Annotated in this window: 51 protein-coding genes (1 of these 51 cut by a window edge); 27 read left to right on the top strand and 24 right to left on the bottom strand. The window is 64.0% G+C overall.

Going from position 1 to position 56,818, the window contains the following annotated elements; genetic code table 11:
- Window positions 1-818, bottom strand: the 5' portion of a protein-coding gene (locus LC343_RS20765; protein WP_223479098.1) for an SIS domain-containing protein. 2,566 nt of this gene lie to the left of the window's left edge; 818 of the gene's 3,384 nt are visible here — the first part of the coding sequence; the start codon lies at window positions 816-818; its stop codon lies off the left edge, out of view.
- 509 nt (window positions 819-1,327) lie between these two features.
- On the opposite strand from LC343_RS20765, the gene LC343_RS20760 reads away from it, so the two are divergent.
- The gene (locus LC343_RS20760) at window positions 1,328-2,737 is read left to right on the top strand and encodes a M20/M25/M40 family metallo-hydrolase (RefSeq protein ID WP_223479097.1); all 1,410 of its coding nucleotides are present in this window, start codon (window positions 1,328-1,330) and stop codon (window positions 2,735-2,737) included.
- A 4-nt stretch (window positions 2,738-2,741) separates the two neighbouring features.
- Here the strand turns inward: LC343_RS20760 and LC343_RS20755 are convergent, their stop codons facing one another.
- Window positions 2,742-3,692 (bottom strand): LysR substrate-binding domain-containing protein, encoded by a 951-nt coding sequence (locus tag LC343_RS20755; protein WP_223479096.1) that lies wholly within the window; start codon window positions 3,690-3,692, stop codon window positions 2,742-2,744.
- Between the two features lie 156 nt (window positions 3,693-3,848).
- Between LC343_RS20755 and LC343_RS20750 the strand changes: the two genes are divergently transcribed.
- The 3 genes from LC343_RS20750 (at window position 3,849) to LC343_RS20740 (ending at window position 7,034) form a co-directional block, all read left to right on the top strand.
- Window positions 3,849-4,118 carry a DUF4242 domain-containing protein gene (locus LC343_RS20750; RefSeq protein WP_223479095.1) on the top strand — a complete coding sequence of 90 codons (270 nt, stop codon included), beginning with the start codon at window positions 3,849-3,851 and terminating at the stop codon, window positions 4,116-4,118.
- 11 nt (window positions 4,119-4,129) lie between these two features.
- Window positions 4,130-4,750, top strand: coding sequence for a glutathione S-transferase family protein (locus LC343_RS20745; RefSeq protein ID WP_223479094.1), 621 nt, complete (start codon window positions 4,130-4,132; stop codon window positions 4,748-4,750).
- 106 nt (window positions 4,751-4,856) lie between these two features.
- Window positions 4,857-7,034, top strand: coding sequence for a transglycosylase domain-containing protein (locus LC343_RS20740; protein ID WP_223479093.1), 2,178 nt, complete (start codon window positions 4,857-4,859; stop codon window positions 7,032-7,034).
- 142 nt (window positions 7,035-7,176) lie between these two features.
- On the opposite strand, the gene LC343_RS20735 is transcribed toward LC343_RS20740, so the two are convergent.
- The gene (locus LC343_RS20735; protein WP_223479092.1) at window positions 7,177-8,715 is read right to left on the bottom strand and encodes a tetratricopeptide repeat-containing sulfotransferase family protein; all 1,539 of its coding nucleotides are present in this window, start codon (window positions 8,713-8,715) and stop codon (window positions 7,177-7,179) included.
- A gap of 12 nt (window positions 8,716-8,727) precedes the next feature.
- Window positions 8,728-10,683, bottom strand: coding sequence for a tetratricopeptide repeat-containing sulfotransferase family protein (locus LC343_RS20730; protein ID WP_223479091.1), 1,956 nt, complete (start codon window positions 10,681-10,683; stop codon window positions 8,728-8,730).
- A 296-nt stretch (window positions 10,684-10,979) separates the two neighbouring features.
- Here LC343_RS20730 and dnaK point away from each other — a divergent pair, with 296 nt between their 5' ends.
- Window positions 10,980-12,911: a molecular chaperone DnaK gene (gene dnaK, locus LC343_RS20725; RefSeq protein WP_223479090.1), complete on the top strand. Its 1,932-nt coding sequence runs from the start codon at window positions 10,980-10,982 to the stop codon at window positions 12,909-12,911.
- Window positions 12,912-12,957: 46 nt separating this feature from the next.
- Here the strand turns inward: dnaK and LC343_RS20720 are convergent, their stop codons facing one another.
- Window positions 12,958-14,622 carry a hypothetical protein gene (locus LC343_RS20720; RefSeq protein WP_223479089.1) on the bottom strand — a complete coding sequence of 555 codons (1,665 nt, stop codon included), beginning with the start codon at window positions 14,620-14,622 and terminating at the stop codon, window positions 12,958-12,960.
- 143 nt (window positions 14,623-14,765) lie between these two features.
- Between LC343_RS20720 and dnaJ the strand changes: the two genes are divergently transcribed.
- The 8 genes from dnaJ (at window position 14,766) to LC343_RS20680 (ending at window position 20,894) form a co-directional block, all read left to right on the top strand.
- On the top strand, window positions 14,766-15,893 hold the full coding sequence (dnaJ, locus tag LC343_RS20715) for a molecular chaperone DnaJ (protein ID WP_223479088.1): 1,128 nt from the start codon (window positions 14,766-14,768) through the stop codon (window positions 15,891-15,893).
- Between the two features lie 31 nt (window positions 15,894-15,924).
- Complete coding sequence (locus LC343_RS20710; protein ID WP_338018601.1) at window positions 15,925-16,533, top strand: class I SAM-dependent methyltransferase; 609 nt, start codon at window positions 15,925-15,927, stop codon at window positions 16,531-16,533.
- Window positions 16,530-17,114 carry an NADPH-dependent FMN reductase gene (locus tag LC343_RS20705; protein ID WP_223479086.1) on the top strand — a complete coding sequence of 195 codons (585 nt, stop codon included), beginning with the start codon at window positions 16,530-16,532 and terminating at the stop codon, window positions 17,112-17,114. Before LC343_RS20710 ends, LC343_RS20705 begins: the two co-directional genes overlap by 4 nt.
- Window positions 17,115-17,181: 67 nt before the next feature.
- Window positions 17,182-17,883 (top strand): orotidine-5'-phosphate decarboxylase, encoded by a 702-nt coding sequence (gene pyrF / locus LC343_RS20700; RefSeq protein WP_223479085.1) that lies wholly within the window; start codon window positions 17,182-17,184, stop codon window positions 17,881-17,883.
- 20 nt (window positions 17,884-17,903) lie between these two features.
- Window positions 17,904-18,197, top strand: coding sequence for a DUF1330 domain-containing protein (locus LC343_RS20695; RefSeq protein WP_223479084.1), 294 nt, complete (start codon window positions 17,904-17,906; stop codon window positions 18,195-18,197).
- On the top strand, window positions 18,104-18,724 hold the full coding sequence (locus LC343_RS20690) for a GNAT family N-acetyltransferase (protein ID WP_223479162.1): 621 nt from the start codon (window positions 18,104-18,106) through the stop codon (window positions 18,722-18,724). The genes LC343_RS20695 and LC343_RS20690 overlap by 94 nt, the downstream gene beginning before the upstream one ends.
- 145 nt (window positions 18,725-18,869) lie before the next feature.
- The gene (locus LC343_RS20685; RefSeq protein ID WP_223479161.1) at window positions 18,870-20,135 is read left to right on the top strand and encodes a polyhydroxyalkanoate depolymerase; all 1,266 of its coding nucleotides are present in this window, start codon (window positions 18,870-18,872) and stop codon (window positions 20,133-20,135) included.
- A 189-nt stretch (window positions 20,136-20,324) separates the two neighbouring features.
- Complete coding sequence (locus LC343_RS20680) at window positions 20,325-20,894, top strand: transglutaminase-like cysteine peptidase (protein ID WP_223479083.1); 570 nt, start codon at window positions 20,325-20,327, stop codon at window positions 20,892-20,894.
- Between the two features lie 447 nt (window positions 20,895-21,341).
- Here LC343_RS20680 and mbfA read toward each other — a convergent pair whose 3' ends face one another.
- Window positions 21,342-22,325 carry an iron exporter MbfA gene (gene mbfA / locus LC343_RS20670; RefSeq protein ID WP_223479082.1) on the bottom strand — a complete coding sequence of 328 codons (984 nt, stop codon included), beginning with the start codon at window positions 22,323-22,325 and terminating at the stop codon, window positions 21,342-21,344.
- Between the two features lie 119 nt (window positions 22,326-22,444).
- On the opposite strand from mbfA, the gene LC343_RS20665 reads away from it, so the two are divergent.
- The 3 genes from LC343_RS20665 to LC343_RS20655 all read left to right on the top strand — a co-directional run bounded on the left by LC343_RS20665 (window position 22,445) and on the right by LC343_RS20655 (window position 24,166).
- Complete coding sequence (locus LC343_RS20665; protein WP_223479081.1) at window positions 22,445-22,921, top strand: CYTH domain-containing protein; 477 nt, start codon at window positions 22,445-22,447, stop codon at window positions 22,919-22,921.
- Between the two features lie 10 nt (window positions 22,922-22,931).
- Complete coding sequence (locus LC343_RS20660; RefSeq protein WP_223479080.1) at window positions 22,932-23,840, top strand: CHAD domain-containing protein; 909 nt, start codon at window positions 22,932-22,934, stop codon at window positions 23,838-23,840.
- Between the two features lie 161 nt (window positions 23,841-24,001).
- Window positions 24,002-24,166, top strand: a complete 165-nt coding sequence (locus LC343_RS20655; RefSeq protein ID WP_223479079.1) for a Flp family type IVb pilin — start codon at window positions 24,002-24,004, stop codon at window positions 24,164-24,166.
- An 87-nt stretch (window positions 24,167-24,253) separates the two neighbouring features.
- On the opposite strand, the gene LC343_RS20650 is transcribed toward LC343_RS20655, so the two are convergent.
- Window positions 24,254-27,280: an alpha-mannosidase gene (locus LC343_RS20650; protein ID WP_223479078.1), complete on the bottom strand. Its 3,027-nt coding sequence runs from the start codon at window positions 27,278-27,280 to the stop codon at window positions 24,254-24,256.
- A gap of 198 nt (window positions 27,281-27,478) precedes the next feature.
- On the opposite strand from LC343_RS20650, the gene LC343_RS20645 reads away from it, so the two are divergent.
- The 4 genes from LC343_RS20645 (at window position 27,479) to LC343_RS20630 (ending at window position 29,894) form a co-directional block, all read left to right on the top strand.
- Window positions 27,479-28,789, top strand: a complete 1,311-nt coding sequence (locus LC343_RS20645; protein ID WP_223479077.1) for a SulP family inorganic anion transporter — start codon at window positions 27,479-27,481, stop codon at window positions 28,787-28,789.
- A gap of 260 nt (window positions 28,790-29,049) precedes the next feature.
- A complete protein-coding gene (locus tag LC343_RS20640; protein ID WP_223479076.1) occupies window positions 29,050-29,256 on the top strand; it encodes a cold-shock protein in 207 nt (68 codons plus the stop codon).
- Between the two features lie 99 nt (window positions 29,257-29,355).
- Window positions 29,356-29,610, top strand: coding sequence for a hypothetical protein (locus LC343_RS20635; RefSeq protein WP_223479075.1), 255 nt, complete (start codon window positions 29,356-29,358; stop codon window positions 29,608-29,610).
- Between the two features lie 98 nt (window positions 29,611-29,708).
- On the top strand, window positions 29,709-29,894 hold the full coding sequence (locus tag LC343_RS20630; protein WP_223479074.1) for a hypothetical protein: 186 nt from the start codon (window positions 29,709-29,711) through the stop codon (window positions 29,892-29,894).
- Between the two features lie 115 nt (window positions 29,895-30,009).
- Here LC343_RS20630 and LC343_RS20625 read toward each other — a convergent pair whose 3' ends face one another.
- From LC343_RS20625 to LC343_RS20585, 9 genes are all read right to left on the bottom strand, one after another.
- A complete protein-coding gene (locus LC343_RS20625) occupies window positions 30,010-31,236 on the bottom strand; it encodes a HupE/UreJ family protein (RefSeq protein WP_223479073.1) in 1,227 nt (408 codons plus the stop codon).
- 72 nt (window positions 31,237-31,308) lie between these two features.
- Window positions 31,309-31,473: an entericidin domain-containing protein gene (locus LC343_RS20620; RefSeq protein ID WP_223479072.1), complete on the bottom strand. Its 165-nt coding sequence runs from the start codon at window positions 31,471-31,473 to the stop codon at window positions 31,309-31,311.
- Window positions 31,474-31,556: 83 nt separating this feature from the next.
- Window positions 31,557-32,765, bottom strand: coding sequence for an ABC transporter permease (locus tag LC343_RS20615; protein ID WP_223479071.1), 1,209 nt, complete (start codon window positions 32,763-32,765; stop codon window positions 31,557-31,559).
- Window positions 32,755-33,498 (bottom strand): ABC transporter ATP-binding protein, encoded by a 744-nt coding sequence (locus LC343_RS20610; protein ID WP_223479070.1) that lies wholly within the window; start codon window positions 33,496-33,498, stop codon window positions 32,755-32,757. Before LC343_RS20610 ends, LC343_RS20615 begins: the two co-directional genes overlap by 11 nt.
- Window positions 33,495-34,757: an efflux RND transporter periplasmic adaptor subunit gene (locus LC343_RS20605; protein WP_223479069.1), complete on the bottom strand. Its 1,263-nt coding sequence runs from the start codon at window positions 34,755-34,757 to the stop codon at window positions 33,495-33,497. Before LC343_RS20605 ends, LC343_RS20610 begins: the two co-directional genes overlap by 4 nt.
- Before the next feature lie 114 nt (window positions 34,758-34,871).
- The gene (locus tag LC343_RS20600; RefSeq protein ID WP_223479068.1) at window positions 34,872-35,474 is read right to left on the bottom strand and encodes a chloramphenicol phosphotransferase CPT family protein; all 603 of its coding nucleotides are present in this window, start codon (window positions 35,472-35,474) and stop codon (window positions 34,872-34,874) included.
- 82 nt (window positions 35,475-35,556) lie between these two features.
- A complete protein-coding gene (locus tag LC343_RS20595; RefSeq protein WP_223479067.1) occupies window positions 35,557-37,098 on the bottom strand; it encodes a DHA2 family efflux MFS transporter permease subunit in 1,542 nt (513 codons plus the stop codon).
- Window positions 37,099-37,210: 112 nt separating this feature from the next.
- Window positions 37,211-38,341 (bottom strand): HlyD family secretion protein, encoded by a 1,131-nt coding sequence (locus LC343_RS20590; protein ID WP_223479066.1) that lies wholly within the window; start codon window positions 38,339-38,341, stop codon window positions 37,211-37,213.
- A complete protein-coding gene (locus LC343_RS20585; protein ID WP_223479065.1) occupies window positions 38,338-38,814 on the bottom strand; it encodes a MarR family winged helix-turn-helix transcriptional regulator in 477 nt (158 codons plus the stop codon). Before LC343_RS20585 ends, LC343_RS20590 begins: the two co-directional genes overlap by 4 nt.
- A 171-nt stretch (window positions 38,815-38,985) precedes the next feature.
- Here LC343_RS20585 and LC343_RS20580 point away from each other — a divergent pair, with 171 nt between their 5' ends.
- The gene (locus LC343_RS20580) at window positions 38,986-39,165 is read left to right on the top strand and encodes a hypothetical protein (protein WP_223479064.1); all 180 of its coding nucleotides are present in this window, start codon (window positions 38,986-38,988) and stop codon (window positions 39,163-39,165) included.
- 8 nt (window positions 39,166-39,173) lie between these two features.
- Here the strand turns inward: LC343_RS20580 and LC343_RS20575 are convergent, their stop codons facing one another.
- The gene (locus LC343_RS20575) at window positions 39,174-40,043 is read right to left on the bottom strand and encodes a metal-dependent phosphohydrolase (protein WP_223479063.1); all 870 of its coding nucleotides are present in this window, start codon (window positions 40,041-40,043) and stop codon (window positions 39,174-39,176) included.
- Between the two features lie 276 nt (window positions 40,044-40,319).
- On the opposite strand from LC343_RS20575, the gene LC343_RS20570 reads away from it, so the two are divergent.
- Window positions 40,320-41,417 carry a cache domain-containing protein gene (locus LC343_RS20570; RefSeq protein ID WP_223479062.1) on the top strand — a complete coding sequence of 366 codons (1,098 nt, stop codon included), beginning with the start codon at window positions 40,320-40,322 and terminating at the stop codon, window positions 41,415-41,417.
- A gap of 15 nt (window positions 41,418-41,432) precedes the next feature.
- On the opposite strand, the gene LC343_RS20565 is transcribed toward LC343_RS20570, so the two are convergent.
- Both LC343_RS20565 and LC343_RS20560 read right to left on the bottom strand, forming a co-directional pair.
- Complete coding sequence (locus LC343_RS20565; RefSeq protein WP_223479061.1) at window positions 41,433-43,397, bottom strand: glycosyltransferase; 1,965 nt, start codon at window positions 43,395-43,397, stop codon at window positions 41,433-41,435.
- Window positions 43,398-43,400: 3 nt separating this feature from the next.
- Window positions 43,401-44,573: an HlyD family secretion protein gene (locus LC343_RS20560; protein WP_223479060.1), complete on the bottom strand. Its 1,173-nt coding sequence runs from the start codon at window positions 44,571-44,573 to the stop codon at window positions 43,401-43,403.
- Window positions 44,574-44,958: 385 nt separating this feature from the next.
- Here LC343_RS20560 and LC343_RS20555 point away from each other — a divergent pair, with 385 nt between their 5' ends.
- The 3 genes from LC343_RS20555 to LC343_RS20545 all read left to right on the top strand — a co-directional run bounded on the left by LC343_RS20555 (window position 44,959) and on the right by LC343_RS20545 (window position 48,979).
- A complete protein-coding gene (locus LC343_RS20555) occupies window positions 44,959-45,957 on the top strand; it encodes a TAXI family TRAP transporter solute-binding subunit (protein ID WP_223479059.1) in 999 nt (332 codons plus the stop codon).
- A gap of 68 nt (window positions 45,958-46,025) precedes the next feature.
- A complete protein-coding gene (locus LC343_RS20550) occupies window positions 46,026-47,909 on the top strand; it encodes a TRAP transporter permease (protein WP_223479058.1) in 1,884 nt (627 codons plus the stop codon).
- Window positions 47,906-48,979, top strand: a complete 1,074-nt coding sequence (locus LC343_RS20545) for an amidohydrolase family protein (protein WP_223479057.1) — start codon at window positions 47,906-47,908, stop codon at window positions 48,977-48,979. Before LC343_RS20550 ends, LC343_RS20545 begins: the two co-directional genes overlap by 4 nt.
- A 27-nt stretch (window positions 48,980-49,006) precedes the next feature.
- Here the strand turns inward: LC343_RS20545 and LC343_RS20540 are convergent, their stop codons facing one another.
- Together LC343_RS20540 and LC343_RS20535 are read right to left on the bottom strand one after the other, a co-directional pair.
- Window positions 49,007-49,762, bottom strand: coding sequence for a sulfotransferase-like domain-containing protein (locus tag LC343_RS20540; protein WP_223479056.1), 756 nt, complete (start codon window positions 49,760-49,762; stop codon window positions 49,007-49,009).
- 28 nt (window positions 49,763-49,790) lie between these two features.
- Window positions 49,791-50,120: a YnfA family protein gene (locus tag LC343_RS20535; protein WP_223479055.1), complete on the bottom strand. Its 330-nt coding sequence runs from the start codon at window positions 50,118-50,120 to the stop codon at window positions 49,791-49,793.
- An 88-nt stretch (window positions 50,121-50,208) separates the two neighbouring features.
- Here LC343_RS20535 and LC343_RS20530 point away from each other — a divergent pair, with 88 nt between their 5' ends.
- Window positions 50,209-51,117, top strand: a complete 909-nt coding sequence (locus LC343_RS20530) for an aminotransferase class IV (RefSeq protein ID WP_223479054.1) — start codon at window positions 50,209-50,211, stop codon at window positions 51,115-51,117.
- Window positions 51,118-51,134: 17 nt separating this feature from the next.
- On the opposite strand, the gene LC343_RS20525 is transcribed toward LC343_RS20530, so the two are convergent.
- Window positions 51,135-53,255, bottom strand: coding sequence for a tetratricopeptide repeat protein (locus tag LC343_RS20525; RefSeq protein WP_223479053.1), 2,121 nt, complete (start codon window positions 53,253-53,255; stop codon window positions 51,135-51,137).
- Between the two features lie 286 nt (window positions 53,256-53,541).
- Between LC343_RS20525 and lepA the strand changes: the two genes are divergently transcribed.
- Window positions 53,542-55,350 (top strand): translation elongation factor 4, encoded by a 1,809-nt coding sequence (gene lepA, locus LC343_RS20520; RefSeq protein WP_223479052.1) that lies wholly within the window; start codon window positions 53,542-53,544, stop codon window positions 55,348-55,350.
- A 319-nt stretch (window positions 55,351-55,669) separates the two neighbouring features.
- On the opposite strand, the gene LC343_RS20515 is transcribed toward lepA, so the two are convergent.
- Both LC343_RS20515 and LC343_RS20510 read right to left on the bottom strand, forming a co-directional pair.
- Entirely contained in the window at window positions 55,670-56,377 is a 708-nt protein-coding gene (locus LC343_RS20515) for a class I SAM-dependent methyltransferase (protein WP_223479051.1), read from the bottom strand.
- 79 nt (window positions 56,378-56,456) lie between these two features.
- The gene (locus LC343_RS20510) at window positions 56,457-56,705 is read right to left on the bottom strand and encodes a hypothetical protein (protein WP_223479050.1); all 249 of its coding nucleotides are present in this window, start codon (window positions 56,703-56,705) and stop codon (window positions 56,457-56,459) included.
- Window positions 56,706-56,818 lie beyond the last annotated feature (113 nt).

Raw genomic sequence — 56,818 nt, 5'->3', positions numbered from 1 at the left:
TTGGCGACAGAGATCACGCCATGCGACGCCCAGCGTGTATGCGAGAGAACGCCCGCCCGTGTCGCGTCCGCGGCAAGCGCCCACAAAAGCCGGTCGGCGCGGATCGCCGCGCGCAGCGCCGCGCCGTTGTCGCCCAGTCGGCCGACGAGGTTGGCGGTCTTGTAGACGAAGGTCAGCGACCGCGTGCCGCCGCCATTTTCATGCACATAGACCGCGAGATGATCCGCATGCAGCGCCGAACACCGTTTGGCGAATTCTTCCGTCAGGTCGCCCGGCAGCGCGTCGACGCAATTCTCGGGAAGCTGGATCTGGATGGCGATGCCGGCCGAATCGCGGCCGCGAACCTCCAGCCGGTCGATCGCCCGCAGAACATGCTCGGCGGCAAGCGCCACTTTCGCGGCGTTGCCGCGCGCCGCGTCGATGCCCTCGGCGACGAGTGCGATTGCTTCGCCCGTCTGGGCGACGAGTTCCTCGCGCAACTGCCATTCATAGTCGCGCAGGCTCTCGATCAGCGGGTCGAGATCCGTGCGTCCTTTCTTGGACAGGTCGGTCAGGGCGCCCGCCTGTTTGCCCAGCGTGTCGGCAAGGGACGCGACGCCGGCCTTGAAATCCGCATCGAAGGCGATCCGTTCCGCCATCCGGAATGACATCAGCTCCGCGAACCGGTCCTGCAACGCGGTGACCGCGCCGTGCAGCGTCTCCACGGCGGCGAGGCCGGCGGGTGCCGCTGCTACATCGGCGGCGACCGTATCGAGCCAGCCGGTGTCTGCTTCATCTGCGCCGAAACGGCCGGTTACGAATCCTGCGATGCCACACATGTCATATTCCCGAAATATCCCGGCCGAAGAGAATCCCTTTGACGGAGCGAATCCTCTTCGATCTTGAAACGTCGCCCTTCGAAATTTCTCAAGCAAAATCCGGACCCGGCCGCACTCACTTGTTCTTGCATGATGTAACCTGCGAAATTGCGGCAGGCTCCATTTTTTCGTTTCGCGCCGGAGAAATCCGCTGGAAATCCAATGATAACCGGCGTTTTTCGAGAATCGACACTGCCGTTTTTGTGCCACACTCATATGTGAGATTTGGTTAATCGGCATATTGAGCCGATGTCCGGCTAAGGCCCGTCCCCCGCCGATCCGGACAGGTGGCAGCCTAATCCCCCTCTCCAGGCTGCCACTTTTAGAACCTTTTCGCTTAGCCGCCGTGCACGACCTCCGCACGGCGGCTTCATTTTTTCCGGCCCCCGGTTTCCCGCCACTTTACATTGCGCCGCGACGCGCGCAGGAATCGCCGCGATTCCAGCCCCAGACGTCCAGCGGAGATTGCCATGACCAGCGCGCATGCGGCCCACCCCCTCGATCCCGTCCTCAAGCGCATCGACGAAAACCTCGCCGACAGCCTTATGCGGGTGTTCGAACTGGTCCGCATCCCGTCCATCTCCACCGATCCGGCCTATGCCGCCTCCTGCCGCGAGGCCGGCGAATGGCTGGTCGCCGAGTTGACGGAGCTGGGCTTCGACGCCTCGCTGCGCGACACGCCCGGCCATCCGATGGTCGTGGCGCATCACGACGGCCGCAAGCCGGACGCGCCGCACGTGCTCTTCTACGGCCATTACGATGTCCAGCCGGTCGACCCGCTCGACCTGTGGGACAACGACCCCTTCCAGCCCGCGGTGCGCGACGGCGCCGACGGCGCCAAGATCATCACCGGACGCGGCATCGCCGACGACAAGGGCCAGCTGATGACCTTCGTCGAAGCCTGCCGCGCCTACAAGGAGGTTCATGGCGAGCTTCCCTGCAAGGTCACCATCCTGTTCGAAGGCGAGGAGGAGTCCGGCTCGGGCTCGCTGAAACCCTTCCTCGACGCCAATGCCGAGGAATTGAAGGCCGATTACGCGCTGGTCTGCGATACCTCGATGTGGGACGCGCGTACCCCCGCCATCTCGACCGGCCTGCGCGGTCTCGTCGGCGAGGAGATCACCGTCCAGGCCGCCGACCGCGACCTCCACTCGGGTTATTTCGGCGGCGCGGCGGCCAACCCGATCCATATCCTGTCGAAGATCCTTGCCGACATGCACGACGCCGACGGCAAGGTGACGATCCCGAATTTCTACGACGGCGTCGAACAGACGCCGAAGGAAATCCTCGACCAGTGGGAAAGCCTCGGCCAGACGGCGGAAACCTTCCTCGGCGAGGTCGGCCTGGCGATCCCCTCCGGCGAAAAGGGCCGCTCCGTGCTCGAACTCACCTGGGCGCGCCCGACCGCCGAGGTCAACGGCATCACGGGCGGCTACACCGGCGAGGGCTTCAAGACGGTCATCCCGGCCAAGGCGTCGGCCAAGGTCTCCTTTCGCCTGGTCGGCAAGCAGGACCCGGACGCCATCCGCGAGAATTTCCGCGAATTCGTGCGCAGTCGCATTCCCGCCGACTGCACGGTGTCGTTCCGCGAGCATGGCGGCTCGCCCGGCATCCAGCTCGCCTATGATTCCCCGGTCCTGCAAAAGGCGAAGGAAGCGCTGTCCGACGAGTGGCCCAACCCGGCCGTGATGATCGGCATGGGCGGCTCCATCCCCGTGGTCGGCGATTTCCAGACCATGCTCGGCATGGAATCCGTGCTTGTCGGCTTCGGCCTCGCCGACGACCGCATCCATTCCCCCAATGAGAAATACGCCCTCAAGAGCTTCCACAAGGGCCAGCGCTCATGGGCCCGCATCCTCGACGCGCTCGCCGAAGGGTGACGCGCTAACGGGCTGCGTCCGGCAACTGCAACATGCGGGCGACCGTCTGCTCGAATGAGCGGGACTGTTCGATCACCCAGTCGCGAAACCGCGATTTAAGCGGGCTCAGCCGTCGTCCGCTGACCGACAGCAGGCGGTAGCGATAGCCGGTCTCCATGTGGTTCGCGACGCCGAACGGCGTGACCAGCAGCCCGCTCTCGATGGCGTCATGGGCCTCGGTGATACCGCACAGCACCAGCCCGTGGCCGGCGATTGCGGCCTGCAGCCCCGAGCTGATCTTCGAATACCGCACCCCGCCGCCATCGTCTCCGTCGGCGATGTCGAACGCCCGGCACCAGTCGCGCCAGCCGGCCCATTTCGGATCGGGCGTCCTGTTGTCCAGATGTACGCGCGGTATTGCCGTCAGCGATGTCGTCTCCTCGGACAATCCATATTGCTCGCGAAACTCTGGCGTGCAGACCGGAAGCACGTAATCCCCGAAGAGATCGACCGCATCCAGGCCGTCTTCAGGCGGCGGGCTGTAGCGGATGGCGAAATCGAACCCGTCTGCGGCAAGGTCGATGCGCCTGTTGGCGGCGTTGAGGCGAAGATCGACGGCGGAATTGCGGCTGTAGAAATCCGAGATCCGCTTCGTGAACCAGTTCTCCGCGAAGGATTCGGGAAGCGTGATCGCGACGCGGTTGGACGCGCCGTCGTCTCTCAGTTCCGAAAGAACGCCGTCGATGATCGAGAAACCGGATGTCAGCCGCGCCTTGAGCCGGGCCGCATCGTCTGTGGGATGCGCGCCGGCCGATGTCCTCGAAAACAGGCTGCGCCCGATGAATGCCTCCAGCCCCCTGATCTGCTGTCCGACCGCGGCCGTGGTGACGCCGAGTTCGTCCGCCGCCGCGCGGAAGGAGCCGGTGCGCAGAACGGCCTCGAAGGCCCTGAGCGCGTTCAGATGAGAGAGTTTCATAGCTTCACGATAAAGATTTTCTTTCGTCGAGGCGAGATAAAATGACCTGAAATCCGGATCTCATGCTGCAATCATGGCGTTGTTGAAGGTTGCACCCATGCATGACGATAGAAATTGTTTTGGAAGGCGCAGCCGGGATCGAAGGAGAAGGCCGCCATGAAGAAATATGTGATCGAGCGTGAAATTCCCGGGGTCGGCGCCATGAGCGCGCAGGACCTTGCGGCTGCATCGGCGAAATCGAACGAGGCGCTGGCGCGGTTGGGCCCGACGATCCAGTGGCAGCATTCCTATGTCGCCGGCGACAGGACATTCTGCGTCTATCTCGCCGATAGCGAGGACGATATCCGCAGGCATGCCGAGGAAAGCGGGTTTCCCGCCAACCGGATCATCGAAGTGTCGACCATGATCGACCCGACCACCGCGTGAGGATGGAAGCGATGTATACGCTTTTTTGGGAACGCCTGTCCGGCGCGATCGCGCCGCAGGCGATGCTGGAAGAAATCGGCGCGGACTACCGGAAGGTTTATGTCGACATGGCCGCCGGCGAGCATCGGGGCAGCGCCTTTCGCGAGATCAATCCGGCCATGCGGGTGCCAGCCCTGCGAATGCCCGATGGCGTGGTCATCGGCGAGACGGCGGCCATTGCGCTCGTTCTGGGGGAACGGCACCCCGAGGCGGGGCTTGTTCCCGCTGTCGGAGACGCGGACCGGGCGATCTTCCTGTTCTGGCTGATGGCGATGGCGACCGGCGGCTACCCCGTTTTCTCGAGGGCATGGCATCCCGAACAGTTCACATTCGACGATGCGGCCAACGAGACCGTCAGCCTTGTCGCGCTGAAGCAACTGGACGAGTTCTTCGCCATCATCGACGGCGCCATTGCCGGGAAACCGTATTTCCTTGCGCGTGGATTTACCGCGCTGGACATATACCTGACGATGCTCACCGAGTGGATGTCGGACAAACCGGCCCTGTTCGCGGCCAATTCGAAAGTTGCCCGCTTGTGCAGCGCGGTGGCTGAACGGCCTGCCTATCGGGCGGTGATGGAGCAACACGCCTGAGCGCAATTCGAACCATTCCCTTCATCGTCCCTTAACTCTGCCTTAAATCGCCGCATTTAGGGTTCAGGCGCCGTATCTGTTTTGCGTAACGGACCTGATTTCGCCCATGGCCAGCCGAAAGAAACCGAAAAGCCGCGTCGAACCGCGTTTCGACGATGCGCCGAAGCGCAAGCGTTCGGCCGGTCTGACGGCGACTGAAGATGATCGCGCCGCGCCGCCGCGCCGCAAGAAGCCGGCCGTCAAGCGCAAGGCGTCCGGCGCGCGCAAACCGAAGAAGAAGACCGCCCGTTCGCGCCGCGCGCGGCTGGGTCTCACCGGCCTGATCGGCGGTCTCGTCTACTGGTCCTTCATCATGGCCATCTGGGGCGGCGTCGCTGTTGCCGGGGTCGTCGCCTGGTATGGCGCGCAGATGCCCTCCGCGACCACCTGGGAAATCCCGGACCGGCCGCCCAACGTCAAGATCGTCGCCGTCAATGGCTCTCTGGTCGCCAATCGCGGCGCCACCGGCGGCGAGGCGCTCGGCATCCACCAGATGTCGCCCTATATCCCGCAGGCGGTCGTCGCCATCGAGGACCGGCGCTTCTATTCGCATTTCGGCGTCGATCCGATCGGTCTCGCCCGCGCCATGGTCGCCAACGTCATGGCGGGCCGGCTGGTGCAGGGCGGTTCCACGCTGACCCAGCAATTGGCCAAGAACATGTTCCTGTCGCCGGACCGCACGGTCGGCCGCAAGGTGCAGGAAGTGCTGCTCGCCGTCTGGCTGGAGAGCAAATACACCAAGAACCAGATCCTCGAAATGTATCTGAACCGGGTCTATTTCGGCTCCGGAGCCTATGGCGTCGAGGCGGCGTCGCGGCGCTATTTCTCCAAGTCCGCCCGCGACGTGACCCTGCCGGAAGCGGCGCTTCTCGCGGGTCTCCTGAAAGCGCCGTCGCGGCTGTCGCCCGCCCGCAATCCGCATCTGGCCGAGGAACGCGCCCAGATCGTGCTGGCCGCCATGCGCGAGCAGGGCATTGTGACCGACAGCGAAATGACGGCGGCCCTCACGCGCCCCGCCACCCGTGCCGCAGCCTACTGGACCGGCTCGGAAAACTATGTCGCCGACGCGGTGATGGAGGAACTGCCCGAACTGATCGGTGAGATCCGCCAGGACGTGATCGTCGATACCACCGTCGATCTCGTGCTGCAGAAATTCGGCGAAAACGCCATTCGCAACCTGATCGCCACGGAAGGCGAAAGCCGCAAGGTCGGTCAGGGCGCGCTCGTCTCCATCGACAACACCGGCGCGGTGCGCGCCATGGTCGGCGGTTACGATTATGCCAACTCCCAGTTCGATCGCTCCACCGAGGCGAAACGCCAGCCGGGCTCCGCCTTCAAGCCCTTCGTCTACGTCACGGCGCTGGAACAGGGCATGACACCGGATTCCGTGCGCAACGACGCGCCGGTGAAGATCGGAAAATGGTCACCGGAGAATTACGGCGGCAAGTATCTGGGGCCGGTGACGCTGGAGACGGCGCTGTCGAAATCGCTGAACTCCGTCGCGGCCCAGCTCATCATGGAGGTCGGTGCCGGCAATGTCGTCAAGACCGCCGCGCGCATGGGCATCCATTCGAAGCTGGAACCCAACGCCTCGCTGGCGCTGGGCACCTCCGAAGTCACGCTGATGGAGCTGACATCGGCCTATGTGCCCTTCGCCAATGGCGGGTACCGCGCCGATCCCTATGTTATCCGCCGTGTCACGACGCTCGACGGCAAAGTGCTTTACGAGCACACGGCCGACAACATGTCCCGCGCCATCTCTCCCGGCGTTGCCGGCATGATGAACCGCATGATGTCGAAGACGGTCACCGAGGGCACGGCCCGCGCCGCCCGTTTCGACCATCCCGCCGCCGGCAAGACCGGCACCAGCCAGAAATCGCGTGACGCATGGTTCGTCGGCTACACCGCCAATCTGACCACCGGCGTCTGGTTCGGCAATGACGACGGCTCGCCGACCAACAAGGTCACCGGCGGCTCGCTGCCGGCACAGGCGTGGAAGGCCTTCATGGTCGAGGCGCATGAGGGCGTTCCCGTGGCCCGTCTGCCGGGCTATCGCAGGAACACGGTCACCCCGGCGGCGCGTCCCGCCGCACCGCGCGAGGATGTCCCGATGTCGCAAAACGTCTTCCCGCCGAAGCCCGACCGCACCCCGACCGCATCGACCGGCGCGCCGCGCCCCAAGGTCGGTGTCGGCCAGAACGACGGCGGCGGGCGCACGGTGCTGGATATCCTGCTCGGCCGCTGACGCGCTAACCCAGCGCCTTGACCAGCGGCTTGAGGTGCTTTTCGTATTTGCGCCACGCAGCCGAACTGCCCGAATACATTCTGCGGCGGACTTGCGCCGCGCTGGCCGTCGAGACGGTGCGCCGTGTCTCGTGGAAGGCGAGTCAGCGCGGGTCCCAGTCGAGGCCGCACAAGTCGAGGAGCCGGCGCGTTTCCGCTTCCTGGTTTTCGGTCAGCGCCTCGTAGTCGATATGGTGGATCCGGTCGCCGAAGCGGTCTCGCCAGAAGGCCATCAGGTCGCGGTAAAGCCCGTAATATTCCGCGATGGCGTCCAGATCGAAGCTGAATTGCAGCCCGCGCGACGGGAAGAAGGTGCGGTAGATCGACCATGCCGTGGCCACCGGGTCGCGTGCGACATGGATGATCGTCGCCTCGGGAAGCGCTGTCGCGATGAAGCCGATCCAGCGGAAATTGAGCGGCATCTTGTCCGTGATGACGGGTTCTGCGACGCCGAGACCGTCAAGCGCGCCGAGATAGCGCTCCCTGATCTCCGCCGGCTCCGCCGTGTCGAGACGCATGCCGGAGAGCGTCGGCCGGACGGCCTGCCGGAGGAATTGCAGTTCTCCGCCGCCGTGCACCTGCGGATGGCTTGCCAGCACCTGCTCTGTGAGCGAGGTCCCCGAACGCGGCATGCCGAGAATGAAGACCGGCCGCTTGCCCGTCGTCTCCGCCGGCAGGACCGGGTGGTCCTTGTCGAAATGCCCCTTGATCGCGGCAAAGAGTTTTTTCTGGTCCGGCATCGGGTCTGGGAAGGCGTCCCGCCGCAGCCGGTTCCCGGCGTCGAAATGCGCGAAGGCCTTGTCGGTCTCTCCGGTGTCGTCCAGCGCCTTGGCGAGCGCGAAATGGACCTGCGCCCGGTCCGTCGCGGTGTCGGATGCCAACAAGGTCTCCATCACGCCGATCTGCGGATCGTCGGGCGCGTAGGTCTTGATGATGCTCAGATTGCGGTGGGCGTCGGCCTGGCGCGGGTTGATCCTCAGCGCGGCCTCGAAATCGGCGGCGGCCGCGTCGAGACGCCCGAGATGGCTGTAGGCATTGCCGCGATTGTTCAGCGCTTCGGCGAATTCCGGTCGCGCCGCAAGCGCCCGGTCGAGATAGGCGAGCGCCTCCTCCTGCCGGTCGAGCGCGTTGAGCGCATGGGCGTAATTGTTGAGCGCGTCGGGATGGGCCGGATCGAACGTCAGCGCCTTGTCGAGATGGGCGATTGCGTCGCCGGGATGGCCGGTTGCCGTCAGCGCTGCGGCAAGATTGTTCAGGATGTCCGGCGAGTTCGGCGAGAGGTCGAGCGCCCTTCGGTAGCAGGCGATCGCCTTGTCCTGCGCGCCGAGACCCGCATGGCAGGCGCCGGCGATAGTGTGCGGGAATGCGACGCCCGGATGCAGCGCGGCGAGCGCGGTCGCTTGCGCCAGCGCCTCCTGCAAATGGCCCTTCTGGTAGAGCGCCAGCAGCGCATTTGCCGTTTCGCGGGTGAGGGCGGGGCCGCCGTGCCGCGCCTTTGGCTGCGACAGCGCCTTCAGACCGTCAAGCGCGCGCCGGTTGTTGGGGAACCGCGCCAGAACCGAGCGCAGAAGCTGTTCGGCGTCGTTCGTCGCGCCCTTGCGGGCAAGCGATTGCGCCTTGCGCAGTGTCTGGTCGACGGACATGACGCGCTCCGCTCAGCTGCCCTGGCGACGGGCCCAGGATTCCAGCAGCGGGAAAACCGGCTCGATCTGCATGCGGTAATCCTCCCAGCGGCCCACGCGGTCCGCGAAAAGGGGTTCGGGCACGGCCCGCGCCGTGCCGCCCGGGTCGACCCCGAGGAAGCGCGCCAGCGCCGCCGTCTCGTCCGTCGGATTGGCCAGCAGCTCTTCATACCGGATTTCATGGACCGCAAGCGCGAGCCTGTAGCGGTAGCATGTCCACAGCCGCATCGCCCGGTCATAGAGCGTCGCGCCCGTCTCCAGCTCGAGGAAATTCCCCATGATGTCGTCCGTGGCGGATGCCCCGGTAAAGCAGGACAGAACGCAATCGCAGGGGTGCCGCAGCGCCATGACGAAACGCGCCCGGGGGAAAACCCGCTCGATCAGGCCCGCGCTCGCCATGTTGAGCGGCAGGCTGTCGATCACCGTCCCGTACCCGGTCTCCAGGTCGAGATGCCGGTCCAGTTCCTCGAAATAGACGCCGCGCAGGAAGTCGATGTCGTCCGCGGTCAGCATCTGCAGCCGCTCGCGGTCGGGACTCTCGCCAAGCGCCTGCGCCATACGCGCGACCATCGGCTTGTTCTCCAGCAGCGCGATGTCCGGATGGCCACGCAATATCGCGCCGAGCCGGTCCGTGCCCGATTGCGGGAACCCGACAAGGAAGACCGGCGTGCGCGGATGCGCCGCCACGACGTCCTCCCAGGGTGCGCCGTCCGTTTCCGAGAAGGAGGCGGCGAGGTCTTCCAGATCGCGCATGTATCGCACCGGGTCGGCGGTGCGGGCCGCCGGTTGCGCGTTGCGGCGCCCATTGAGCGCTGCATGGTGCTTGAAGGCGGCGTCGAAGTCGCCGAGCCGCTCGCAGCTTTCCGCAAGCAGGGAAAGCCGCCCGTCGGCCATCTCCCGCGAGAGACTGTCCGGCGGCATGCGGTCCAGGCAACGCCGCGCCGTCGCGTGGTCGCCATCCAGCGCGGCCAGCCGCGCGATCCGGTAGAGGATGCGCGGATCGTCTTCGCCGCATGATTTGCGCGCCGCCGACACGGCATTCCGCAGGTCTTTGTCGAGGTCGCTGCGTTCCAGCAAGCCGCAAAAGGCGTCATGCGCATCGACGTTTCGCGGCTCGATCCTGATGACGTGTTCGAGGCAGCGTATCGCGGCCCCGGTCTCGTCCAGCTGCTCAAGCGCCGCCGACAGGGCGATAAACCCCGGCACATGGCCATTGTCGATGGCCAGCGCGCGATGACAGGCTTCCGCGCCTTCCTGCGCCCGGCCGAGCCGGATCAGGCAACGCCCGAGCTTTGCGTGGGCTTCGGCCATGTTCGGCCGCGCCTCGATGGCCGTCCGATAGGCGTCCGCCGCCTCTTCGTACTCGCCGCACTGCATCAGCGCATCGCCGAGCCTCGCATGCGCCTCGGCGAAACCCGGTCGCAATTCGCACGCGCGCCGCAAACTGCCGACCGCTTCCCGGTGGCGTCCGAGCGCTGCGAGCGCGATGCCGAGATTGTTGTGGGCTTCCGCGAAATCGGGCTTCAGCGTCACGGCCGTCGCGAGGTTGCCGATCGCCTCTTCATGGCGGCCGATCCTGTTGAGCGCATCGCCCAGATTGTTGTGGCCTTCCGGGCGATTCGGCCGAAGCGCGATCGCGCGCCTGTAGCTGCCGATTGCCTGGTGGCTTTGGCCGAGCGCGCTGTGAATGGCGCCCGCGAGATTGTGGAGGAGGGGGAGGTTGTAATGCACCGCGATCAGCTCGCGGGTCTTTTCGAGCGCCTCTTCGTAGCGGCGGTCGCGATACAGGCCGAAAACCTCGTTGGCCTGCTGCTGTGTCAGGGTAGGGCCGACCGGCGGAGCGCCCGGCATTGCGCCGGTCGTTTGCTGGCCTTGTGTCGCCTCGTCCGGTTGAACCGTCCGGCCGACGGAATGTAATTGCGCCGTCATCGTGCCGGGAGCGCCCTCCCTTGTGTGTCTGTCACATGACAATGACAGTATTTCCTTGCCCGAAACTGCCCGGCTGGCCGGGCCGCCGGCCTGTGAAGGCGTTCGACCCAGCGGGATTTTTCCGGTGAATGGTCCGAATTTCGCGCCGACAGCAGACTTGCAGGCTCAAAAACCGGTTCTTATATACGCCGCAACGCCGTCGCACCCGCTGCGGAGGCGAATTTAATCCGGTAACAGGGACCGCTTGATGGAATGCCGGAACGGGTCCGGGCGGTCTGCTTAGGAGAGGTTTTGAAATGGCTAAAGTAATCGGTATCGACCTTGGAACGACGAACTCGTGTGTCGCCGTCATGGATGGCAAGGACGCCAAGGTCATCGAGAATTCCGAGGGCGCGCGCACGACGCCGTCCATGGTTGCATTCACGGACGACGGCGAGCGTCTTGTCGGCCAGCCGGCCAAGCGCCAGGCGGTCACCAACCCCGAAAACACCCTTTTTGCGATCAAGCGTCTGATCGGCCGCCGCTATGACGATCCGGTCACGGCGAAGGACAAGAAGCTTGTTCCCTACAAGATCGTCCAGGGCGACAATGGCGACGCATGGATCGATGCTGGCGGCAAGAAACAGTCGCCCAGCCAGATCTCCGCCATGATTCTTCAGAAGATGAAGGAGACCGCCGAAGGCTATCTCGGCGAGACGGTCACGCAGGCGGTCATCACGGTTCCCGCATACTTCAACGACGCCCAGCGTCAGGCCACCAAGGACGCTGGCAAGATCGCCGGCCTTGAAGTCCTGCGCATCATCAACGAGCCGACCGCTGCCGCGCTCGCCTACGGTCTCGACAAGACCGACGGCAAGACCATCGCGGTCTACGACCTTGGCGGCGGCACCTTCGACGTTTCGGTCCTCGAGATCGGCGACGGCGTCTTCGAGGTGAAGTCCACCAACGGCGACACCTTCCTCGGTGGCGAGGATTTCGACATGCGTCTGGTCGAATATCTTGCCAATGAGTTCAAGAAGGATCAGGGCATCGATCTCAAGAACGACAAGCTCGCCCTGCAGCGCCTCAAGGAAGCTGCCGAGAAGGCAAAGATCGAGCTGTCCTCCGGTTCGCAGACCGAGATCAACCTGCCCTTCATCACGGCCGATGCGTCGGGTCCGAAGCACCTGACCATGAAGCTGACGCGCTCCAAGTTCGAGAGCCTTGTCGATGATCTCGTCAAGCGCACGATCGAGCCGATGAAGGCCGCGTTGAAGGATGCCGGCATGAAGGCGGGCGAGATCGACGAAGTCGTCCTCGTCGGCGGCATGACCCGCATGCCCAAGGTCCAGCAGACCGTGAAGGACTTCTTCGGCAAGGAACCCCACAAGGGCGTCAACCCGGATGAGGTCGTCGCGCTCGGCGCCGCCATTCAGGCCGGTGTCCTGCAGGGCGATGTGAAGGACGTGCTGCTGCTCGACGTGACCCCGCTGTCGCTCGGCATCGAGACGCTCGGCGGCGTGTTCACCCGCCTGATCGACCGCAACACGACGATCCCGACCAAGAAGTCGCAGACCTTCTCCACGGCCGAGGACAACCAGAACGCCGTGACGATCCGCGTCGCACAGGGCGAGCGCGAGATGGCTGCCGACAACAAGATGCTCGGCCAGTTCGATCTCGTCGGCATCCCGCCGGCGCCGCGCGGCGTGCCGCAGATCGAGGTCACCTTCGACATCGACGCCAACGGCATCGTCAACGTCTCGGCCAAGGACAAGGGCACCGGCAAGGAGCACCAGATCCGCATCCAGGCTTCCGGCGGTCTCTCCGACGAGGAAGTCGAGAAGATGGTCAAGGACGCCGAGTCCCATGCCGAGGAAGACAAGAAGCGCCGCGAGGCCGTCGAGGCGAGGAACCACGCCGAGAGCCTGATCGATTCCACGGAGAAGTCGCTGAAGGAATATGGCGACAAGGTTTCCGCGGAAGACAAGCAGGCCATCGAGGACGCGCTTTCCGACCTCAAGGAAGCTGTCGGCGCCGAAACGCCGGATGGCGAGGCCATCGCCGCCAAGACCCAGGCGCTCGCAGAGGCTTCGATGAAACTCGGTCAGGCGATGTACGAGGCCCAGCAGGCCGAGGAAACCGCTGCCGCCGAGGCTGATGCCGCTGCGGATGCCGCGGGCGACGACGATGTGGTCGATGCCGATTTCGAGGAAATCGACGACGACGACGATCAGAAGAAGTCGGCCTGATCGGGTCTGACGCAGATGTCTTGAGGGCGGCCATTGGCCGCCCTTTTCATTTGTTGGATACTGGCGGCGTCAGCCGCCTGATGGCCTGTCTGGGATAGTCGCCCGGTATTTCGTCCAGCACCATCGCTCCGTTGCTATTGATCTGGAAGATGTTGATGCCGCTGATCTCGGCGTTATCGATGTCGCCGTCGGCATGGCCGTCCAGCCCGTTGCCGGCCACGCGCGCCAGCTTGCCCTCTTCGTCGAGGCGTATCAGCATGCTCGCATAGGAAAAGAAGAGCCGCATCTCGTCATCGGCGCCGACCGGGTGGCGTATGACCACCGGCAGGTCCACGAAAGAGATGTTCTCTCCGCTCACCGGATCGAAATCCGCGACGCGCCAGCTGTTGTCCGTCTCCTCGCGGTCTTCGAACTTGTACTCCGAAAGCGCGAGCAGCAACCGCCCGTCCGGCGCCCTGAATGCCCGCGCTTTGCCGAACCGGTCGAAACCGGCGAGCAGACGATGCGTCCATCCTTGCCTGCCGCGCTCGAAGCGGAGCACAGCGCTGTGATATCCCTCCTCCTCGAAGGCGGCGAAGAACAGGTCCGGCGAGTAGACCGCGATCGAGACGAGCGTGACCGCCTCGCTTTCGCGATGCCAGTTCAGCGTCTCTGCCACGGTCTCGAATGCCCCGTCATGCGGCCCGAAAACGATCTGGAGCTGTCCTGAATCGAGGTCCGACGAGGACTCGGCCACATAAAGCGTATCGTCCGGCGCAAAGGCGGCCGCGCGTTGCGCGCGCCCTTCCAGCGTTTTTGCTCTGTTGAAGAGGTAGTCATAGACCCCCTCGTTTTCCTCCACCGTCTCCAGCATGTGCCCGGACCACTCGTCCGCGACCGGAAACGCATCCGTCTCGGCGCGGTTGCGCGCCTTCAGATGCGTCTCGAACACCGCATCCAGCGGCGGAAGATCCGCCTCCAGCAACGCCTTGTAGCGGGCGAAATAGGCCGAGGCGTAGGCCTGCATCCGGTCCGGCGTCGGCTGGTCAATGTCCATCACCTTGCAGTCCGCCTCCAGCATGGCGTAGTCGGCCTGCGTGACCTTGTATTCGTCCGGTATGGAAGCGCCCATCTCGGTGACGAGTTCGAGATATCGCGCCCGCCAGCGCGCCATGTCCGGGTCGCGCTTCGCCGCGTCCTGCAGGATCGCGGCCGTCAGCCGGTCCGCGTGATATTCCCGGCAATTGACGTGATAGTCGTATCGCTTGGTGTGGTCGTAATCGTAGCGGAAGGTGATGGCGTGTGCGCTTTCATGCGTCGCCAGCACCCACTGGTTGAAGCGTGCCATTTCCAGCGCTTCCTCGCCGGAGGAGAAGAACCCCGACGATTTCCAGTTCCCGTCCGTCAGGGCGTCCGAGAAGGCCTGCCAATAGGCGTCCGCCTGCCCGGGGCGGGGCATGTCGCCCGCAACGATCTTGGCCTCGGTGTGGTCGTAGTACCAGTAGGTCGTCGTAAAGGGTCCGATCTCCCACTCGATCCAGTCCGCCCAGGACAGGCCGTGATCGGCATAGAGTTTTTCGACTTCGGCGGTCGCCGCCTTCATGTCGCCGGACAGGATCGCGTCGCGCGGCGAGGCCGTCACCGGCGCCGCAAGGAGCATGGCGCAGGCCGCCGCGAGCGCCGTTGTGCGCAGTGCCGGACAGTATTGGCTGGAAATTTCTGTGTTCGGCATCGTATCCGGGCCTTTTCCCGGGTATTTACGGCCATTGCCTATGGCAAAGCCGCACCGTATTTCCTATGTGAACGCAACGGTATGCGCGCGTGCACATGCCGCTGGGACATTTTTGACACCATCCTACGAAAAAAGCGACGGGAATGTCGAAAGCGGATTACTACGAGACACTCGGCGTTGAGCGCGGAGCCGACGAAAAGGCGTTGAAAAGCGCCTACCGCAAGCTTGCCATGAAGTTTCATCCGGATCGCAATCCCGATGACGCCGAAGCGGAAGCGAAGTTCAAGGAAGTCAACGAGGCTTACGAGACGCTGAAGGACCCGCAGAAGCGGGCTGCCTATGACCGTTTCGGCCACGCCGCATTCGAGAATGGCGGCATGGGCGGCGGCGGAGGCTTCGGCGCGGCGGGCGGCTTCTCCGATATCTTCGAGGATATTTTCGGCGACATGATGGGCGGCGCGCGGGCGCGTCGCGGCGGCGGACGCGAACGCGGTGCCGACCTTCGCTACAACATGGAAATCACTCTCGAGGAGGCCTATGCCGGCAAGACCGCGCAGATCCGGGTTCCCTCTTCGATGACCTGCGAGGTCTGCAATGGCTCCGGCGCCAAGCCCGGCTCCGATCCGGTCACCTGCTCGACCTGCGGCGGCGCGGGCCGCGTGCGGGCCGCATCCGGTTTCTTTTCGATCGAGCGCACCTGCCCGACCTGCAACGGGCGCGGTCAGACCATCGAGGATCCCTGCACCAACTGCCACGGCCAGGGCCGGGTGACGCAGGAGCGCTCGCTGTCGGTCAACATTCCGGCCGGCATCGAGGACGGCACGCGCATCCGCCTGTCCGGCGAGGGCGAGGCGGGCTTTCGCGGTGGCCCGACGGGCGATCTCTACATTTTCATCTCCGTCAAGCCGCACGAGTTCTTCCAGCGCGATGGCGCAGATCTTTATTGCAAGGTGCCGATCTCGATGGCCAAGGCCGCCCTGGGCGGCCAGTTCGAGGTCGCCACGATGGATGGTGCCTATGCCCGGGTGAAGGTGCCGGAAGGCACCCAGTCCGGCCGCCAGTTCCGCCTCAAGGGCAAGGGCATGCCGATCCTGCGTCAGGCGCAGATGGGCGATCTCTACATCCAGATATCGGTGGAAACGCCGCAGAATCTCAACAAGCGCCAGAAGGAACTGCTGCAGGAGTTCGACGAGATTTCCGCCAAGGAAAACAACCCGCAGTCGACCGGCTTCTTCTCGCGCATGAAGGAGTTCTTCGATATTGGAGACTGAGGGCCTCTCGCACACCTCGAAAACACCTCCCGTGAAACTGTCGCGCAAGGCGGTGGTCAAGGCGCGTTTTGCCGATCAGGTCCGGTTCCTCGGTTCCGTCATCCGCGCGCCGCGCTCCGTCGGCGCAATCGCGCCCACCTCCGCCGAGACGGCGCGCATGATGGCTTCCCATATCGATCTCGCCTCCGGCCTTCCCGTGCTCGAACTTGGCCCCGGCACGGGCGCGATCACCTCGGCGATCCTCGAAACCGGCCTTTCGCCCGCCCGGCTCTTAGCTGTCGAATATTCCGCCGCCTTCTGCCGGCTTCTCAATGACAGGTTTCCCGGCGCGCAATTTCTGCAGGGCGACGCCTTCGATCTCGCCGCAACGCTCAGCGACCGTCTGGGCGATGCCGCGCCGGACCGTTTCGACTGCGTGATCTCCGGCCTGCCGCTTCTCAATTTCGAGAAGGAAAAGCGCGTTCAGTTGCTGCGCTCCGCGCTCTCCGTGCTCGAACCGGGCCGTCCCTTCGTCCAGTTCTCCTACGGCATCATCCCGCCCGTGCCCGTCACCGATCCCGACATCGCCGTCACGCGCTCGCGCTGGAACTTCCGCAATGTCCCGCCCGCGCGGGTCTGGGTCTATCGGCGCCGGTCATGACCATACCGAAGGTACTTGTTTTCGCCGGGTCCGTTCGCTCCGGCTCCTTCAATCGGCAACTCGCCGAGGCCGCCGCGAAGGTGCTGGCGCTGAAGGGCGCGGACGTGACGATGCTCTCGCTCGCCGATTATCCGATGCCGATCCTCGACCAGAACCTGGAAAAGGAAAAAGGTGCGCCTGACAATGCCATCAGGCTCGCCCGCATGTTCGCCGCCCATGACGCGGCCTTCATCGCCAGCCCCGAATACAACGCCTCGATCCCGCCGCTGCTCAAGAACACGCTCGACTGGATCAGCCGCGTCCGGCAGGTCGATGGCGAAGCCGTCAAACCCTTCGAGGGGCTGACCGTCGCCCTCGGCGCGGCCTCCAATGGCCGGCTCGGCGGCATTCGCGCGCTCTACCACCTGCGCGCGGTCATGATGGCGCTGCGCACGCAGGTCGTCAGCGAACAGTGCTCCATCCATTTCGCCGGCGAGGCCTTTGGCGAGGACGGCATGCCGGCCGACGAGACGGCCGCCGGCATTCTCGACAACACCTGCCGCTCGCTTCTCGACCATTGCACGCCCGGTCGCGGCCGCTGATCTTGGCCTGCTTGTCGCCCCGGCCCGGCTGTGCCATGTCACTGCGCGGCGCAACCGGGGGATTCGCATGACCAACCGCACCGCAAGTGACCAGCTTATCGTGGCGCTCGACGTGCCGACCGTGCTTGAGGCGGCGGGTATCGTTGAAAATCTCGGCGAGGCGGTCTCTTTCTATAAAATCGGCTACCAGCTGGCCTTTTGCGGCGGATTGCAGCTCGCCGACGAGCTGGTGCGCGCGGGAAAACGCGTCTTTCTCGACATGAAGCTTCTCGACATCGACAACACTGTCGCCAAGGGCGTCGAGGCGATCGCCCGCACCGGCGTATCGATGCTCACCATCCACGCCTATCCGAAGGCCATGCGCGCCGCCGTCGAGGCTGCGTCGGGCTCCGGCCTGTGCCTGCTCGGCGTCACCGTCCTGACCTCGATGGACGATCCCGATCTCGCGGAGGCGGGATATGGGGACGACGCGGCCACGCTGGTCCACACGCGGGCGCGGCAGGCCCGCGAAGCCGGAATGGGCGGCATCGTCTGCTCCGCCGCCGAGGCGGCCGCCGTGCGTGCGGTGGTCGGCCCGGATCTCGCGGTCGTCACGCCCGGCATTCGTCCGGCAGGCGCTGCGGCGGGAGACCAGAAGCGCATCGTCACGCCCGGTGACGCGATCACCGCCGGCGCGAGCCACCTCGTTGTCGGCCGGCCGATCGTCGCCGCGCCGGATCGGGCCGCCGCCGCACTAGCGATACTGGATGAAATGGAAGCGGCAGACTGAGCCGCCGGATAGGAGGGAATATGGCCAAGGGTTACTGGATCGGACGCGTCAACGTGCATGATCCCGAGCGTTACAAGGAATATGTCGCAGCCGCCGCCCCGGCCTACAAGGAATATGGCGCGAATTTCCTCGTGCGCGGCGGAAAATGCGAAGCCGTCGAGGGCGAGGGACGCTCCCGCAACGTGGTTGTCGAGTTCGAGAGCTACGAAAAGGCGCTCGCCTGCTACAATTCCCCCGCTTACACGGCGGCCCGCGCGATCCGAAAGGAAATCGCCGACGGCGAAATGATCATCGTCGAGGGTTTCGACGGCTGACCGGTCCGAGACAATCGCCGGGCTTCGCCGTCAGGGCGTTTCGCCCGGATGATCTGCCGGCCCTGCATGGCGTCGAAATCCGCGCCTCGACCCTGTTTGCCGATCACGGATATCCCGAGGTCGGCGCGGAACCGCCGCCGATCGACGAGTTCGGGGAATTCCTGCGCGCGAACACCGTTCATGTCGCTGTCGATGCCGGTGACGCGCCGATCGGCTATGCCGTTTCGGGCGAAGTCGACGGTATCTGGTGGCTCAAGGAGCTGGGCGTCGACCCGGCCGTCATGCGTCAGGGAGCGGGCACGGCACTTCTTAACGCGGTGTCCGGCCACGCCCGCGCCGCCGGATATGGCCGAATCGGCCTGTCGACTTTTCGCGATATCCCCTTCAATGCGCCCTTTTATGCGCGTCGCGGCTGGCGGACCGTCGATCCCGACACCGTGTCGGCGGCATTGCGCGCGCGCTTCCTGGAGGAGGTCCCGGACGGCGTTTCTCCCGGGGATCGCGTCCTCATGGTCCTGCAATTGTGAATAACCGCCGCATCTTTTCTGCGACTTACGTTGGAAGAGGGTGTGTAAGATGTTGCAACGCACTATTTACATGTTAACTTCCGCTGCGGTGGAGGCTACGTCCCGCGTCCTCGATCCGGCCGCGACGGGAAAAGGCAGGAAGACGATGTTCTACCAACTCTACGAAATGAACCACGCGCTCATGCAGCCCTGGCGGGCCGCCGTAGACGCGACGCGCCTGTTCTATCGCAATCCGCTCAATCCGATATCCATGACGAGGGCCGGCCGCACGGCCGCTGCATGGTGTGAGGTCTTCGAGCGCACGACGCGCCGTTACGGCAAGCCGTCCTTCGACCTTCCGCAGACCGATATCGACGGCAAGACTGTCGATGTCGACGAGAAGATCGTCTGGTCGAAGCCGTTCTGCAATCTGATCCATTTCCGGCGCAATCTGGCCGAGCCGCGCCCGCAGGACCCCAAGGTGCTGCTGGTCGCGCCGATGTCGGGCCATTACGCGACGCTGCTGCGCGGCACTGTCGAGCGCTTCCTGCCGGAAGCGGACGTTTACATCACCGACTGGATCGATGCGCGCTCCGTGCCGCTCTCCGACGGTCGTTTCGATCTCGACGATTACATCGACTACGTCATCGAGATGCTGCACCTGCTGGGCCCCGAGACGCATATTGTCGGCGTCTGCCAGCCCTCCGTCCCAGTCCTCGCCGCCGTCGCGCTGATGGAAGGACGCAACGATCCGAACGTGCCGCTTTCCATGACGCTGATGGGCGGCCCGATCGACACGCGCTGCAATCCCACGGCGGTCAATGATCTCGCCAGCGAGAAGGACATCGAGTGGTTCGAGCGCAACGCGGTCATGAAGGTGCCATTCCCCAATCCGGGCTTCATGCGCGATGTCTATCCGGGCTTCCTGCAGCTGACCGGCTTCATGACCATGAATCTCGACCGTCACCTGATCGCGCAGAAGGACTTCTTCATGCATCTCGTGCGCGATGACGGCGATTCGGCCGAGAAGCACCGCGACTTCTACGACGAGTATCTCGCGGTCATGGACCTGACGGCGGAATTCTATCTCGAAACGGTCGATACCGTCTTCATCAAGCACGCCCTGCCGGAAGGCACGATGACCCATCGCGGCGATCCGGTCGATCCGTCTGCCATCCGCCGCGTCGCGCTGCTGACCATCGAGGGCGAGAACGACGACATCACCGGCCGCGGCCAGACCAAGGCGGCGCATGCGCTGTGCCCGTCGATTCCCGACGCGATGAAGATGCATTACGAGCAGCCGCGTGTCGGCCATTACGGTGTCTTCAACGGGTCGCGTTTCCGCAAGGAGATCGCGCCGCGCATGCTCGACTTCATGCGCGCGCGTTCGCGCTTCGCCAGCGAGAGCGGCAAGAAAACATCCGCTGCCTGACCTGATAATACTGCGAAAACAATGATTTGAAGGGCGCCGGCGACGGCGCCCTTTGCTCTGGTAACCATGTTGTGAGCTATGCAAATCGCCCCGTTGTGAAAACCGGCATTGCTGTTTAACCTTTCGTTAACCTTGTGGGTAAGCGTTGAGGGGAGCGTCGGGGTGCTGAGATACGTCGCTGCAATTGCCATGATGGCAACCATTGGCATGGCCGCTCCGGAAAACGCGCAAGCGTCCGGATCGATGAAGACGGGCGGTCTGACCTCCCAGCCCATCGGCCATTATGATTTCTGCCGCATCTATCGCGACGAATGCGACCGCATCCAGGGCAACACGGGCCCGCTGGCCCTCGACAGCCGGACCTGGAACGCGATCCTCAACGTCAATGCCACCGTCAACATGGTGATCGAGCCGAAGAGCGATATCGACATCTACGGCAAGGAAGAGGTCTGGACCTACCCGGATCAGGCCGGCGATTGCGAGGACTACGTCCTGTTGAAGCGGCAATTGCTGATCAATGAGGGGCTGTCGCCCTCCGATCTTCTGATCACCGTCGTGCGCAAGCCGGATGGCGAAGGCCATGCCGTTCTCACCGTGCGCACCAATCGCGGCGATTTCGTTCTCGACAACCTGACCACCAAGGTCATGCTGTGGAAGGACACGCCCTACACCTATCTGAAGCGCCAGTCCGCCCGACACGCCGGCCACTGGGTGTCCATCGAGATGCCCGACCAGACGGTCGTCGGTTCGGTCAAGTAGCAGGTTTCAGGGCCGCGCAAGGTCCTCGAAACGGCGCAATCCCTCGCTTGAGAACAACAGCGCCCGGCTTCCTGCCTGGCGCCTTATCCAGCTCTTTTCGAGAAATCGGCTCAGCACCGCTGCGCCGAGGCTGCCCGCCAGATGGGGCTTGCCCCGGCCGGTCGCCGGTCAGCCTTGCAGTTGTCGCTTCGCGCAGGCCGGGCCGGGACCGCGCATGTAATGGCGCTCCGGCTGGTAGTCCGACCATATGAATTTGCGCAATGCCGACAGCCGTTTCGCGCATACCGAAATGAAAAGCATCGTCCGATCCTCAGGTCCGAGGCAAATCGCCTCCGGTCCCTCCCGGGATCACAGTAACAACGCATCTATGAATTCTGGGTGAACAATCCCGCCCGGACCGGCGTTTTTCGGCCGTTCCGGGCATTTTTTCAGTCGGCTGCGAATGCGCTACGCATTGCCGATCGCCATGCCCGCCGCGAAGACCAGCGCGCCGCCGAGAACGACCTGGAAGATCGCGCGGCTCCACGGCGTTTCCATCCAACGTTTCTGGATCCATGCGATCGCCCACAACTCGATCACGACGACGATCATCGCGATGATCGTGGCGGTCCAGAAATGCGGGATCAGGTAGGGCAGGGCGTGTCCGAGCCCGCCGACCGTCGTCATGATGCCGGTAGCGAGACCGCGCTTGAGCGGCGATCCGCGCCCGGAGATCACGCCATCGTCCGAGGCAACCTCGGTGAAGCCCATCGAAATGCCCGCGCCGACCGATGCGGCCAGGCCGACGAGAAAGGTCGTCCAGGGATCCTGCGTCGCGAAGGCCGTGGCGAAGATCGGCGCCAGCGTCGAAACCGATCCGTCCATCAGGCCGGCCAGCCCCGGCTGGACGTAAGTCAGGATGAACTGCCGCTTCTCGGACTGGTCTTCTGCCTCGCGCACGTCTTCCGGCAGATGCGTCGTTTCAAGTTGCACGGCCGTCGCCTCGTGGCCGGCTTCCGCCAGCGCCAGGTCGCCGAGCAGCTTGCGCGTGTCGGCGTCCTCGCATTGCTGTGCCGCGCGCAAATAGAAGCGATGCGCCTGCTGCTCCATCTGGGCGGCCTGCGCGCGCACGGTCTCGATGCCCAGCGGACGCACCAGCCAGTCTGGCTTGCGCTCGTAATAGCCGCGCACATGCTCACGCCGGATCAGCGGAATGCGGTCGCCGAACCGCTTCTTGTGCATGTCGATCAGCCGCGCGCGATGGGTGGTCTCTTCCTCCGCCATCGCCTCGAATATCTTGGCGGAATTCGGATACTCCTCGCGCAGCCCGTCGGCATAGGCCAGATAGATCCGCGCATCGTCCTCTTCCGAGGAAATGGCGAGCGCGAGAATCTCCTGTTCGCTCAGACTTTTGAAGTCGCGGCGGGTACCGAGGAGGAAGCGTTGCAGCATGTCGGAAAATCCAGTTTAGAATTATTCTAAATTTAGCCATTCTGTCCGCAAGGTCAAGCGTCGTGACGCCGCACCTCGAAAAAGTTGCAATGCGAAACGCTTTCGGAGAAGCTGCCCGCATGGCCCGGGAAATCGAACGCAAATTCCTCGTCGGGAGCGATGCATGGCGCTCCGATGTGGAGACGTCTCGCCATATCGTCCAGGCCTATGTCGCGCTCGATATCAACACCACGGTCCGGGTGCGGATTTCCGACGGCAGGAAGGCGCGCCTCACCGTGAAATTCGGCCTGTCGCGCATGGTGCGCGACGAGTTCGAATACGAGATACCGCTCGAAGACGCGCGCCAGATGGTTTCCGCCAATCGCGACCGCTTGGTCGAAAAGACCCGCTACCACGTCCGCCATGAGGGGTTTGTCTGGGAGGTCGACGAATATGCCGGTGCGCTGGCCGGTCTTGTCATCGCCGAGGTCGAAATGCAGTCCGAGGAGGATGCGCCCGCCTTGCCGACATGGCTCGGCCGCGAGGTGACCGGCGACGGCGCATGGTCGAATGCCCGGCTCGCGGTCAACGGCCTGCCCGTGGAGGCGCAGGTGTGAGCGACCTGGCATGAATTATCGTATTCGACCCGGCGAACCGCTGACCGATGAAGTCGTGCGCATTGCGGGGCTGCAGTATCGCAAGGCGATCGGCATCCTGCGCAGCGAGCCGGACGGGCGTCACCAGGCGATCCACGACGCGCGCAAGCGTTTCAAGCGGCTGCGCGGCCTGTTCAGGCTGATCCGCGAAGCCGCGCCGGACTTCTATGCGCGTGAGAATGCGCGGATTCGCGATACCGCCTCGACCCTGTCGGCGGTGCGCGACGCGACCTCGCTGGTCGAGGTTGTCGATCGCATGGCCGCCGACCGCGAGGCCGGCGAAGACCGGGCGGTCCTGATTTCGGTTCGCGACCGCCTTGCCGCGCGGCGCGACCGTATCGCGGCCGGCCAGTCCGATCTCGGCGACAGGATCACCGCCGCCATTCTCGCCTGCGAGCAGGGCAGCGCCGCGCTTGCCGACCTTCGCCTGCCCAAGGGCAACGACAAGGCCATCGACGTGCTGGCGGCCGGTGCCGCGAAAAACTACGGCCGCGCGGTCAAGGCGCTCGCAAGAGCGCGCGAGAGCGAGGACCCGGAGGATTGGCACGACCTGCGAAAGCGCATCAAGTATCACTGGATGCACATGCAGTTGCTGAAGCCGGCCTGGCCGGGCGTCATGGCCGCGCGCGCCGAGATCGCCGATCTGGCGGGCGATTTACTGGGCGATGATCACGACCTCTCGGTCCTCGCGGAACTGATCGCGGCCGAGCCGGGCGAGGTCGGCAGCGCCACGGAAATCGCCGTCCTGCGCGCTCACATGCACGCGCGCACGCTCAGGTTGCACAAGGAAATCCGGAAGATCCTCAAACGCTTGCTGAAGGACGACGCCAAAGTCCTGCGCAGCCGGATCGCCGCGCTCTACCGCGACGCGTCGGGCTGACTAAACGCCCCGTTCGCACAGCGTCGAATGCCGCGGCCCATTTTAACGCTTCGGCAACCGTGTTCTTTAAGCCGTATATAAGAGCTGCACCCTATGGTGGAAATGAAGGCGCCGGAAGCGCGTCTGCGGATTGCTGTGAAAACGGAACATAGGAGCGCGGCATGTTTTGGCGGTTTTTGAAGAATGAATCAGGCGCGACCGCGGTCGAATACGGCCTGATCGCGGGACTGATCTCCGTCGCGCTCGTTGCGGGTGCGACATCGGTCGGTTCGAGCCTGAACACGAAGTTCAACTCGATCGGGACGTCGGTCGGCTCCGGCCTCTGATCGTTTCCTCCCGAGCGGAAGACTTGCGAAAGCGGGTGGGCCACGGTCCACCCGCTTTCGCGTTCTCGGAGAATGGTTCCCGCGGTTTCAGCGCCGCGTCAGCCGCCAGCTTCGGATTTCGAACGGCATCAGCGCATGCGGCCGGTCGCGCGCCATGCGCTCTTCCAGCAGGTTGACGGTGCCGCTCGCCGACCATCCTTTCGGCAATTCCAGGTCGAGATCGCCCCGACGCCCGGCCGGTTCATAGAGCCGGAGGATGAGCCCGTCGCCATTCTCCGCCGGCTTGAGCGCCGACAGCGCGGCCGGAATTCCCTTCAGCGCGATCGGCGAGGCGGAATAGGGCGCAAGGCCGGTCGAAAGATTGGTAACCAGCGGCTGGTTCAGCCATTCGGCTTCCTCGCGCACACCGCCCTCATGCCAGTCTCCTTGATGCGGATAAAGCGCATAGGTGAAGCTCTGTTCGCCCTCGTCGGCCATCGGGTCGGGCCAGACCGGCCCGCGCACAAGGCTTAGGCCCAGAACATTGCCCTTGGCGCTGTGGCCGTATTTCGCGTTGTTCAGCAGCGCCACGCCGAAGCCCGGCTCCGACAGGTCGCAGAACCGGTGGCCGGGCACCTCGAATTGCGCCGCCTCCCAGCTCGTGTTCACATGCGTCGCCCGCTTGACGACGCCGAAGGCGCATTCGAAGGTCGCCTCGCGTGCCCGCGCCGCGACCGGAGTCAGCGTGCGCAGCAGCGCGCGCCGGTCGTGCCAGTCGATCCTGGTCTCGATGTCGAGGCGGTGGCTGTTCGCCTTCAGGACATAGGTCTGCGTAATCGTCGAGTTGCGCCAGGTCTTGACCACCCGGATCGCACCGCGATGCGCCGTGGCTTCCGCGATGTCGATCGAGCGGACATCGGTCAGTTCCTCGCCGCTCTTCGCATAGTCCTCGTCGATGTCCCAGGCGTCCCAGTCGCGCGGCTTGTCGGCGGGATAGATCCATAGCTGGTTGCCCCGCCCCTCCAGCGCCTCGCGGCCGGTCTTCCGGTGCACGAGGCTGGTGATCGTACCATCCGCGCCGATGACCGCCTTCAGATGCGCGTTTTCGAGCCGGTTCGCGGTCACGGTCAGGCCGCCCGCTGGTGTCGCCGCGTCGAGATCGCACACGGTCACGCCGAGCGCGGGCACGCTCTCCGCCGTCGCGATGGTTCGCCCGTCCGGCAGCGTGACGTCGAACGGGCGGGCGCTCGCCGACGGATTGGCGACGATCAGCGCGTTTTCGATCTCGCCTCTCGGCAGGCCGCGTTCGAGGGCCGACATGGCCGCGCGCTGCGCCGTGCCGGCGAGTTTCACGACGCTGCCCAGTTCCTGCTCCGCGTCGCGGGCGGTTTCGGCGATCCCCGATCCCGGCAGGATGTCGTGGAATTCGTTCTTCAGCACCAGCCGCCAGGCGAGTTCGAGATTGACCGGCTGCGGTCCGCCGAGCAGGGCGGCGAGGCCGGACAGCGTCTCCGCCGTGATCAGCGCGCGCTCGGCGTGGCGATGAAGCCGCTTCACATTGCTCTGCGTCGTCAGCGTCGCGCGATGCAGTTCGAGATAGATTTCGCCTGCCCATGCCGGGTAGCCGCTCTCCGGTTCGCCCGCCTTCGCCCGCTCGAAGAAGGATTCGACCCGGCCCCATCGGGCCTGCGGCAGCGCCGGGAAGTTCCGCAACTGCACCTCGCGCTCGACCATTTCCGGCGTCACCCCGCCGCCGCCATCGCCGTAACCGACCGCCAGCAGCGTTTCCCCGTGCGCGGTCTTGCCGCGAAAGTTCTTCCAGGTCGGCACGAAACAATCCGGCTGCACGAAGCCGTTATAGCCGGCCATCGGATTGTCGAATGTGTGCGCCAGCACCTTCGATCCGTCGATGCCCTCCCACCAGAACAGATCGTGCGGGAATGTGTTGGTCTCCGACCAGTTCACCTTGATCGTGAAGAAATGCTCGATCCCGCCGAGCCGGAGGATTTGCGGCAATGCGCCGGAGAAGCCGAAACAGTCGGGTAGCCAGCACACCTTGTGACGCACGCCGAACTGCCTCTCGAAATAGCGCTGGCCGTAGAGGATTTGCCGCGCCAGGCTCTCGCCCGTCGGCATGTTGGTGTCCGGCTCCACCCACATCCCGCCGACCGTCTCCCAGCGCCCCGCCGCGACCTGCTTCCTGATCGCCTCAAGAAGCTTCGGATCGTCCTCCTCGAGCTGGGCGTAATAGGCGGCGGTCGACTGGTTGAAGATGAAATCGGGAGACGACTCGATCAGTGACAGCACCGTGTGGAAGGTGCGCCGCGTCTTGCGCCGTGTTTCGTCCCACGGCCACAGCCAGGCGAGATCGATATGGGCGTGGCCCGTCAGCGCGATCCGCCCCTGTGGCGGGAACCGCTCCTTCAGCCGGGCGAGCGTCGATGTCAGGGCGTCATGGGCGTCGATCACGCTCGACCGCTGGTCGTCGGAAAGCCCGTCGGGATCCGGTTTCGCGTCCGGCAGCAGCCACACGCTCTGTTGCGCGGGCGAGGGCGCCACTCGCGCGATATAGTTTGCCGTGTCCGACGGCCAGTCGAGCGACCGCAGCGCTGTCTCCGCCGCGTCGAAGAGATGCGGCACCGCCTCGTGGTCGCCCAGCGCGTCGGTCGCTTCCGCGATCTGGCGCAACAGCAGGTGAAGCCGGTGAACCGGGCGGTCGATCCAGGCCACCCGCGCCGCCTCCAGCACGGGCTTGCGCACCGGTTGTCCGAAGGGCAGCCGGGCGACCGCTTCCGCCCCGATCCCGAAACGCCGGTCGCGCAGCGGGAATTCGCGATGGTAGGGATCGAGCCCGAAGGAAGCGCGCTCGCCATCGCCGTAATGCAGGGTCACCAGGCTCTCGCCGCCGAGATTGAGGATCAGCCGCGTCTCGTCCAGTGGCCAGTGCTCCGGCGCCTGCGCACGCGCCGCGAACCGCAAGATGCCGTCCGTCTTCGGCCATGTGTCGCCGATGGCAATCGCCTCGCCATCGACGCTCCATTCGCCGATCTGGATGCTCTCGCGCTCGCGCCACCACGCGAGTTCGGACAGCCTTTCCAGCAGGCGTTTGTGGCGTTGGGCGGCGGTGAGGGGCATATGTCGTGTCCGGTTGTCGTCTGCCTGCGCGAAGGATGGCGCGGCGCGGGCGCCCATGCAAAGCGCGAAACGCGCCGATGGTAAAGAGCCCGTTCGGATTTATCACGCCGTGCTTGCGTCGCCTCGTCTCATCCCGCGCCCTTGACGGCGGCCGGTGGCAGGGCGCATGAAAGGTCATCCACATTGACATAATTCGCCATGCACACCGATCCGGCAGCCAGACACACGCACGCGCCGCTTTTCCAGCCGAAGATCCTGACGACGCTCAGGGATTACGGTCGCGATGCCTTCATGTCCGATATTTTCGCGGGGCTGACGGTCGCGCTCGTCGCGCTTCCGCTGTCCATCGCCATTGCCATCGCATCCGGCGCGGAGCCGGGCGCGGGCCTCGTCACGGCTGTGGTCGCCGGCTTCCTGATCTCGGCGCTCGGCGGCAGCCGCGTGCAGATCGGCGGGCCGACCGGCGCCTTCATCGTCGTCGTCTACGACGTCATCGCCACGCATGGCTATGACGGTCTCGTCACCGCCACCTTCATGGCCGGGCTGATCCTGATCGTGTCCGGCTGGCTCAGGATCGGCAATCTTATCCGCCATGTGCCCGAACCGGTCATCAACGGTTTTACCGTCGGCATCGCGGTCATCATCGCGGCCAGCCAGCTGCGCGACGCCTTCGGCCTGAACGCGGCCAATCTGCCCGCCGAATTCGTCGCCAAGCTGGAAGGCATGTGGGCGGTGCGTGACACGTTCAGCCTGACCGCCCTGGCGGTCACGGTGGGAACCGGCATCCTGATCGTGATCCTGCGCAAGGCATGGCCGAAGCTTCCGGGCATCGTCTTCGCGGTGATTATCGCCTCGCTTGCCGTCTGGCTGCTTGGCCTTCCCGTCGAGACGATCGGTTCGCGTTACGGCGCGATCCAGTCGTCCCTGCCGATGCCGGGCCTGCCGGACCTCTCGCCCGACCGGCTGATGGAACTGCTCCCCTCGGCGGTCATCATCGCCTTCCTCGCCGGAATCGAGTCGCTGCTTTCGGCCATCGTCGCCGACCGCATGGTGGCCGGTCGCCACCGGCCCAATGCAGAAGTCGTCGCCCAGGGTATCGCCAACACCGCGTCCGCGCTTTTCGCCGGCCTGCCGGCCACCGGCGCGATCGCCCGTACCGCGACCAATGTGCGTGCCGGGGGCCGCACGCCCGTCGCCGGCATCGCGCACGCGCTGTTCATCCTCATCTTCATGCTGGTCGCCGCACCGCTCGCCAACTACCTGCCGATGCCGGCGCTCGCCGCCATCCTGCTGCTGACGGCCTGGAACATGGCCGAGGTGAAGGAACTGCGAACCCGCCTGTCGCCATCGATTCGCATCTCGGACCGGGCGCTGCTGATCCTGACCATGCTGCTCACCGTTCTGGTAGATCTCACCGTCGCGATCGGCGTCGGCGTCGCCATCGGTCTCGCGCTGCGCATCCGCCGGCGCGACATCGATCCGCCGGAATGGCACGCGCCGGACCGCTGATCCGGCCGGCCTTATTTTCCTGGCGGCCGGCCCATCAAAAGGCCTGTCCCGAGGCGCGCGCCGCGAGTCGGAAGACGGTCATTTTCCGGTTGGACTTGAATTCTCCGCAATTTAGGCCCATCTAAACGTATCGTTATTTGGCCAGGCTTGGCTTTTCGCGGCGTCAGAGGCTCTCGACCCGCCAATCTTTTTCCCGATTTCGATATTGATCGCGTCCGCGACTGTTGCGGCGCGGCATCTTACGTTCAAGGACTTACTACATGCCTACAGGTACCGTGAAATTCTACAATGGCCAGAAGGGCTTCGGCTTTATCGAACCGGAAGACGGCAGCAAGGACGTCTTCGTCCATGTCAGCGCGATCGAACGCGCCGGTCTCAGCGGCCTCGCCGAAGGTCAGAAGGTCGACTTCGAGATCGAAGCCGGCCGCGATGGCCGTTCGTCGGCCACGAACCTAGTCGCACGCTGATCCACGCGAACCGGTCGACCGTCTCGGTTCGGCCCGGTTTTCGCATCGAGTGACTTCGAAGCGGGGATCTCTCCCCGCTTCTTCAGCCCGGGATCATCCATGTCCGTTCACCGTTTTGCCATTGGCGATATCGTCTGCTTTCGCAGCGTGACCGGAATGGGCCGAAACGTGCCGGACCAGTTCGAGGTCGTGGCGCTTCTCCCGCCTCGCGACAGCGTCCTGCAATATCGTATCCGCAGCGCCGACGAGCGCCACGAGCGCATCGCCACGGAAGATGACATCATGTCCGTCCGCGATACGAAGGACAGGATCGCCGGAAACAGCAATATCCCGAATGCCGGACGCCCGTCCTGACGGGGAAGGTTTTTCAACCGGACCTGCGGATCAGGGCGCGGCAAGGAGCGAAGAAACTGAGTAATCTCACCAAGCATACCCTGTTCAAGCCGACGCGAATGGAGAGCCGGCAGGCGAACACCGACAACGTCGCCCGTTCGATCACCGAGGCCGAAGAAAAGGCCCGTCGCAAGAAGACCGACCGGTTGCGCCAGCTTCGCCTGGACGCCGAGGCCCAGGAAGAAGTCGAGACGGCCGCCAAGCCCGCACCGGCGCGAAAGCGCGCGAAGAAGGCAAAGTCCTGATTCTTCGGCGCCGCCAGCGCAATTCAGGTTTGGATTGAAGCATCAGCATCGAAATGCGCGTTCGAGCCGAAGGCGAGAGCCAGCGCATTTTGGTCCTTTTGCACCCTGAAATGCGCTAGGCGATCAACCCCGCGCCTCTCTCGATCACCCACCACGCCGACATCGCGGCGATGCCGGCCAGCGCCGCATCGCGTAAAACGGGCGTGGCTGCGCGCGACAGCCGCGTCAGGATCGCCACCATGGCGAGCGTGACCGCGATGATCGCCAATTGCCCGATCTCGATGCCGACATTGAAGGCGGCGAGCGCCGGAATAAGGTTCGGGGCGTCGCGGCCGAGTATGTCCCCGAGCACGAAGGAAAAGCCGAGACCGTGGAGGAGCCCGACGCCGGCGATCACGGCGACGGAATCCATCCGCCTGAAATAGGCCGCCGCCGCCGCGTACAGCACGGTCGCCGCGATTGCCGTCTCCACGGCGGGAATGAACCACGGCCATTGTGGCGTCGCGCCGAGAAAGGTCGCGATCAGCGTCACCGAATGGCCGAGCGTGAAGGCGGTGACGATCCACACAAGCCGCGTCCGCGCCCCGATGCCGAGCGCCAGGCAGACCACCAGGAACACGTGGTCGATCCCCTCGACGATATGCAGCACGCCCTGCTTGACGAATTCCGCGACTGTGCGCGCCAGCGATCCGTCGATGGTCGCCGGCTCTTCCAGTTGTCCCGGCCGCGTATAGGCGATTGCCTCTGCGCCACGCGCGTCGACGATATGATTGTCGACCGAGATCCCTTCCACCAGCGGCATCGGCGGATGGGCCGAGACCACCTGCAGCGCCCCGTCCGGAACGGGCGCGTTAAGCCGCAACTGCATGTCGATCACCGCTTCGCCGAACAGCGGGTCGGTTGTCGCGCCGCCGGCGTCGATCGCGGCGCGGGCGGTTTGTGCGCTGTCGAACGCCGTCTCCTGAAGGAAATCGTACAACACGAACCCGGCCAGCCGAGCGCTTAGCGGTTGCCCGTTCTGCGACCACGCAAGCGCGTTTTCGAGCCGTGCCGCAAAGCCTTCCGGGTCCGCGTCGATCGCGTCCCGCGACAGATGGAAGACCGGCCCCGTTGCCCGTTCGCGGCTGTAGATGAAGCCGGTATCGGGTGGCGCGCCGGTCCGTTGCGCCGCGTCGATCAGGTCGCCGAACAGAAGCGGCGCCGGCGTCCGCACGAAGACGGTCACGCCGTCGCCGTCACGCGTCACGACAATGGATCGCAGCTTCACGCCTTCGGAAAAATGCGCCTCTGCCGCGCCGGCAAACCAAATCAGCAGGAACAGGGCCTGAATGATGACGCGCATTGCCTGCCTCCCGGCGTTCGGCGCGACTGGGCCAGGTGAGGCGGGCGGACCGATCCGGCCGGCCCGGCGGCGCTACTGTACCGCGTTGATCGCCGCTGCCCCGACCGCCTGTGTCGCCTTCTGGGTGGCCGATACGGCGTTCGCGGAATCGGCGCCGAACCCCTGGATCGTGTTGGCGCAGCCGCTAATCGACATGAGCGCGGCGGCAATGAGAGCGGATTTCATGATTCTGGTCATCGCGAATCCTTTTCTTTGTGTGTGACGGCGCGGGGAGATGGTCCACCCGCGGCCGCGTTTCGTCAAGCGGGCCGAAACGCCGACTATTCGTGCCGCAGCGCCTCGATGGGATCGAGCCGCGCCGCCCGCCGCGCCGGGAAAAAGCCGAACACGATCCCGATAAAGGCCGAGAAGACAAAGGCGATGATGGTGATCGTCCAGTCCGGCGAGAACGGGATCCTCATATAGTTCGAACCGACATAGCCAAGAACCAGCCCGAGCCCGATGCCGATCAGTCCGCCGATGAGAGACAATACGATCGCCTCGACGAGGAACTGTGTCAGCACCTGGCGTTCCGTCGCCCCGATGGCCAGCCTGATGCCGATTTCGCGCGTGCGCTCCGTCACCGAGACCAGCATGATGTTCATGATGCCGATGCCGCCCACGAGCAGGCTCACGCCGGCGACCGCCGAAAGCAGACCCGTCATCACGCCGGTCACGCTGGTCAGCATGGACGCGATTTCCTTCGTGTCCATCACCGAGAAATTGTCTTCCTCGCCCGGCTCGATGCGCCTGCGCTCGCGCAGCAGCGCGTCGATATCCGATTTCACCTTGTCGGTCGAGGCGCCGGGCCGCGCCGCGACATAGATCGAGGAGACGTCCTGGTCGCCTGCGATGCGCCGCATGAAGGCCTTGATCGGCATCAGCACGGTGTCGTCCTGGTCCTGGCCGAAGCTCGACGCGCCTTTCGCCTCGAGGACGCCGATCACCTTGCAGGAGAATTTCTCCGTCCGCAGCGTCTGGTCGACCGGGTCGCCGCCGCCGAACAGCTTCCTGCGCGCCGTCGCGCCGAGGATGCAAACGGTCTTGCCACCGGAAACCTCGCTGGAGAAGAATTCGCGCCCGAGAGCGATGTCCCAGTCGCGCGCGATCAGGAAATCGTTGTCGGTTCCGGTCACGGTCGTCTGGTGGTTCTCGTTGCCATAGATCAGCGTGACCGAGGAGGTGTTCGAGGGCGCGGCGGCGAGAACACCCGGTATCTGTGCCTTGATCGCCTCGACATCCTTGAGCGTGAAGCTCGGCGCGGAGCGCCCCGCCGATGGCGGGCCCATGCCGGCGCCGCGGCGGATGATCAGCAGATTGGTGCCCAGTTTCGAGACATCGGCCTCGATCTTGTCGGACGAACCCCGTCCGATCGTCACCATGGTGATGACGGCGGCGACGCCGATGATGACGCCCAGGATCGTCAGGAAGGACCGCATCGCGTTGCGCAGGATGGCCTGCAGCGCCTGCCGCACGGTTTCAGCGAACATCGGGCTGCTCCATGTCCGGCTTGCGGATGGTGTCGTTCGGCGCGTCGGCCTCGATCAGCCCGTCCTTGAACTGGACGATGCGCTTTGCGTATTCGGCCATGTCCGGCTCATGCGTGACCATGATGACGGTCAGCCCTTCCTCGTCGTTGAGGCGCGAGATCAGCTTCATGATCTCCACCGAGCGCGCCGTGTCGAGGTTGCCGGTTGGCTCGTCGGCCAGAAGCACTTCCGGCTCCGACGCGATGGCGCGCGCGATCGCGACGCGCTGCTGTTCGCCGCCCGAAAGCTGCGACGGCTCCTTGTCGAGCCTGTGCCCGAGACCAACGCGTTTGAGCGTGTTGATCGCCCGCTCGCGGCGTTCCGCCCGACCGACGCCCTTGTAGATCAGCGGCAGTTCGACATTCTCCACCGCCGGCGTCCGCGCCAGCAGGTTGAAGCCCTGGAAGACGAAGCCCAGATAGTCGCGCCTGAGCAGCGCGCGCTGGTTGCGGTCGAAACCGCCGACATCCGCGCCGAGGAAGCGATAGGAGCCACCCGTCGGCGTATCCAGCGCGCCGATGATGTTCATCGCCGTCGATTTGCCCGAGCCGCTTGGCCCCATGATGGCGACGAACTCGCCGCGCCCGATCGTGAGATCGACGCCGCGCAGCGCGCGCACCGCCGCCTCGCCTTCGCCATAGACGCGGCTCACGTCGCGCAGCGCGATGACCGGAGCCTGCACGTCCTCGCTCATTGCCCGCTATCCATCGAGGTGATGACCGGATCGCCCTCCGACAGCCCGCCCTCGACGATCTGCGTGTGCGAGCCGTCGCTGGCGCCGGTGCGTACCTTAGCTTCAACCGGTTCGCCGTCGCGCAGCACCCAGATCGAGCGCATCCCGTCGGCGTCGGGAGCCCCGCCGCCCGCGCTGCTGCCGCCGCCCGGACGGCGCGGCATCAGCATGCCCAGGAGGCCCGAACTTCCGCCGCTGGCGTCGTCCCTCTGCACGGGCGGCGCGAAGCGCAGCGCCGCGTTCGGTACCGTCAGCACATTGTTGAGTTCGGCGACGGTGATTTCGGCTGTGGCCGTCATGCCCGGGCGCAGCAGCAGGTTCTCGTTGGTGACGTCGAGAATGCCCTTGTAGGTGACGACGCCGTCGACCGTTTCCGGCGCGAAACGCAACTGCGTGATCTCGGCTTCGAAATCCTGTCCCTGATAGGCCTCGACCGTGAATGTCGCGGAATTGCCGACGCCGACCTGGCCGATATCGGCCTCGTCGATGTCGACGGTCAGGTTCATGTGTGTCAGGTCTTCGGCCAGCGTGAACAGCACCGGAGCCGACAGCGAGGCGGCGACGATCTGGCCGACCTCCACCGCCCGGTCGAGCACGATGCCGTCGATCGGCGAGCAGATGCAGGCCTTGTCGAGGTCCGTCCTGGCGAGTCTCAGGTCGGCCTCGGCCACTTTCACATTCGCCTTCGCGGTATCGAGCGTCGCCACGGCGCGTTCATAGCCGGCCTTGTTCGCCAGCAGGGTTTCCTGCGAGGAAATGCCCTGTTCGGAAAGCTGCACCGCCCGGTCATAGGCGTTTTTCTTCTCTTCCAGCGTCACCTCGGCCTCGACGAGATTGGCCTTGGCCGCGGTCACGCTCGCCGTTGCATGTTCGACATTCGCTTCCAGCTTGTCCGTGTCGAGCGTCGCCAGCACGTCGCCGGTCTTGACCTCGTCATTGTAGTCGGCGTTGACGGCGCGAACCGTGCCCGACAGCTCGCTGGAGATTTCCACCGTGTTGATCGGCTCGACCGTGCCGGTCGCCGTCACGGTGACGATGATGTCGTTGATTGCCGCAGGCTGCGTCATGTAGCGCACGTCGCGCGTCTCGTTGTCCTGTCCGAACCAGTACCAGGCGCCGCCCGCGACGACGACGGCCGCTGCCACCCATATCCATGCGCGCGAGAATCCGCCGCCGCCCTTCTTGCGCGCAATGGCTTCGATACTGGTCTTGTCGGGCATGGTGCTTCTTCTTCCTCGGCGATGCTGCGGCGTGTCGTGAAGCTGGATCGCTTTCGAGCGTTTCACGTTGATATCGGTCAACTCTTACGTCGCCATTCGCGCCGGGTTTTCAAGTTAAGGATTTGTCATCCGGCTATCGTCCTTCTTTCCGCGCGCTTCGGCCAGTTTGCGAAGAGCGGACTGTGGTGAGCGGGCATGCCAGGATGCGAGAAGCCTCTGCACATTGGCCTCGACACCATCCTTGCTGTGCAGGTCCAGATCGTAGTGAAGGCCCAGATGGATCGTGTCGTGGTCTTTCGCCGCGCTTCCGACCGGTCGGTCGCCACGCGCCAGTTCTCTGGCAATCAGTTCATCGCGGTCGCAATGCAGCCCGATAAAGAAGACATCGAACGGCGCGAACAGCGATGCCAGGTCCTCCAGCCAGCCCGGCGTGTCGATGATATGCTCTACGATCAGATTGTTGCCTGCCCCGGCAAAGGCCGCGAGTGCGCGATGGAATCCGGCAAAGAACGGCGCGCGCGCGTCGCGCCAGTCGAAATCCTTGTTCTTGAATCGGGCGAGCGGCAATACGCCCGAATCGCGAAGATGATCGATCGACAGATGAAGGAACGGCTCGTCGATCGCTGCTTGCAATGCACGCGCGAGCGTCGATTTGCCGCTGCTCGATGCGCCATGCAGAAAGATGATCCTGCCGGGCTTCCTGTCCTCGCTGTTCACGGGTCGCGTCCTCTTTCACCTGCCTGTCGTCATGATTGCGCGCGCCATAGCACGGTTTCGTGACGGGAGAACGCGTCAGGCCTCACTCGGCATGCGCGGCGGCGGGCGCTCCGGCGGCGGGGGCCGTTTTCGGCTTGCGTAGCAGCAGCGCCAGCGGGATGGCGGCCAGCGTGACGATCATCATCAGGTAGAAATCGTCGACATAAGAGATCATCAGCGCCTGCTGGTTCACCAGCCCGTCGAGGATCGTGAGCATCGTCGGATCGCCGGCGCGCGCCGCCGGCGACAGCGCGTCGAGCGCCGGATTGTAGGGCGAGATCGCCGTCGACAGTTCGGCGTGGTTGACCTGCAGATTGTGCGACAGCGCCACGGTGACGATCGAGATGCCGATCGACGATCCGATATTGCGCACCAGCGAGAACAGGCTCGCCGCGTCGGTGCGGTGATGCGGCGCAAGCGTCGCGAAGGCCACTGTCGACAGCGGCACGAAGACGAGGCCGAGGCCCAGCCCCTGGATCACCCCCGACCAGATGATCAAGTCGTCATTCATCTGCGGCGTGAAGCCGGTCATCATGTGCAGCGACCAGCTGGTCAGGAGAAGGCCGGTCACGACCAGCGCCCGCGCATCGACGACGCGCACCAGCCGGCCGACCACCAGCATCGAGATCATCGTGCCCACGCCGCGCGGCGCCATGACGAGCCCGGTCAGGATGGTCGAGTGGTCGAACAGATTGGCGAGCATCGGCGGCAGCAGGGCGAGGCTGGCCAGCAGGATCACCCCGACGACGAAGATGAAGACAAGTCCGGTCACGAAATTCCGGTCGCGGAAGATCGTCGGATCGATGAAGGTGTCCGTGTTGGTCAGGAGATGGATGGTGAACACCCAGAAACCGGTCAGCGCGAGGCCGAGTTCAATCCAGATCTCGGGCGAGGCGAACCAGTCCACCTCTCCGCCGCGGTCGAGCATCAGTTGCAGCGCGCCGACGCCGAGCGACAGCATGGCGAAGCCGAAGAAGTCGAATCCGCGCGGCCGGCTCGGCACTTTCGGCAAATAGGCGGCGGAGCCCAGAAAGGCGAGAATGCCGACCGGCAGGTTGATGAAGAACACCCAGCGCCAGTTCAGCGTCTCGGTCAGCCATCCGCCCAGTGTCGGGCCGATGATCGGGCCGACCATGATGCCCGCGCCCCACATCGCCATGGCCTGTCCGTGGCGCTCGCGCGGGTTGATGTTGAGAAGAAAGGTTTGCGACATCGGCACGATTGCCGCGCCGAACAGGCCCTGCATCACCCGGAATGTGACCATCGATTCCAGGTTCCATGACAGCCCGCAGGCCATCGACGTCACGGTGAAGCCGACGATGGTGATCAGGAACAGCTCGCGCGAGCCCAGTCGGTCCGACAGCCAGCCGGTGACCGGCGTCATGATCGCGGCCGCGACGATATAGGAGGTCAGGACCCAGGTGATCGTGTCGCGCGACGCGCCGAGATCGCCGGTCATCGACGGCAGCGCCACATTGGCGATCGTCGTGTCGAGCACCTGCATGATCGTCGCCAGCATGATGGCGATCGTGATCAGCCCGCGATGCGGTATGTCTTCCGGCTTCGGTGTGGCGGCCTGTGTCATTGTCTATCCATGGGTCTCCGGCCCGCCCGCTTCCTTGGGGGGAGGTCAGTGGGCGCTGAACGGACGGACCGGAGAGTTGACCGGACGGGCGCGTTCGCGCCCGCCGGAATGGTTATTCCGCGGCTTTCGCCGTCGACGTGCCGAAGAAGTCGGGCAGGCCGCGGCTCTTGCCGGTATCGACTGCGACGGTCGCGCTCATGCCGGTTCGAAGCGCCATGCCGGCGTCCTCGACCGTCAGGCGCACGGGGATGCGCTGCGAGACCTTCACCCAGTTGCCGGTCGCGTTCTGCGCCGGGATCAGCGTGAATTCCGAGCCCGTGCCCGCGCCGATGCTCTCGACCGTCGCCTTGATCGGCTGGCCGGGAAAGGTGTCGAAGGTGATCTCCGCCACCTGTCCGGCCTTCATGTGGGTTAGTTGCGTTTCCTTGAAATTCGCCTCGACCCAGCTTCTGTCGTTTTCGACCAGCGAGAACAGCGCTGTCCCGGCGGAAACCAGCTGGCCCGCCTGGAATGAGGAGGCCTGCGCCAGAACGCCGTCGGCGGGCGCTGTGACGGTGGTCTGCTTCAGCGAATAGGCCGCCTTTTCACGCGCCGCCTGCGCCGCCTTGACGGTCGGATGGTCGTCGGTCGCGATGTCGGCATCGCCGCCGAGCGCCGCCAGCGCGCCGAACACGGCCTCGTTCGCCGAGGCCAGAGCGTCCTGCGCCGCCGTCAGGTTGCGCCGGGTTTCGTCCAGCGCGGCCTTGGTCGCGATGCCCTTGGTCGCCAGCGTGTTCTGGCGGTCGAGTTCGGCCTGGTAGTAATCGACGTCGTTCTGCGCCGCCTTCTGCTTGGTGACAGCCTGGCTGTAGGTCGCGCGCAACTGCCCAACGCTCAGCCGCGCCGCGGCGAGCGAGGCCTCGGCCTGTTCCAGCGCGATGCGATAGGGCTCGGGGTCGATGACGAACAGCACGTCGCCCTTCTTCACCGCGCCATTGTCCGTGACATGGGTTTCGACCACCCGACCGGAGGCTTCCGCCGAGATCGAAACCTTGGGCTGCTGCAGATACGCGTTTTCCGTTTCCTGGTAGCGCCCGCCAGTCACCCAGACATAGCCGCCAATGGCGACCAGCGCGACCGGCAGCGCCAGCATCAGCGCGTTGCGACCGGTCTTGCGCTTCGTCTTCGTTTCGGCGTCCTGCCTGTCCCAGGCGTCGCTCGTGGCTTCCGCCGTCTTTTCCTCGGTCTTGGTGATCGCGTTCATCCTGCGCTTCCTGTCCCTCTTTGCGTCCCGTCGCAGGCGCCCTTGCCGTCCGACAGGTTGTCGCAAACCGTTCTCAATGCGTGCATCAGCGTCTCGCGCTCGGCTGGCGACAGCCCGGCAAGCGCGATCTCGTAGAGATCCGACGCGACGCTCTTGACCTTCTCGAAGGCGTCGCGCGCCTTGCTGGTGGCGAAAACCATGCGCACGCGCCTGTCATTGGCGTCGGCGCGCCGTTCCACCCAGCCGCCTTCCTCCATGCGGTCGATCAGCCGCGAGACGCTGATCGGCTCGATCTCGAGCAGTTCGGCGAGTCTCGCCTGCGCCGCGCCGTCCTCCTTGACGAGGAACACGAGCAGCCGCCATTGCGCCGAGGACAGGCCGTATTCCTGTCCGCGCGCCTCGAAATGCTTGTGCAGAAGCCGCTGCGCGTCATGCAGCAGGAAGCCCAGGCTGTTGCGGAGGTCGTTTTTCATGAGCGCGATATATTATAAGCATGCTCACCTTACAAGTGGTGCGCCGCAACATTTGTGCCGGCCGGGACGCGTCGGGAAAAGATGCGGGCGCGCGATCCCCGTGTGACCGAGTGCACAGCGTCGATGGCCCGTCCTGCTAGTTTCGGTTCCAACAGAAAAAGGATTTGCGTCATGCCTCGTTTCAACACGCCCCGCACCACAGACGACCATCTCTTCATCGTGACCAGCCTCGTGCCCGCCGCCCTGTTCGCGGCAACGCTGTTGGCTGCGGTTCATGTCGGCAAGACCGAAGCCCCCGCGCCGCAGGTGATCGGCATCGGCTATCAGGTCACGACAAGCGCCAGCGCGTGAGTTTCCGGTCAGGCCGGCGCGGTCTGCGCTGAGCCGGGGAACGGACCGATATCGTTCGTGCGATGGTTCGCCTGGAAGACATGGTGGTACAGATGCGCCACCCACTGTTTTCCTTCCACGGTCAGTTCGAGATAGCGCAGCGCCGCGCCGATATGCGGATTGACCTGCGACCAGAAGAATTCCGGATATTTGTCCAGCAGGTCGATCGGCGACTCGTAGCCGAGCTTTTCGGCGGTCCCGGTCTCCGCGAATTCGTGAAACAGCGCGTTGATCTTCCGGTAGTAGAACGGATCGCCCAACTGGCCGATGAGATCGGCGGCGCGAACGAGCGCGCGCTCGGTGTCGTTTTCCGCATAGGCCTGGTCCGCCGGGATCGGAAAGCGCGTATAGTCGATTGACGCCGCAAGGCGTTCCTCGTCGACAAATTTCGACTCGCCGAAACGCTCCCGCACATAAACCATGCCCCGTTCGATGTGATAGGGCGTGAGATAGGCGTCCGACGCGCCTTTCGGCGGCACGATCGTCTCGCCGTCGAGCCCGGCGACGAGAACGCCGTTCTGGTCACCCCGGCATATGCCGCGCACATAGCCGATATCATGCGTCAGGAGCGCCAGCGTGTAGTGCAGCCAGTCTTCCGGCTGGACCGCCGTCGAAACGAGCCGCCCGCGCATGATCTGCTGGCCGACCAGCGTGACCATCATCGTGTGCTCGGCATTGTGATAGAGCGCGTCGGTATTGCCGAGGCGTTCCAGCACCAGCCGCGCCGCGCCGCCGATATAGGCCGCGTATTCCGGGTTTCGCCCGGAAAAATGCTGCTGGTACAACCCTTCCAGATACGCGCCGAACGCGTCGGCGACCACGTAGCTGGGATTGAACATGCCTGCGCCCCCGCGACTGGTCCCTTGAAACCTGAACCCTAGCCCGGTTGAGGGAAAACACAACGGGGCAAAGAGGCGCCAATCCGGCGTGCGAATGAGCGAACCGCGGAAGACAGGGCTACTTTGCCCTGGTCCCGGATGGTCCGTTCGGCGGCGCCGTCCGTATTCAAAGATCTGGCGCATTGTTTGACCCATGTCGCACCCATACGATTAACCGTAAGGAAGGCAGTCGAAGGATTACCGATTCGGTGACCCGAAACGACTGGAGTTTGATTGATGCCAAAAGGCAGACATGAACCGATCCCGATCAGGATGGCAGTCTATGGCTGCCTGTTGGGCGGCGTGGTTGTTCTACTTGCGATAACCGCATACCTCGTGCCGGGTTACCTGGACAGCATTTCGCGCAAGACGGTCGAGAAAGAAGTTGCTCTGAATGCCAGGACAATCTCAATCGATCTGGCACGATCGCTCCACGAGGACTGGATCGAGTTGCGGCATCTTGCAGACAAAATTGTCAGTATGGCGCCAGACGAAGCACGCTCTTATCTCAACGGCATCGTTGGAGACGGGCAGCGCATTTCATGGGCGGGCTATGCGACAACCGACGGAACCGTGCGCGTCGCGTCGGGCGGATTGCTGGAAGATGTGGATGTCTCGGAACAAACTTGGTTTCGAAACGGTCTGAATGCCGATTACTCGGGTGATTTGCACGAAGCGATACAAATGAAGAATGTGGTTGAGGCCGGCCAAAATGGGCCGCTCAAATACATCGATCTCGCCAAGCCCGTCTTCGACAGGAACGGCACAACCATCGGCGTTGTGGCTTTCTATGTGAATTTCCAACGAATCCGGGACTATCTGTCAGAATCCGCCGCTGCGCGCTCGATCGATTTCTTGCTGTTGGGCACAGACGGCACGGTTGCCGCCGCTTCCTTCGACTTGCCCGAAAATCGGCCTTCGCTGGCGGCAATCCGCGCCGCCATGGCTGGTATAAGGACGACCACGCTGGAGACTTGGCCGGACGGTGTCGAGTATTTTTCGGCCGTGGATCCCAACGTGGTATTCGAAGATCTGCCGAGTTTTGGTTGGCGGTTGATCGGACGGATGCCTGTTGACGCCAACAGTTTCGAAGACAATCAACTCATGCTCAATGCCCTGCTCTTCGTCGTTGGGGCGTGCCTTGTGTTTTCGATCGCTGCTGCGATGTTTGTCGCGATCTTTATAAATCCGATCAGTCGGTTGGCCGAAGTCGCAAGGCGAATAAGTCTCGGAGAGGACGTCTATCCACCCGAGGGCCGTGGTTCACGCGAGGCGTCACGGATCGCGTCCGCCCTGGTAAGAATCCAGTCGCGCTTGCACGAAGAACCGGATTGACCGGTTCGCCTCCGCTTAGTGGCGGAACGCAAGACGGCGCGCCAACCCGATGGCGAGCGCGCCAAGCCGTGCGCCGGGAACGCCGGGAATGTTGTCCTCGGTATAGAGCCGAAGCTGCAGGGCGTCGAACTGCTCGGGCGTGGTGTGGAGCTGGATCCGGCACCCGTCGCGGATTGATCCGAGACTCGTGCCGGGCACTTCCCCGATCCCGTTGATGACGAGGCTGATATGGTGCCCTTCCGGCAGATCGACCCCGCGAATGCGTGCATGTGTCGTCGTCAGTCTCGCGATCCAGACGGGTCGCGCCTTCCCGTCGATCAACTGCGCCCGTTCCGGTGCATCGGCGATATGGCGTTCCTGTCTCGGCAACTCCACACAGGTGAAAATGGTGAGCGCGAGAACGAACAGGTTGTAGATGCTCCAGAACAGGATGACGGCCTTGCCGTCGCCGGCGTCGAAAAAGGCGAAGCGATCCGAAACAAGGCCGATTGTGAGCCCGACCACGGTCAGCGCAAGCAGGATGGCGAACGGCATGAGCAGCCGCCATTGCACCTGCATCTTGCTGCGGTCGCCGCCTTTGGCCGTCACCTTGAACGGATGGCCGTGCGGTTTGAATAGTCCCGTCAGTGCCGCCCGCGCGATCTGCGGCGCGCCGACCAACTGGCTTACGTCGTTGATGAGGGGCACGATATTGCCCCTCGACAGCAGGTTGAGCGCCGAAAGCGTCCAGAGATAATAGGCGCCGAAATAATTCAGGACGTCGGGGACGCTGGCATCGACGACGATCAGGTTGAAAAACCAGTAGAGTAGGGGATAGACGAGCGCCGCGATCCGGAACGGGAAGGTGGTCAGCCAGTAGGCGGCCGCGTCCAGCACGCTCCAGCGGTCGCGCAGCCTGATCTTGGCGCGCGAGAACGGACCGACCGAACTGTGCCCGATCTGCATCATGCCGAGGCACCAGCGCGTGCGCTGCGTGATGTATTCCTTAAGGCCCTCGGGCGCGAGGCCCTCCGTCAGCGCCTCGTTGAGATAGACCGTGCGCCAGCCATGCGATTGCAGCACGACCGTCAGCATGAAATCCTCGGTGATGCTGTCGGTCGGAAACCCGCCGATTTCGTTCAGCGCCTCCCACCGTGCGACGGAGGACGTGCCGCAGCAAAAGGCGATGTCCCAGGCATCGCGCGACGCCTGCATCGTGTCGAAGAAGAACCGTTGCTCGTCCGGATAAGAGGCCGACAGGTTCAGATTGTGCTGGATCGGGTCTGCGTTGAAAAAGTGCTGCGGTGTCTGCACCAGCCCCACCGCCTCGTCGTGGAACAGGGCAAGCGTCCGGCTCAGGAAACCGCGATGCGGCACGAAGTCCGCGTCGAGAACGGCGACGAAATCGGGCGGATCGTCCGCCAGCACGCCGAGCGCGTGGTTCATGTTTCCGGCCTTGGCATGCCGGTTGTCGGGGCGGCTGATATAGTCCACGCCGCGTTCCGCGCAGAAGTCGCGCAACCAGTCGCGCCGGCCGTCGTCGAGCACATGGACCGTCGTGTTGGGATGGCCCAATCCGAGCGATCCGACCACGGTGCGTTCGAGCACCTCGCGGTCCTCATTATATGTGGCGATGAGAATGGCCACGCGCGGCGCTTGCGCCTCACCCCACCAGCCGATGTTGCTTTCCACTTCCGCGCGGCGGTCCCGCGTTCGCGACAGGATCACGAAGGCGCTGATCGAACCCGCGATCGCGGCAAGTTCGAGGAAGAGAAGCGACCAGCTTGCCGCCCAGTCCCAGGTCAGGCCGAATGGCGCGACGGTCTCGGTTGCGCGCCACCAGGCGTAGCGCAGTGCTAGCCCGGCGGAAATCGACAGAAGCACTGTCCGGTGAAAGGTCCGTTTCGGGTCGGCGAAGGCCGGCATCAGCAGGGACAGGCCGGCGACAAGCGCCAGGACGATAACGCTGGATGTCGTCTCGTCGAGGAAAATAGGCGGCACGGATCAGCCCATGAGGCGGCGTAGCCAGTCGAGCGGCCGCCGTTCGAAGAAAACACGCCCCGTGCGGCCGACCGAGCATCCGAGTTCGGGATCGGCGTTCAGTTCGGGAACGAGAATGGCCACGTCATAGCGTTCGAGGTGACGCGCGCTCGGCGCGACGGCCAGGTTTCGGTAGAAGGTTTCCGCCCCAGCGCCACCGAGCCGCACGACCGTGGCGTTGAAATTGCGGTCGGAGTTGCGCGGCCGGAAAACGGCGCCGTCGCCGGCGGCCAGCGTGTGATAGACGGATTCCGTGACGGACAGAGTGACCAGGATGGAGTCGCAGTCGAGCAGCCGCGCCACCGGGTCGCCCCGCTGCAGGGCTTCTCCGTCGGCGGCCAGCGTTTCCCAGTAAATCCCGTTGACCGGCGATTTCAGCTCGGCGCCGGCAGCGCGCGAGACGCGCAACTGCTCGCCGTCCAGTCGGTCCGAGACGATTTCGAGGCGCGATCGGGCCTCGTCGAGATCGGCCGAAACCGCCGACAGCTGGCTCTTCAGTTCGGTCGCGCGTTGCTCTGCATTCGGCGCATCGTTGTAGCCGTCGCCGAGGAAGACGCCCTCTCTGGCCGTGTCGAGTGCGATCTGCAGCACCGCGATCTGCTCCTTGACGGCGTTCACCCAGAGATCGCGCAGTCCCGGCGCCTGCGCCCCGTCATCACCGGGCACGCCGGCGTCTCTCGGCGGCCGGACGTCGAACGCGTCCGGCAGTTCGCCGCTTTCGAGGATGTCCAGTCGTTCGCGCGCGAAGGCAAGTCGCGCCTCAATGTCGCTGATCCGGGCCGCGCGATAGGTCGCTGACCGTTCGTCGAGAGTATCGATGATCGCCTCGGTCTCGTCGCGCGTCCGTGTCAGTCGGGCGATTTCGGCTTCCGCGAAACCGGCCTCCATTCTCAGGTCGTCCAGCCGGGTTCCGTCGACATGGATATCATCCACCCCGGCGATCACTTCGCCCGTGGTAACCGGCGAGCCAAGCGGCCTTTCGACCGCCGAAACCGCCCCCGCGATTGGGCTCCTGACAGTCACCAGCCGCGCATTGATGGTCGCGTCGGCGCTTGCGCCGGCGAGTTGCTCACCGATGAGGATCCAGAGTGCAAGGGCGACGGCCAGCCCGCCGATGAGTATTCGCCAGAATGTCATATTCCGTATCCGTATTGCGCGCCCGTCTTGCGACGAGTGGTAACAGGCTTCAGGCAGCGCGGCGTCTTTGCCGGCCCATGCTGCCGCTCTCTGCGGCATTGTACGGTCGGCGACGATTAGAATTCGTTAACGATGCTCCGCGCGAACGAAATGCAGACAGACAGACGGCAAGGTCTTGGTCGAATGCGTTACGGCGCCTGCTTCCCGAGGACGGGGATGTGGAAACGACGGGCCGGGTGCGATGACCGGCTTTTTTCTCCCGAGCCGCGATGGGCGAAGTCGGTCGCTGATATTCGGCGCAATTGCACGTTCACTTGCGTAACGTCACGCGCTAAGCTTCCCTTCGGAAGAGGAGAAACGGGCATACGCCCGGCAGGGAGGAAGCATGTTCAAGGGTCTTAGAGGATTGATCGTCGCCTTGGCGGCGACTGCCGTGATGACGGTCGGCGCATCCGCGCAAAGCCGGATTACGATCGGAACGAACCCGCAGGGGTCGCTCTACTACACGGTCGGTGGCGGCATGGCTGCTGCGTTGCAGGAGGCGCTCGGGCGTCAGGTTACCGTGCAGCCTTTCGCCGGCTCGACGGTCTATCTGCCGCTTGTCGCCAATGGCGAGGTGACGGTCGGCATCAATTCCAGCATCGACACGGGCGGCGTGTTCCGCGGTGACTATGGCGCCGATCCGCAGAATGACCTTCGCGTGCTGGCGCGGCTTTGGGGCTTGCGCGTCGGCATGGTGAGCCGCGCCAATGACAATCTCATCGAGATCAAGGACCTGAAGGGCAAGAAGGTCGTCACCGACTTTTCCGCTCTCAAGGCGGTCGGCCTGGTCAACCAGGTGATGATACAGGCCGGCGGCCTGGCGCTTGACGAAGTCGACGGTGTCACCGTCTCCGGGCTCGGGCCGGGCATGGATGCTCTGACGGAAGGCTCGCTGGATGCGTCCAGCATCGCGGTCGGCATCCCGCTCACCCAGCAGGCGCATGCATCGATCCCGGGCGGCATCCGCTACGTTTCGATCACCGGCGAGAACGCGACCGACGAATTCGTCGATAACCTCTATCCGGGCACCTACATCGTGACGGTCGAGCCGTCCGCCCGGCTTCCGGAAGTGACCGATCCCGTCAACGTCATCGGTTACGACGTGTTCATGACGACCTCCGCGTCGCTGAGCGACGAGGACGCGACCGCGATCCTCACCGCGCTCTACGATTCGTTCCCGCAATTGCGCGAGGACTATGCGCCGATCCGTTCGGGCTCGGGCGACCAGTTCGCCGAACCCTCCAACACCGTGCCCTTCCATCCGGCGGCAATCGCCTTCTACAAGGAAAAGGGCATGTGGACCGACGCGAACGACGCCAAGGAAGCGACATTCGCGAAGTAAGCGGACGGTCATCCTGATCCATGACGGAGCCCGGATCCACGGGCTCCGTTCTTGAACGGTCTGTGCTCGTGAAACATTCGAATACGCTCCGCGCGATCCTTGTCGCCATCCTGCCTGCGATGGGCGTGCTATGGCTGCTCGACGTGCCCCGGAAACTCGGCTGGGTGATCATCACCGAGCAGTATCTCGCCGTGATTTGCGGCGTGGCATGCTTGGTCGGGCTGATCACCGCGCCCCTGCGTGGCCGGCTGGCGGCGCTGGACTGGATTTTCGGACTGGCGACGCTGGCGTCATGGGGCTGGCTTGCCTGGAACTACGAGGCCTGGCTGCTGGACCCGATCAATCGGGGGCCGGCAAAATGGGTGCCCGCGGCCATCGCCATCCTCGGCGTGCTGGAGGCGACGCGGCGGCAGTGCGGCACCGTGCTGGCGGCGCTTGCGGCGGCGTTCCTCGCCTATGGTTTCATCGGCTGGATGGCGCCGGGCATCTTCGAGGCCGCCTATCTCGCACCGGCCCGCTACATTCTCTACATCTATAACGACACCAACGGCATCCCCGGCCTGGTGATGAATGTCGGCGCGACGCAGATCCTCGGCTTCATCGTGTTCGGCGCGACGCTGAACGCCGTCGGCGGCAGCCGGGCGATGACGGATCTCGCCTTGTCGACCATGGGCCATCGCCGCGGCGGTCCGGCCAAGGTCGCGATTCTCGCATCGTCGCTGTTCGGCACGCTGAGCGGCTCCACGGTCGCGAATGTCATGTCCACGGGCGTCGTGACGATCCCGATGATGAAGAAATCGGGCTTTCCCGCCCGCTATGCGGCGGCGATCGAGGCGGTCGCCTCCAATGGCGGCCAGATCGCCCCGCCGGTGATGGGCGCGACGGCCTTCGTGATCGCCGAGTTCCTGCAGGTTCCCTACACGGATGTCGTGGCCGCCGCGCTGCTGCCGGCGGTGTTCTACTATTTCCTTCTCTACCGCATGGTCGACCGCTACGCCGCCGCCAACGGGATCGAAGGCGAGGCGCGCGAGTCTCTGCCGCGGTTCAGGGATGCGCTGATCAACAGCTGGCCGCTGCTGGCGCCGTTGGCGGTGCTGATCTGGTTCCTGTTCTATCTCGGCTATTCGCCCGGCAAGGCGGCGCTTTATTCATCGGGCGCGGCCTTCCTGCTGTTCGCATTGACCAATCCGCGCGAGGCCCTGCGAAAGATTCCGGTGATCCTCAGGGAAAGCGGCAGCACGCTGATCCCGATCCTGCTCGTTTGCGCCATTGCCGGCATCATCATCGGAACGATCAACGTCACCGGGCTCGGCTTCGCGCTGACGCTGGCGCTGGGCAAGGTCGCCGCGCTCGGCGGGGTCGGCGCGCTGCTCTTGGCGACGGCGGGAATCGCGATCGTCCTCGGCGTCGGCATGCCGACCACGGGCGTCTATGTGATCGTCTCCGTGCTGCTCGCGCCGGCGCTGGTGCGGCAGGGCATCGGCGAGATGTCGGCGCATCTGTTCATCCTCTATTTCGGGCTGCTGTCGATGCTGACGCCGCCGGTGGCGGTCGCCTCCTATTCGGCGGCCAGCATCGCCGGCAGCGACATGTGGCAAACCGGCGTGACCGGCGTCCGCCTTGCGATCGTCGCCTATCTTCTGCCCTTCATCTTCGCGCTCAACCCGGCTCTGCTGATGGACGGAACCTGGCTGCAGATCGCGGTGTCATGCGTCACCGTCGCCATGGCGGGGACCTTGCTGGCCGAAGTCCTCGCCAACAGGCGCGCCTATGGCGGTGGCGGCATGCGGCTCGCCGCGGCCGTTGTTTCCGTCATTGTCGGCGCAAGCACCGCGATCTTCGATCCGGCCAGTCTTCCGGCCATCGCCATCGCGGCGATCTCTGTTCCCGTCGTCTGGGCGTTCACGCGCCTGGGCGCTTCCCCGACCCCAGTGAAGGAGCCTGCTGCATGAGCGACCGTTTTCCGAAGAATCCGCCGCGCGATCCCAATCCGCCTTACAAGCGGATCGCGACCGAGGAGGCGTGGATCCCGAAGAATATTCTCGATCTCTACATTCGCGAGATTGCGGACAAGAAAATCCACGATCCGGGCTTTCATCAGCTCTGGGGGTTCTTTGCGGGCGAGTCCGACCTGGCGACGCGGCACCGCCGGCGTATCCAGGATCTCGACGAGATCAGGATCGGCGACATGGACGCCAGCGGCATCGACATGCAGGTGCTGGCGCTCGGTTCGCCCGGCGTGCAGCTTTTCGATCCCGCGACGGCGACGTCGCTGGCTATCGAAGCGAACGACCAGTTGGCGGAGGGCATCGCGAGACATCCGGACCGCTATATCGGCCTCGCCGCATTCAGCCCGCTCGATACCGAAAATTCGGCAAAGGAACTGGAGCGCGGCGTCACCAGGCTCGGCCTGCGCGGCGGCATCCTGAACGGCCACACGCTCGGCACCTATCTTGACGACGAGAAATACTGGTCTGTCTTCGAGGCGGCCGAGGCGCTGGATGTTCCGATCTATCTGCATCCCAACATGCCGTCGCCGCAGATGATCGAGCCGTTCCTGAACCGCTCGCTGGATGCGGCGATCTACGGGTTTGCCTGCGATACCGGACTGCACGCGTTGCGGTTGCTGATTTCGGGAATTTTCGACCGTTTCCCGAAGCTGCAGATCATTCTCGGCCATTGCGGCGAGGCGCTGCCCTATTGGCTCTACCGGATCGATTTCATGCACACCCGCATCGCTTCGACCGGCCGGCACCCGGGCGTGAAGCCGCTGAAGCGGCGCGCGTGGGACTATCTGTGCGACAACTTCCACTACACCTCATCCGGTGTCGGCTGGGCGCCGCCGATCAAATTCGTGATGGATACCGTCGGAACCGACCGGATGATGTACGCGATGGATTACCCCTGGCAGTTCGTGCAGGAAGAGGTCGGCGAACTCGATTCCATGGAAATCCCGCTCGAGGACAAGAAAGCCTTCTTCGAGGAGAACGCGCGCAAATTGTTCAAGATTGGCGACCTCTGATCGGTACGCCGTAAAAATCGGGCGGCTTCAGGCTTTGGAGCCGCCCTTTCCCCCGCCGATTCTGCGCGTCGCCATCGCCTCCCATGCCGGAAGCGCTTCCGCCTCGATCTTGGCCAGATGGTCGGGCAGCTCCGGCGGCAGGTCGAGGCTTTCCGGCTTTGAAAACCCGGTCGATTTCCAGATCGCGTCGTACCAGTGCACGCCCCACACGCCGTCTTCGGCGCGCGGCCCGGCCTCCCAGGAGAGCATGGCCGGGTCGAAATCGATCCCCACCGCCGCGCAGAGCGCGGCGAGCACGGCCTCGGGCTCGGCGAGGATATCCTCCGACGCCACCACGACCGGCGCCTTGCCGGTCATCTCCGTGACATGCCGGTCGATCTCCAGCATCCGCCGGTAGCCGATATCGCGTTCCGTCACGCCCTGCTTCTTGCGCGCATAGCTCGCCAGCACCCGGCGCGGATGGCGGATCAGGAACACATTGGTCGCCCGCGCCGCCCAGTCGAGCGGAAAGCCGTCGATCATGTGATGCGGCATGTGTTTCTGGTAGCAGACCGGCGTCGCGAACGGCCCGAGACATTGCCGCGCCACCGCGTCCGGGTCGCATTCCATCGACGCTATGATCGCCTCCTTCATCGGGTGGTCCGCGCCCGTCGCAGCCAGATAGGCGCCATAGAACGGCTCGTCCATGGCGGTGCAGTCGGCGCGGTTTCCGAAGGCGCGCATCATCGCCGTCGAGAGGTTTCGCGGCCCCGACCACATGGCGATGATTTTCGTGTCGGTCATGTCGTCCTCCCGTCTGCAGCGCGAATGATCATGCGGCTGCACGTGGCCCGGCGAGAATGACCGCCGCGCCGACAAGGCAGATCGCCGCGCCGATCGTGTCCCAGCGGTCCGGGCGGTTTCCCTCCACGAACCACAGCCAGGCCAGCGAACTCGCGATATAGACACCGCCATAGGCTGCGAAGGCCCGTCCGGCCGCCGAACTGTCGGCAAGCGTGAGCAGCCAGGCGAACAGCGCCAGAGACAGCCCGCCAGGCACCAGCCACCAGGCCGGCTTGTCGAGGCGGAAAAAGGCCCAGAAGGCATAGCAGCCGGCGATTTCGGCGATGGCGGCTCCAATATAGGCTGCGGCGGTGGGCATGGCGTCTTCCTGGCGATTCTTCCTGCCCCAAGTTGACCTTCGCACGGCCTCCGTTGCAACTGCCCGAAACGAAATCCGGAGGCTTTCGATGCCCGATCATCGCACCACCACTCACGACGCCGAGCACGATCCGCGCAATGACGACATCCTGATCTATGTCGATGGCGCCCTGAAGCCGCGCGCCGAGGCCACCGTCTCGGTCTATGATTCCGGCTTCCTGCTCGGCGACGGCATGTGGGAGGGGCTGCGCCTGCATGAGGGCCGTTGGGTCTTCTTCGACGACCACATGGACCGGCTCTTTTCGGCCTGCAAGGCGGTCTCGCTCGATATCGGCATGGACCGCGCCGGCATCCTCGCCGCGCTGAACGAGACGGCGGCGGCCAACGCCATGAGCGACCACGTCCACGCCCGCCTGATGATCACGCGCGGCGTCAAGGTGAAGCCCTTCCAGCATCCCTCCCTGTCGCGCTCCGGGCCCACGATCGTCATCATCATGGAGCATTCGACCCCCGCGTCCGAAACCCGACGCGGCGTCACGCTCGCCACCGTGCCGCAGGTGCGCGGCCTGCCGATGAGCCAGGACCCGAAATACAATTCCCACTCCAAGCTCAACTGCGTCATCGCCTGCCTGCAGGCCGAGGAGGCGGGCGCCGACGAAGGCCTGATGCTCGACCCGCATGGCTTCGTGAACACCACCAACGCCTGCAACTTCTTCATTGTGCGCAAGGGCGAGGTGTGGACCTCCACGGGCGACTACTGCATGAACGGCATCACGCGCCAGAAGGTCATCGACCTCTGCCGCGCCAACGAAATCCCCGTCTTCGAACGCAATTTCTCTTTGGTCGACGTCCACGCCGCCCAGGAAGCCTTCCTAACCGGCACCTTCGGCGGCCTCACCCCGGTTGCGGCGCTCGACGGCAAGCCGTTCCCGCAGGTCGACGGCGAGATGACGAAAAGGCTGCGAGGGCTTTATGAGGGGTTGGTCGCGGTGGGCTGAGCCGATGCGAAAATTCTCTAACTTCCACCCGTCAGCTGTTCCAGCGCCGCCACGGCAATTGCCCGGTTGCTTCGAGCCACGTCGGCATAGTGCTCTGTTCCCGGATGAGCGAAGATTTCCAGTGCTGCGTCATAGGCATCGACGGCCTCTCTGAGCCATGTCATGCCCTGTTCGCCACCCGCGCGTTCGCCGAGGGTTGCAAGGGCATTGGCGCGGTTCATCTGCGTCGTGGCCCAGTCGGCGGGCATGCTGTCGCGTTTGCGGATTTCCAATGCGGTATCATACGCATCGACGGCCTGTCTGAGCCACGCCATAGACTGTTCGCCGCTCGCGCGTTTGCCCAAGGTTGCAAGGGCATTGGCGCGGTTCATCTGTGTCATGGCCCATTGGGCGGGCATTGTGTCACGTGTGAGAATGTCCAGTGCGGCACTGCAGGCACCGACGGCTTGCTGGAGTAACATCATGCCCCGTTCGCCGCGCGTGCGCTCGCCAAGGGTTTGAAGGGTAGTAGCGCGGTCCATCTGCGTCATAGCCCACTGCGCGGGCACGGTGTCCCGTGTGAGAATGTCCAATGCGTCATCATAGGCGCCGACGGCCTGTCGGAGTAACTTCATACCCTGTTCGCCGTCCGAGCGTTCGCCGAGGCGCGAAAGTGCTCCGGCGCGGTTCATCTGCGTCATGGCCCAGTCGGCGGGTATGGTGTCACGGGCGCGGATTTCCAGCGCGGCGTTACAGGCGTCGATAGCCTGTGTGAGCCATGTGATGCCCTGTTTGCCGCCCGCGCGTTCGCCGAGGTTTCGAAGGGCAACGGCCCGGTTCATTTGCGTCATGGCCCATTGGACGGGCATGGTGTCGCGGGTGCGGATTTCCAGCGCGGCGTCATAGGCATCGACGGCCTCTCTCAGCCATGCCATGCCCTGTTCGCCGCCTGCGCGCTCGCCGAGGCGCAAAAGTGCTCCGGCTCGGTTCATCTGCGTCATGGCCCAGTCGGCGGGCATCGTCTCGCGTGTGAAGATGTCCAGCGCGGCATCATAGGCGTTGACGGCTTGTCTGAGCCAATTCATTCCCTGTTCGCCACCCGCGCGCTCGCCGAGGTTTCGAAGGGCCACCGCCTGATTGTTGAAGTCAGCGGCCTTTTGCTCAGGGCTTGCTGCAGCCCGAGTCACCAGCGCGGCCAGTTCGGCGGAAACCTGCAAATCGAGCAGCAAGGCCTGATCGCGCCCGCGGACATACCAATCGTCCTGAATGACGCGCAGTTGGTCGAACCGTTCCGCCTGATCCGGAAAGGCGATCTGCGCCTTGTCGAACAGGCGCATCGCCGCCTTCTTCGCATCGCGACGCAACAGATCGGTACGCAGCGCTTGGTCCAGCAATTTCTCCGCCGCCAGCTTCTCCCGCTCCTGCCGTTCCAGCCAATCGGCGAAGGCTTCGTCGGCGGCCTCAGACGCTTCGTCGTCGCGTCCCTCGGCCGAAAGCGCCGTCATGCGCTCGATCACGTCATCGACGAACCGGTCGATATTCGACGCATAGCCCTTCTCCGCCTGCATATCGATGGCGATTTCGACTGCGCGTTCGAGTTCGTTCCAGGCTGCACCGAGATCGGCAATGCCCTCATCTTCGGCGACACGGCGAGCCAGCCCGGTAATGGCCTTCTCGTTGATGCCCGCCTCGAGCATGCGCATATAGCCGCTTGTCCCTTCGAGCATTCTTTCGAGATCGCCAATGCGCAGAAGCATTTGCCGGTGCGGCGCGAATGCCGGGTCGCTCAGGATCGGGGCGAGCGTAGCTTGGAGAGCGGACTGGTATGCGTCCAGTATTTGAGGCGTTTGATGCGCGGGGTCTTTCGCCTTTCCGGTTTCGGACTGCGCGTCCCAGACCGAAGCGCGATGATTGGCGGCAACCGTTTCGGCAACATAGTCGCCTTGCGCAAGCTCATCGTCGGACACCGGAAACTGGTCCAGCATCTGCGCAAGGATGTTTTTGCGATCTTTGCTGAGTCCGGACGCATCGATATGTGCCTGCAGCGCCTGCGCCATCGTCTTGGCGAGGTCCTGTTCAGACTTGTTCATCGACTTGTAAATCGACACAGCCGACAGCGCCGCGCCGAGTGATGTCGCTGCGCCGCCGCAAAAGGTCAAGTCCGCCGCCGTCGCGACCGCGCCGAGGGAGGCCGTTATATTTGCGCCATGTAACGATCGCTCAAGCACATAGATTCCTTTGCTATCGAAATACATCCACGATTCCGGATGCAGTCGCAATAGTCTGATCGGGCCGGATCAAAGAGGAAGTGGTCCGGCCATCGGTCGCGGAAGACGGAAATATCGAGCAACGGCCTGATAGTCGGCCGGCTGATCTCGCCGCTCGACCGACCCCACCCCAAAATCACCGCTTCCCGCGCCCTCTCTTTCCCCCTATATGGGCGCCATGACCGAGACTCCGCTTTCAAACATCCGCAATTTCTCCATCGTCGCCCATATCGACCATGGCAAGTCGACGCTCGCCGACCGGCTGATCCAGATGACCGGATCGCTGGAGGAGCGCGAGATGAAGGAGCAGGTGCTCGACGCGATGGATATCGAGCGCGAGCGCGGTATCACCATCAAGGCCAACACCGTGCGCCTCGAATATGACGCCAGGGACGGCCAGCACTACGTGCTCAACCTGATCGACACGCCCGGCCATGTCGACTTCGCCTACGAGGTCTCGCGCTCGCTGCGCGCCTGCGAGGGTTCGCTCCTCGTGGTCGATGCCTCGCAGGGCGTCGAGGCGCAGACGCTTGCCAATGTCTACCAGGCCATCGACGCCGACCACGAGATCGTCACCGTCCTCAACAAGGCAGACCTGCCCGCCGCCGAGCCGGAGCGCGTCAAGGAGCAGATCGAGGAGGTCATCGGCCTCGACGCCTCCGACGCCATCCTGATCTCCGCCAAGACGGGGCAGGGGGTCGACCAGGTGCTGGAGGCGATCGTCACGCAATTGCCGCCGCCCAAGGAAGGCGACAAGTCCGCCCCCCTCAAGGCCATGCTGGTCGATTCGTGGTACGACGCCTATCTCGGCGTCATCGTGCTGGTCCGTGTCATCGACGGCACGCTGAAGAAGGGCCAGAACATCCGCATGATGGGCACGGACGCGAAATACCCGGTCGACCGCGTCGGCGTGCTGACGCCCAAGCTGGTCGTCGTCCCCGAGCTTGGCCCCGGCGAGATCGGCGTCCTGACCGCCTCCATCAAGGAGGTGGCCGACACCCGCGTCGGCGACACCATCACCGAGGACAAGCGCCCCTGCGACACCATGCTGCCGGGCTTCAAGCCGGCCCAGCCGGTGGTCTTCTGCGGCCTCTTCCCGGTCGATGCCGGCGATTTCGAGGATCTGCGCTCCGCCATCGGCAAGCTGCGCCTCAACGACGCGTCGTTTTCCTATGAGATGGAAACCTCCGCCGCGCTCGGCTTCGGCTTCCGTTGCGGCTTCCTCGGCCTTCTCCACCTGGAGATCATCCAGGAGCGCCTCAGCCGCGAATTCGACCTCGACCTGATCGCCACCGCCCCCTCGGTCGTCTACCGCATGACCATGACGGACGGCTCGGTCACCGAGCTGCACAACCCGGCCGACATGCCGGATGTCGTGCGCATCGCCTCCATCGAGGAGCCGTGGATCAAGGCGACCATCATGACGCCGGACGATTATCTCGGCTCCATCCTGCAGCTCTGCCAGGAGCGCCGCGGCATCCAGACCGACCTCTCCTATGTCGGCGCCCGCGCCATGGTCTCCTACGAATTGCCGCTCAACGAGGTCGTGTTCGATTTCTACGACCGGCTGAAGTCGATCTCCAAGGGCTACGCCTCGTTCGACTACCAGCTGTCCGGTTACAAGGAAGGCGATCTGGTCAAGATGTCGATCCTCGTCAACGAGGAGCCGGTCGACGCGCTCTCCATGCTGGTCCACCGCTCGGCGGCGGAAAAGCGCGGCCGCCTCATGTGCGAGAAGCTGAAGGACCTGATCCCCCGCCATATGTTCAAGATCCCGATCCAGGCGGCCATCGGCGGCAAGGTCGTCGCCCGCGAGACCATCTCCGCCATGCGCAAGGACGTGACCGCCAAATGCTACGGCGGCGACGTGACGCGAAAGCGCAAGCTCCTCGAAAAGCAGAAAGAGGGCAAAAAGCGCATGCGCCAGTTCGGCAAGGTCGAAATCCCGCAGGAAGCGTTCATCCAGGTGTTGAAGGTGGAGAGCTAGGCTTCTCCCTTCTCCCCGCGCGCGGGGAGAAGGTGGCCCGAAGGGCCGGATGAGGGGCATGGCTCGGTGTTCCTCCCCCTCACCCAACTCCGGCTAGCTCGCTTCGCTCGCAAGCCTGCATATCCCTCTCCCCGCAAGCGGGGCGAGGGGAGGCGCGGTGCGGCTATCTCCCCCTTGGCGGGGGAGAAAGCAAAAGCTTGGGCTTAGCGAAGCTAAGTCCTTAGCTTTTGCAAGAGAGGGCCGTTTTAGCGTAAATGATTATCAAGCCGAGTGACAATTAAGATATGGCTGGTTTGCCCAGCTTCGCGCAGAAAATTACTTACAGCAACAGGTCCGCTTTCGTAGGCGTTTCTTCATCCAAAGATGTTTCATAACTGGATGACAGCGGTTCGTGATAGTCGCCATCTTTTTCTAATCGTTTCCTGCAGGGCGGAATCCATTTCATTTGTGTAAATGACGACTCATAGTTCTTATCCCAAACAATCCAAGCGTATCCAGTAGCAGTAGATGCCTTGCTGTCGAGGCGACCCTTCACCATCGGTACGCGCTCAACGAATTGCGCGACTGACGTCGGTGGAATCTGGGAAAAAATACGTTCGTATCTACCCACGCTTTCGATGAAAACAGTTCGAACAAGCATAGCTACGCCTCGTCTCGCGACAGGCAGCGCTTCAAGAATAAAATCCTCCGCAAGTCGAAAGGGAGGATTGGTAATCACCCAATCCCAAGAGCCTTTTGAGTACTTAACACTCAGAAAATCCTCAACGTGACCGTAACCGTAGTCGAACGCATCCGCAGAACGAACATCTTTAAAGTATTCTTTTAAAACTTTAGACATGTGTCCCGCGCCACATGCAGGCTCTAAACATGTAAGGTGGCTTGCATATCCTCCTCGTTCAATTACGTGTTCGAGAAGTGCTCGCGTCGCCCAAGGTGGGGTCGGAAAATTATCTAGGCTATCTCGCGCTTCCGCGCGCTGTGACATCACCGCATGAGAGATGTTCTGCTTATTGCGCGCTAAATCCATGAAAAAGATAGCCTCCGTAAATGAGCAGCGGCGCTCAATGTTCACTATATGTTCGCGCGTGAACCGTTTCAAGGTCACGCTAGCCAACGATCAGGCTGGAGACAAACTTAAACACCTCAATTATCGTTTCATTCACCGCTATTTTCTCCAGAAACGCGTGTATTGGAGGAGCGTTTTCAGCAAGAAATTTCATCGCAGGAGGCCAAATAGCTACGATGTTGGCAAAACCGTATGCATAGCCAGCTTGCCGCGCTTTCTTCAGAATATCGAGGAAATCTTTTTTTGTTACCTCTCTTACCGCGTGGACTGACCGTTTGAGAAGCGTCAATAGGAAGTTTCCAACGCTCCCAACGCTTACCTTGAGTGAACCGCCCCGGGTTTGCCGGAGGCTGGTTGATATAAGCTATGCGGCCATTTCTGGGGTTTCCAGAGCTGCATAGT

It is taken from the genome of Oricola indica, from assembly GCF_019966595.1.
In the GTDB taxonomy this organism is placed as follows: Bacteria; Pseudomonadota; Alphaproteobacteria; order Rhizobiales; family Rhizobiaceae; genus Oricola; species Oricola indica.
This window is presented reverse-complemented; position numbering and strand designations above follow the sequence as displayed.

Bases quoted from the DNA above. Each gene is read 5' to 3' on its own strand.
- LC343_RS20760 (WP_223479097.1), top strand. From the start codon at position 1,328: ATGACCAGCGCGCATGCGGCCCACCCCCTCGATCCCGTCCTCAAGCGC.
- LC343_RS20755 (WP_223479096.1), bottom strand. From the start codon at position 3,692: ATGAAACTCTCTCATCTGAACGCGCTCAGGGCCTTCGAGGCCGTTCTG.
- LC343_RS20750 (WP_223479095.1), top strand. From the start codon at position 3,849: ATGAAGAAATATGTGATCGAGCGTGAAATTCCCGGGGTCGGCGCCATG.
- LC343_RS20745 (WP_223479094.1), top strand. From the start codon at position 4,130: ATGTATACGCTTTTTTGGGAACGCCTGTCCGGCGCGATCGCGCCGCAG.
- LC343_RS20740 (WP_223479093.1), top strand. From the start codon at position 4,857: ATGGCCAGCCGAAAGAAACCGAAAAGCCGCGTCGAACCGCGTTTCGAC.
- LC343_RS20735 (WP_223479092.1), bottom strand. From the start codon at position 8,715: ATGTCCGTCGACCAGACACTGCGCAAGGCGCAATCGCTTGCCCGCAAG.
- LC343_RS20730 (WP_223479091.1), bottom strand. From the start codon at position 10,683: ATGACGGCGCAATTACATTCCGTCGGCCGGACGGTTCAACCGGACGAG.
- dnaK (WP_223479090.1), top strand. From the start codon at position 10,980: ATGGCTAAAGTAATCGGTATCGACCTTGGAACGACGAACTCGTGTGTC.
- LC343_RS20720 (WP_223479089.1), bottom strand. From the start codon at position 14,622: ATGCCGAACACAGAAATTTCCAGCCAATACTGTCCGGCACTGCGCACA.
- dnaJ (WP_223479088.1), top strand. From the start codon at position 14,766: ATGTCGAAAGCGGATTACTACGAGACACTCGGCGTTGAGCGCGGAGCC.
- LC343_RS20705 (WP_223479086.1), top strand. From the start codon at position 16,530: ATGACCATACCGAAGGTACTTGTTTTCGCCGGGTCCGTTCGCTCCGGC.
- pyrF (WP_223479085.1), top strand. From the start codon at position 17,182: ATGACCAACCGCACCGCAAGTGACCAGCTTATCGTGGCGCTCGACGTG.
- LC343_RS20695 (WP_223479084.1), top strand. From the start codon at position 17,904: ATGGCCAAGGGTTACTGGATCGGACGCGTCAACGTGCATGATCCCGAG.
- LC343_RS20685 (WP_223479161.1), top strand. From the start codon at position 18,870: ATGTTCTACCAACTCTACGAAATGAACCACGCGCTCATGCAGCCCTGG.
- LC343_RS20680 (WP_223479083.1), top strand. From the start codon at position 20,325: ATGATGGCAACCATTGGCATGGCCGCTCCGGAAAACGCGCAAGCGTCC.
- mbfA (WP_223479082.1), bottom strand. From the start codon at position 22,325: ATGCTGCAACGCTTCCTCCTCGGTACCCGCCGCGACTTCAAAAGTCTG.
- LC343_RS20665 (WP_223479081.1), top strand. From the start codon at position 22,445: ATGGCCCGGGAAATCGAACGCAAATTCCTCGTCGGGAGCGATGCATGG.
- LC343_RS20660 (WP_223479080.1), top strand. From the start codon at position 22,932: ATGAATTATCGTATTCGACCCGGCGAACCGCTGACCGATGAAGTCGTG.
- LC343_RS20655 (WP_223479079.1), top strand. From the start codon at position 24,002: ATGTTTTGGCGGTTTTTGAAGAATGAATCAGGCGCGACCGCGGTCGAA.
- LC343_RS20650 (WP_223479078.1), bottom strand. From the start codon at position 27,280: ATGCCCCTCACCGCCGCCCAACGCCACAAACGCCTGCTGGAAAGGCTG.
- LC343_RS20645 (WP_223479077.1), top strand. From the start codon at position 27,479: ATGCACACCGATCCGGCAGCCAGACACACGCACGCGCCGCTTTTCCAG.
- LC343_RS20640 (WP_223479076.1), top strand. From the start codon at position 29,050: ATGCCTACAGGTACCGTGAAATTCTACAATGGCCAGAAGGGCTTCGGC.
- LC343_RS20635 (WP_223479075.1), top strand. From the start codon at position 29,356: ATGTCCGTTCACCGTTTTGCCATTGGCGATATCGTCTGCTTTCGCAGC.
- LC343_RS20630 (WP_223479074.1), top strand. From the start codon at position 29,709: ATGGAGAGCCGGCAGGCGAACACCGACAACGTCGCCCGTTCGATCACC.
- LC343_RS20625 (WP_223479073.1), bottom strand. From the start codon at position 31,236: ATGCGCGTCATCATTCAGGCCCTGTTCCTGCTGATTTGGTTTGCCGGC.
- LC343_RS20620 (WP_223479072.1), bottom strand. From the start codon at position 31,473: ATGACCAGAATCATGAAATCCGCTCTCATTGCCGCCGCGCTCATGTCG.
- LC343_RS20615 (WP_223479071.1), bottom strand. From the start codon at position 32,765: ATGTTCGCTGAAACCGTGCGGCAGGCGCTGCAGGCCATCCTGCGCAAC.
- LC343_RS20610 (WP_223479070.1), bottom strand. From the start codon at position 33,498: ATGAGCGAGGACGTGCAGGCTCCGGTCATCGCGCTGCGCGACGTGAGC.
- LC343_RS20605 (WP_223479069.1), bottom strand. From the start codon at position 34,757: ATGCCCGACAAGACCAGTATCGAAGCCATTGCGCGCAAGAAGGGCGGC.
- LC343_RS20595 (WP_223479067.1), bottom strand. From the start codon at position 37,098: ATGACACAGGCCGCCACACCGAAGCCGGAAGACATACCGCATCGCGGG.
- LC343_RS20590 (WP_223479066.1), bottom strand. From the start codon at position 38,341: ATGAACGCGATCACCAAGACCGAGGAAAAGACGGCGGAAGCCACGAGC.
- LC343_RS20585 (WP_223479065.1), bottom strand. From the start codon at position 38,814: ATGAAAAACGACCTCCGCAACAGCCTGGGCTTCCTGCTGCATGACGCG.
- LC343_RS20580 (WP_223479064.1), top strand. From the start codon at position 38,986: ATGCCTCGTTTCAACACGCCCCGCACCACAGACGACCATCTCTTCATC.
- LC343_RS20575 (WP_223479063.1), bottom strand. From the start codon at position 40,043: ATGTTCAATCCCAGCTACGTGGTCGCCGACGCGTTCGGCGCGTATCTG.
- LC343_RS20570 (WP_223479062.1), top strand. From the start codon at position 40,320: ATGCCAAAAGGCAGACATGAACCGATCCCGATCAGGATGGCAGTCTAT.
- LC343_RS20560 (WP_223479060.1), bottom strand. From the start codon at position 44,573: ATGACATTCTGGCGAATACTCATCGGCGGGCTGGCCGTCGCCCTTGCA.
- LC343_RS20555 (WP_223479059.1), top strand. From the start codon at position 44,959: ATGTTCAAGGGTCTTAGAGGATTGATCGTCGCCTTGGCGGCGACTGCC.
- LC343_RS20545 (WP_223479057.1), top strand. From the start codon at position 47,906: ATGAGCGACCGTTTTCCGAAGAATCCGCCGCGCGATCCCAATCCGCCT.
- LC343_RS20540 (WP_223479056.1), bottom strand. From the start codon at position 49,762: ATGACCGACACGAAAATCATCGCCATGTGGTCGGGGCCGCGAAACCTC.
- LC343_RS20535 (WP_223479055.1), bottom strand. From the start codon at position 50,120: ATGCCCACCGCCGCAGCCTATATTGGAGCCGCCATCGCCGAAATCGCC.
- LC343_RS20530 (WP_223479054.1), top strand. From the start codon at position 50,209: ATGCCCGATCATCGCACCACCACTCACGACGCCGAGCACGATCCGCGC.
- lepA (WP_223479052.1), top strand. From the start codon at position 53,542: ATGACCGAGACTCCGCTTTCAAACATCCGCAATTTCTCCATCGTCGCC.
- LC343_RS20515 (WP_223479051.1), bottom strand. From the start codon at position 56,377: ATGGATTTAGCGCGCAATAAGCAGAACATCTCTCATGCGGTGATGTCA.